Here is a 56,768-nt window from a genome sequence, read left to right as displayed (position 1 = left end):
GCGCCCAGCTTGTCGCCGGCCAGTTCGACGGCGGTCCGGACCGCCGCCTCGACGTCGTACGTGTCCACCAGCAGCGCGGTGCCGGCACCCATCGAGGCAATCTGGGCCGCAAAGGCCTCGCGCTCGGTATCGTGCAGCAGGGTGAAGGAGTGGGCGGCGGTGCCCACGGTCTTGAGCCCGTAGCGCAGGCCTGCCTGCAGGTTGGAGGTGCTGTCGAAGCCGGCAATGATGGCGGCACGGGCGGCCGAGACGGCGGACTCCTCGTGTGTGCGGCGGGAGCCCATTTCCACACACGGCCGGCCGCCGGCCGCGGTGATCATGCGCGAGGCCGCCGAGGCGATGGCGCTGTCGTGGTTGAGGATCGACAGGATGTAGGTCTCGAGGATGCAGGCTTCGGCGAACGTTGATTCGACAATGAGGATGGGTGAGTTCGGGAAATACGCCTCACCCTCCGGATAGCCCCAGATATCGCCCGAGAAGGAGAAGCCGGCCAGGTACTCGAGCGTCTCCTCGTTGACCACCTTCGAGCGGCGGAGAAAGTCGATCTCGGCGGCGCCGAAGCGGAAGTCCGCGATGCCTTCCAGCAGGCGGCCGGTGCCGGCCACGATCCCGTAGCGGCGGCCGTCCGGCAGGCGCCTGGCAAAGGCCTCGAACACCGACTTGCGGTGGGCGGCGCCGGAATGCAGCGCGGCCTGCAGCATGGTCAGCTCGTAGTGATCGGTGTACAGGGACGTACGGGGACGGTCCGGGCCAGCTGGGGTACTCACAAATTCACTCTAGTCCCCACCGGCTCCCTCGTCTCGCTTCGCTTCGCCGTGGGGCCCTCGCCGGCGTGGGCCCACCCACCGGCTCCCTCGTCTCGCTTCGCTTCGCCGTGGGGCCCTCGCCGGCGTGGGCCCACCCACCGGCTCCCTCGTCTCGCTTCGCTTCGCCGTGGGGCCCTCGCCGGCGTGGGCCCAGCCTCCCCATAGAATGGACAGATGACCCTCAGCGTTGCGCTCGGCCCGGACACCCAGGCCGGCACCCAAACCGGAACAGCGGCGTCCACCGACGTCCTGACCGCCCCGGACATTCCCTGGAACCTCGTGATCTGGAATGATCCGGTGAACTTGATGAGCTATGTGAGCTACGTGTTCCGCAGCTATTTCGGCTATCCGGAGGCGAAGGCCACCAAGCTCATGCTGGAGGTCCACAAGAAGGGCCGCTCCATCGTGGCGCACGGCAGCAAAGAGCAGGTGGAGCAGCACGCCGTCGCGATGCACGGCTATGGCCTCTGGGCCACCGTGGAGAAGGCGACCGGCGGCTCCGGCGGTGCCGGGTCAGGCGGAGGAACAGGCAAGGGCAAAGGAAAACGTGGCTAAGGCATTTAAATACGGGCTCAAGGGTGTCACCGGCTACCTGGAGTCCGCCGAACGGGAACTGCTGCGCAGCCTCTTTGATGACGTCATCTCGATGCTGGAGCCGGAGGAGCGGGCCAACCAGGACCCCCTCGCCGCACTCGTCGGACTCGATCCTGAGGCGCGCGAACCAACGGACCGCGCCCTGCGGCGGCTGCTGCCGAATGTGATGAAGAACGACGGCGAAGCCTCGCTGGAGTTCCGCCGGTACACGGAACGCTCGCTACGGGAAAACAAGATCGGCGCACTGAAGGCCGCCTCGCTTGGGCTGGACAAGGAAGAACTGGTTCTCACCCCCGCCGATGCCCGGCACTGGTCCACTGCCCTGAACGATGTGCGCCTGGTGCTCGCCGAACGCCTCGATATCCGCGATGATGCGGACGCCGAGCATGTCCACCTCATGCAGGACTGGTCCCAGGCCGAGGACGTCGAAAGCTACCTCGCCCTCGTCTACAACTTCACCACCTGGCTCCAGGAATCCCTGGTCCAGGCCATGCTGGCCTCTCTCGAACCACGCAGCTGAGCCCGCGCTCCCGCGCGCCGTGTGTGACAAATTAGACATGAGTCGGACACCACAATGTGCTGCCCGCACCCATGGCTAAGCCCTATCCTCGAATAATCATGACAACAGCCTCGAACATCGATCCGGCAGCGGAAGCTGTTGCGGACTCCCCAGCGGGCAGCACCGCCAGCAGCCGGACCGCCAGCCTGATGGGATCGCGGCCTATCGGTGTCTTCGATTCGGGTGTCGGCGGGCTCACCGTGGCCCGGTCCATCATCGACCAGCTGCCCAACGAATCCATCCTGTACGTCGGCGACACCGCCCACGGCCCCTACGGCCCGCTCCCCATCGCCGAAGTCCGGGCCAACGCCCTGGGCGTGATGGACGAGCTGGTGGATTCCGGCGTCAAGCTGCTGACCATCGCCTGCAACTCGGCCTCCGCCGCCGTGCTGCGCGACGCCCGGGAACGCTACACCGCCCGCTACGGGATCCCCGTGATCGAGGTCATCCAGCCGGCAGTCCGGCGTGCCGTCGCCGCCACCCGCAGCGGCCGGGTGGGCGTGATCGGCACCTCTGCCACCGTCGGCTCGCGCGCCTACGAAGACACCTTTGCGGCCGCCCCGGACCTGCAGATCACCTCCGTGGCCTGCCCCGCGTTTGTCTCCTACGTCGAAGCCGGAATCACCACCGGACCGGAACTGCTCGCGGTAGCCCGCGACTACCTGGAACCCCTCAGGTACGCCGGTGTGGACACCGTGGTGCTGGGCTGCACGCACTACCCGCTGCTCACGGGCGTCATCTCGTTCGTCCTGGGGGAGGACGTCACCCTGGTCTCCAGCGCCGAGGAGACGGCCAAAGATGTTTACCGTGCGCTGGCCTCCCGGGGTCTGGAGCGGACGGACGCCACAGCCCCGGCGCACAACTTCATCGCCACCGGCGACGCGGCCCAGTTCGAGCACCTCGCCCGCCGCTTCCTCGGCCCCGAGGTCCTCAGCGTCCGCCACGTGGATCATGTGGCCGCCCAGTACCCCACCGGCAGCCTGGCCAGGATCACCCCCGAAATGCTCGCCGCCGCGCAGGCCGGTGCCGGCCGGCCGCGGATTTCCAATTTCGTGGCGCCGTCTTCCCTCGCTGCCTCGCTCGCCGCCTCCCTGCGGGAGAATGGCCTGTGAAGCTGACCATCGTGGGCTGTACCGGGTCTTTTCCCGGCCCCGGCTCGCCGGCGTCGTGCTATCTGTTGACCGCCAATGACGGCGAGCGGAACTGGAAGATCGTCCTGGACCTCGGCAGCGGGGCGCTCGGCGCGATCCAGCGCTACACGGACCTCGAGGATATCGACGGTATCTTCCTGAGCCACCTGCACCCGGACCACTGTATGGATCTGTGCGGGCTCCATGTGGCGGTGCGCTGGAAGCCGGGCGGCTGGGGCGGGGGCCGGATTCCGGTCTGGGGACCGGCGGCCACCGCGGACCGGATGGCCACCGCCTACGGGCTGGAACTGGACCCGGGCATGCACCAGGAGTTCGACTTCAGCAACTGGGCGGAACGGAAGCCCGTGGCCGTGGGTCCTTTCACTGTGACCCCGTACGCCGTGAACCACCCGGTGGAGGAGGCCTATGCGCTGCGCGTGGACGTCACCGAGCCCGGCAAGGACGGCACCCCCGTCACCCGCGTCCTGAGCTATTCAGGGGACACGGACTCCTGCCGCGGCCTCGAAGACGCCGCCCGCGGCGCTGACCTGTTCCTTTGCGAGGCGGCGTTCGAGGAGGGCCGCGACGATGCCATCAAAGACGTGCACCTGACCGGCAAACGGGCCGGCGAAGCCGCCGAAGCCGCCGGCGCGCGGCGGCTCCTGCTGACCCACATCCCGGTCTGGACCTCGCCGACCACCGTGATGGCCGAAGCGAAGCAGGTTTTCAGCCGCGACGTCGCCGTGGCCGTGGCAGGTGTGCACTACACGATCTGAGCCCGTGCCCCGAGTCGATAAGCTAGAGGTATGACTTCCGAAGCACTCACTGCCCCCATCATCCGTGCCGATGGCCGCACCCCGGACCAGCTCCGGCCCATCAGCATCACCCGCGGCTGGTCCAAGCAGGCTGAAGGATCGGCCCTGATCGAGTTCGGCAACACCCGGGTGCTGTGCACGGCGTCCCTTACCCAGGGTGTCCCGCGCTGGCTTAAGGGGGAGGGCCGCGGCTGGGTCACCGCCGAATACGCCATGCTCCCGCGAGCCACCAACACCCGCTCCGACCGCGAGTCCGTCAAGGGCAAGATCGGCGGCCGCACGCACGAGATCTCCCGGCTGATCGGCCGCTCGCTGCGCTCCATCATCGACACGAAGGCCCTGGGCGAGATCACTATCGTGCTGGACTGCGATGTCCTGCAGGCCGACGGCGGAACCCGCACCGCCGCTGTCACCGGCGCCTACGTGGCACTGGCCGAGGCCATCCGCTTCGCCCAGGAGAACAAGATGCTCGCCCGCAACGCCAAGCCCCTGATCGACACCATCGCCGCCGTGTCCGTCGGCATCATCGACGGCATTCCGATGCTGGACCTGCCCTACGTTGAGGACGTGCGCGCCGAGACCGACATGAACGTCGTGGTCACCGGCTCCGGCAAGTTCGTCGAGGTCCAGGGCACCGCCGAAGGCGCCCCGTTCGACCGCGACGAGCTCAACAAGCTGCTGGACCTCGCCCTGCTGGGCACGGGGCAGCTCGCCGCTATCCAGCGCGAAACCCTGGCGGAAGCCCCGTGACAGCGGGTCCGGCACAGCACCGTGCTGCCGCGCCCGTTCTGGTCCTCGCCACGCACAACAAGGGCAAACTCAGGGAGCTCCGCGAATTGCTCCGCGGACAGGTGCCCGGTCTCGACGTCGACACGCAGGTGGTGGACGCCGGCGCCGTCGGCGCGCCCGACGTCGCCGAGACCGGCGTGACGTTTGCCGAAAATTCGCTGCTGAAGGCACGCGCCGTGGCCCGGGCCACCGGACTCGTGGCGATCGCCGACGACTCCGGGCTGGCAGTGGATGTGCTCGGCGGCGCACCGGGGATCTTCTCGGCCCGCTGGGCAGGACGGCACGGGGACGACGCCGCGAACCTGCAGTTGCTGCTGGACCAGCTGGCCGATGTGCCCGACGAGTACCGCGGCGCGGCGTTTGTCTGCGCCGCGGCGCTCGCCGTTCCCGGGTCATCGCCGGAGGAGGTCCGGGAAATCGTCGAGTACGGGCAGCTGGAAGGCACCCTGCTGCGCGAACCCCGCGGCGCGGGCGGCTTCGGCTACGACCCGGTGCTTCAGCCCAGCGGACTGGACCGCAGTTGCGCCGAGCTCAGCCCGGCGGAGAAGAACGCCATCAGCCACCGCGGCCAGGCGCTCCGGGCGCTGCTTCCGGCCATTGTGGCGGCCCTGGCCGCGAAGTAGTTCCGCCCTGGTGTTGGCTAGGGGGTCTTGCGTTAGTTCGTCGGGGGTCTGGACGCGGTGGCCGGCCCAAGGGGACATGCCCCGCGCCGGGGCCAGCGGGTGGACATAGTGTCATTGTGTCCGGTCCCGGGTGCGAAAAATGGGCATGTCCCGCTGGACTGGGACACCGGCCCAAGGGGACATGCCCCGCGCCGGGGCCAGCGGGTGGACATAGTGTCATTGTGTCCAGTTCCGGGTGCGAAGAATGGGCATGTCCAGCGGCGTGAAAAGGTCCAGGCTCCGTCTGACCCCCGACGAACTAACGAAAATGACCGCTAGGGGGTCTTGCGTTCTTCCTCGGGCTCGTGCTCCTCGATGAACTCCTCGAAGATGTCCGTGCCGTACTTCTCGGACTGGCTCTTGGCCACGAAGCCGCGGATGACCTCGATGCCGATCGGGATGACGGAGACCAGGACGATGATGACGAAGATGATATCCAGGTTCTCGCGGACCCACGGGACCGTGTCGCCCAGCAGGTAGCCGAGCAGCGTCACGCCGCCGCCCCAGAGCACGGCGCCGATGACATTGAACAGGAAGAACTTGCGCTTGCTCATCTGCGCAACGCCGACAATCACGGGGACAAAGGTCCTGATGATGGGGACGAAGCGGGCCAGGATCAGGGCCTTGCCGCCGTGCTTCTCGAAGAAAGCGTGCGCGCTTTCCACATTCTCGCGCTTGAAGAGTTTGGAATTGGGCTTGTTGAAGATGGCGGGTCCGGCCTTGGAACCGATCAGGTAGCCGGTCTGGTTACCCACAATCGCGGCGACGATGATCAGCGCCGCGAAGGCCCAGATGTTGAACTTGATGGTGCCTGTGGCCACCAGGAGCCCGGCCGTGAACAGCATCGAGTCACCCGGCAGGAAGAATCCGACCAGCAGGCCCGTCTCGGCGAAGATGATGCCGCAGACTAACAACACCACCCAGGGCGCAAGGGCCGGGTCGGCCAGGAAGACCTGGGGGTTCAGCCAGTCGGGCAGAAGCGAGGAAAGGTGCGGCTGCACCGGGCCCGCTCCTCCGATCGCGGACACGGCAAGGTCACTCATAGCTAAAAGGTTCACCCATTAAGGGTACTGGACGCCCGACGTCGGGCCTCCCGGCGGCGCGTGCGGCGGGCCGGGCCCACTTTCGGCAGTAAAGTTGGAGGCGTGGGTTTGGACTTTACGGCGATCGACTTTGAGACCGCGAACGGCTTCCGCGGTTCACCATGCGCTGTTGGCCTGACGAAAGTCCGCGGCGGTGTCGTCGTCGGGGAAGCCTCCTGGCTGATGCGCCCGCCGGAACACCACGACCGCTTTGACCACCACAACGTCCGGATCCACGGCATCCGGCCGGAGCAGGTGGCCGGCCTGCCGCGCTTCGGTGAACTCTTCCCGGAAATCGGCGCCTTCATCGGCGGCGATGTGCTGGCGGCCCACAACGCCGCCTTCGACCTCGGTGTGATCCGCTCCGGACTGGAAGTCTCAGGCCTGGCGGGCCCCGCCTACGACTACGTCTGCACGGTGATGCTGTCGCGCCGCTGCTACTCGCTCGTGTCCAACTCCCTGCCGTATGCGGCCGAAGAGGCCGGTGTGCCGCTGGTGAACCACCACGACGCGGCGGAGGACGCCCGGGCGTGCGCCGGGATCCTGATCGACATAGCCGCCCGCAACGGTGCCGGCAGCATCGCGGAACTGTATTTGTCGCTGGGGTTGTCGGTGTCCCGGCAGGCTGCCTTCGATCCGCTGCGTGATCCCTTGTCCAAACCCAGCCAGTCGGCCATCGGGGCACTTGCCGCGGGAGCGGACACTGCCGACGCGGTCCGCGCGTTCCAGCCGGGCTGGCCGGAAGAGGGCGCCAATCCGTTGCCGAATGCCCTGGCCGAACCGGGACACCCGCTGTTCGGCCAGACCGTGGTGTTTACCGGGGAGCTGGTGATTCCCCGGCCCGAGGCGAAAATCCGCTCCGCCGAACTGGGGGCCAGGCCCGAAAGCCGGGTTACGGCCCGCACCACCGTCCTGGTGGTGGGGGACGGGTTCGTGGCGGCGGACCTGCGCTCCGGACGGCTCACCGGCAAGGCCCGGCGCGTCCTTGACCTACACGAGCGGGGCCAGCGGATCGAGGTCCTCTCGGAGGGTGAATTCCTGCAGATGGTGGGCGGCCACCTGGCCACCGCAGCGATCGCCTGAGGCTCCCGCGGGTCCGGAGCGTCCGTGGTCATACGGCGCCTCCGAGGTCATACGGCGCAACAAACGTGTCGCCCGGGGCAGTTCGACTCCTAGCCTTGGACGATGAGCAAACTGACGTCGTCACCCGCCGCGGCCCAGGCACCCGCACCGACTCAGGTACCCGCACCCGCCCGGCCGGGCGGAATCGACTGGGGACAAGTCTTTTCGTTTCCCAACCCGGTGAACGAGTATGCGGCCCGCATCACCGCGGGACTCGTGGTGCTGCTGTCCGTCGTGACGCTGCTGACCGGCTTCGGCTGGGGCCTGGCGGTGATCGCCGTCGGGTTCTGGCTGCGGCTGCTGTTCGGCCCGCGGATCTCGCCACTGGCCCGGCTGTCCGTCAGGGTGCTGACGCCGCTGCTGGGGAAGACGAGGCTGGTTCCCGGACCGCCGAAGCGCTTTGCCCAGGGAATCGGTGCCGCCATGTCCACCGCAGCGGCCATCCTGCTGGCCGCCGGCCTCGCACCGGCCGCCTGGATCCTGCTCGCGGTCCTGATAGTGGCCGCGTCCCTCGAATCAGTTCTCGGCTTCTGCCTCGGCTGCGCCGTCTTCGGCATCCTGCAACGCCGCGGATTCATCCCCGAGGACGTGTGTGAGGCCTGCAACAACATCGCGCTCCGGCGCGCTTAGCCGCCGCCGGCTACCACAAGGGAATCAGGCCCCGGTAATGGCCGCCAGCCGCGATGCCATGCCCCGGATGACCTCCGGGGCTTCCAGCGCGTCGAGCCACCCCGCCGGCAGGCAGTACTCGCCGTAGAACGTGCCCAGGATGTTCCCGGCCATCGATGCCGTGGAACCGCTGTGGTTTACCGCGAGGGTGATCGCCGCCCGGAAGTGGGCCTCCGGCCGCCCGGCAGCCGCCGTTGCGTCCGGTTCCGTCGCATCCGGTTCCGTGACGAGTACCGCGTAGAGCGCGACGGCGAGTGCCTCCTCCGCCACACGGCCCGCTCCGAGCTCCCGGACCAGTTCCTCCGGATCCAGCGGCTCCCCGGCGCCGCCCAGGCGCAACGCCGTTTCGAGCCGTGCGATGAGATCAGAATCCGGCACTTCGCCCTTGCGCAGGTGGCCCGCGCCGAGTTGTCCCAACGCGAATTCGGCGGCTTCCCGCAGGCCCCGTCCGGCCGTCAGGGCGTGGATGACGAGGCTGAACACGCCGGCGCTCTGCCGGGCCGCGGGGTGCCCGTGGGTCAGCGAGGCTGCGTCGGCACTGAGCTTGTAGACGGCACCGGCGGCGATGTAGGGGATCAGGCCAAAGGGTGCCGAGCGCGTCACGGTCCCGCAGCCCTTGGACTCCGGGTTGACCGGCCGGTAGAACGTTCCCATCTCGCCGGTGGCCAGACCGCTCAGGCAGGACTTCCCGGCGGCGCGGCGGTGCCTGAGGACGTCGTGCGAATCGATCCAGCGGGACGGCTGAAACGGTGCCGCCTCCGGAACCGCGACGCCCTGGGTGCCGAGCCATCGCAGGTAGGCGAGCCACAGGCATGCATTCGTGTCCGCGCCCACGCCCGAGTTCGCCCACTCGAGCGCCTCCAGCAACCCGTCCACGGTGTAGAGCGTGAGCTGGGTGTCGGCGGAGAAGTGACTGCCGCCGTCGAGCGCCGAAAAGTCCTGCAGTCCTTCCGGGCCGAACTTCGCCCGGATGGTGGAGATGTGGTCGGATTCGACGGCGTACCCCAGCGAATCACCGAGGGCGCCGCCCAGCAGGCAGCCGTGGATGCGGGACTCGTGGGACGGGGACGCGGTGGCGTCTGCGGTGGGGGAGGTGGAGGAGGTGGAGGGCTCATTGCTCATGGCCTCCAATTTTACCCGCCCGGTAGGGTTCTGTTGAGGACAGTCCGACGCCGGCCGGCGCGGTGGAGCGAAGCGCACGGTGACCCCAGGGGAACCCAACACAGGAACAGCAGGGAAACGAATGCGGGAACCAGCGTGGCGGAAGACCGGCAGCACCCCTGACTATCGCTTCTCCCTGGCCAACGAGCGGACCTTCCTGGCGTGGATCAGGACGTCGCTGGCGCTGATCGCGGGAGCCCTCGCCATTGACCAGCTGGCCCCGGACATTGCTCCGGCCCCTGTCCGGATCGCCTTGTGCGTGGTGCTGGCGGTCCTCGGAGCCGGGCTGGCTTCCCTGTCCTACAGGCGGTGGACACGGATGGAAGCTGCCATGCGCAATAACCAGGAACTCCCCTTTTCCGGGGTGATGCTGATCATGACCGCAGGCATCGCGGTGGCCGCCCTCACTGTCGCCGCTCTGATCCTCGTGGCGCGGTGACCCTGCCACCGTCCGGGCCAGGGTTCCGGGATCCCGGACTGCAGCCCGAGCGCACCACCCTGTCCTGGGGTCGGACCTTGCTGTCCCTCGTCGTCGCTGACCTGTTCATCTGGCGCAGCTGGGCGCTGTCCGGGCCGGGGCCGGAGAGCGGCGGCCGGCTGCCGGACAGCAGCGGCTTCGACTACCTGGGGCTGTCCGCCGGGACGGCGCTGGCTGCCACCGCCGTCCTGTTCATGTGTGTGCAGCTGCGCTCCCGGCAGCTCCGGCGCTCCAACACCGCGGCGCCGGCCCCGCTGCTGCTCAGCGCGGCGGCTGCCGTCGTCGCGCTGGCCGGCAGCACAGTCGCCGCGCTGGCACTGGGCCGTTAGCGGGCATTTTCCTTAGTTCGTCGGGGGTTCAGCCAGCGCCAGGATCTTTTCGCGCCGGGGGACATGCCCATTCTTTGCACCCGGGACAGGGCATAACGGGACTATGTCCACCCGCCGGCCCGGGCGCGGGGCATGTCCCTTGGGGCGGTGTTCAGTCCAGCGGGACATGCCCATTCTTCGCACCGGAAACTGGGCACAATGACACTATGCCCACCCGCCGGCCCGGGCGCGGGGCATGTCCCGCCCAGCGGGGCAGATCCGCTGGGTACGCCGCGTCCGGCGGGCATTTTCGTTGATCTGGCCGGACGTAGGTGGCCGTTGGCGGCGCTCCTTCCCGGTTACCTGCCGCCACACCTGCTATCGGCCCGGGAAAGGCCCGGGTTCCCGCGGGCTTGTGGCGCCGGACGCCGAAGTAACCGGGCAGGATCGTCGCGGCCCGTCGCATCGGGCTGGTCCGGTCCGGCGTTGGGCTGGTCCGGCGGCGTGGAACCTGGACCTTTTCGCGCCGCGGGGGACATGCTCATTCTTCGCACCCGGAACTGAGCATAGTGGCGCTATGTCCACCCGCTGCCCCCGGCGCGGGGCATGTTCCTTTGGCCGGTGTCCAGTCCAGCGGGACATGCCCATCCTTCGCGCCCGGGACCGGGCATAGTGACGCTATGTCCATCCGCTGGCTCCGGCGCGGGGCATGTCCCTGAGCAGTGCCCTCCCAGCCCCAGGGCCAAGCCACCCGGCGAACCAACGAAAACGTCCGTTAGGCTCGGACCCAGCCAACGTCCAGATTCCGCTGGAAGACTGCTCGCGGACGGCCTGCCGGGCGGCGTCATCGCGCCCGCCGGGCCGGAGAGCCGTCTGCCTGATCCCCGCCGCAGCCGCATACCCCCAGCAAAAGGACTTCGATACCATGACTACGCCTGTGCCAGCCCCCGAGACGGGCACGCTCCCGCCCGCCAGCATCGACGAGGCGCAGCGGGCCGGACTCCCCGCCCGGCTGTCCGCCGAGGCGATGGGGACGCTTTTTGTGGTGGTCATCGGCCTGGGCGTGCCCGTGTTCACCATTCCCCAGACAAATCCGCTGCCCGCTTCCCTGGCCGGGGGACTGGCTCTCACGGCCGCCATGCTGGCGTTCGGCTACCTCTCCGGAGGGCACTTTAACCCCGCCGTCACGGTGGGCAACGCCATCGCCGGCCGCATCAGGCTGGCGGACGCCGCGGCCTACCTCGGTGCCCAGCTTGCCGGCGCGCTGCTCGGCGCGGTCACACTCTTTGGCATCCTGCGCACCATCCCCAAAATCAGCGACACCCGGGCCGCCTTCGACACCGTCACGGCCGGCTTCGGCGAGAACTCCATCATCCAGGCCCCGCTGGCAGGGGTGCTCCTCGTGGAGGTCCTGGGCGCCGCGCTTCTGATGGCCGTTTACCTCGGCGTGGCCTCAGCCCGGAACCCCGCCAGGGCGGCGGCCCCGTTCGCCGTCGGCCTGACCATGGCCGTGCTGCTGCAGCTCGGGCAGACGATCGGTAACACCCCCTTCAACCCGGCCCGCGCCACGGCTTCGGCACTCTTCAGCAGCCCGGACTCACTCGGCCAGCTGTGGCTCTTCTGGGTCGCTCCGCTGATCGGCGCGGCACTGGCCGGACTGGTCTTCCGGGGCTTTGCACTCGCGGCTCCCGGCAGCGTTGCGGCGCCTGAGCCGGATGTGGTCGGGCCGGATGTTGCCGAGCCGGATGTTGCTGAGCCGGCGCTTGAGCCGGATGTTGCTGACGACGACGGCGCTTCCGCCGCACCCGCCGTCCGTAACGACCGGGCTGCGCAGTCCCGCCCGCGAAGCGACGAGGCGCGCGACTTCTTCGACAAGCGCGGGGAGTAGTCCGGGCGCCGAGTCGTGCCGCACACTACAACGCGGGGTCACATCCGGCCCATGCCAGGCAGCGGGACCGGCCGGAACTGACCCCGCGTTGCTGTTCCGGAGCGGTGGCGCACCACTGTCAGTGCCAGCCGATACCGTAGGAGCATGTTGTTACTGCACACTTCGGACTGGCATCTGGGCCGGTCGTTCCACGGCGTTGGAATGCTCGACGCCCAGCGCGCCTTTGTGGACCAGCTCGTCACATTCGTCCGCGATGAGTCGGTGGACGTCGTCCTCATCGCCGGCGACGTCTATGACCGTGCCCTGCCCGGAGTCGACGTCGTCGGCCTGCTCGACGACGCCCTCGTGCGCCTCACCGGCGCCGGCGCGCAGGTGGTGCTGACCAGCGGCAACCACGATTCGGCCATCCGGCTCGGCTTCGCCTCCCGTTTGCTCGAACGCGGGGGAGTGCACCTGCGCACGCGGCTGGCCGAGCTGGACAAGCCTGTACTTTTCCCGCTCGACGGCGATGCCGGCACGGCGGCCGAGGCGGATCCGGACACCGGCCCGGTACTGGCCATCTACGGCATCCCCTGGCTGGAACCACGGCTCGTGGCCGAACAGCTGGGGGTCCGGACCGCCAGCCACTTCGAGGTCACCCGGGCCGCCACCGCACGGATCCGGGACGATCTTGCCGCCCGGGCCCGGACGCGGACGGTTCATTCCGTGGTCCTGGCGCACACCTTTGCCAGCGGCGGGATCAGCTCGGACAGCGAGCGTGACCTAAGTATCGGCGGCGTCGGCGCTGTCCCGCTGGATCTCTTCGACGGCTTCGGCTACACGGCGCTTGGCCACCTGCATGGCCGGCAGCAGCTCTCAGCCGCCGTGCGCTACTCCGGTTCTCCGCTCGCGTACTCGTTTTCGGAGGCGAAGCACAAAAAGGGCAGCTGGCTCGTCGAAGTGGATACCGCCGGCATCGGCGAGGTCCGCGAGGTGCTTTGGGAGGCGCCCCGGGCGCTGGCCGTTCTGCGCGGCAAGCTGGATGAGCTGCTCTCCGCCGAGGAATTCGACTGGGCCGAAGGCGCCTACTGCCAGATCACCCTGACCGACGCCCAGCGTCCGGCGCAGGCCATGGACAGGCTGCGTTCGCGGTTTCCCGACACTCTCGTCCTCGGCTTCGACCCCGAAGGCGCCGCCGCTGGCACCAGAATCAGCTACAGCAGCCGGCTGGCCGAAGCCGACGACGACCTGTCCATCTGCTGCGGCTTCCTGGAACACGTCCGCGGACGCAGCACGGACGACGCCGAATCCGTCGTCCTGGCAGAAGCCCTCGAAGCCGTGCGCCTGGAAGGAATTTCCCTGTGAGGATCCACCGTCTCGAAATCTCCGCCTTCGGCCCTTTCGCCGGTTCCGAACACATCGATTTCGACCGCCTGAGTACCCACGGGCTGTTTCTGTTGAATGGCCCCACCGGAGCCGGCAAGACGAGCGTCCTGGACGCCATCTGCTTCGCGCTCTACGGCTCGGTCCCAGGGGCCCGGCAGGACGGAAAACGGCTGCGCAGCGACCACGCCGGGGCCGCCGCCGAGCCCCGCGTCACCTGCGAGTTCTCCGCCCGCGGCCGGCACTTCGAGGTTTCCCGCTCGCCCGCGTGGGACAAGCCGAGCGCCCGGGGCAAAAACGGGTTCACCGTCCAGCAGGCCAACACCCTGCTGCGCGAACGCGTCGACGGCGAATGGCTGGAAAAGTCCGGCCGCAACGACGAGGCCGGGGCCGAGATCGCCGATGTCCTAGGCATGAACCGCGAACAGTTCACCCGGGTGGTGATGCTGCCGCAGGGCGACTTCGCCGCTTTCCTTCGGTCCAAACCCACGGACCGCATGGAACTGCTCCAAAGCCTGTTCGGCACCCAGCGCTTCGAGGCCGTGGAACAGGAACTCGCACGGAAAGCGAAGGCCGCCGGCACCGAGGTGGCCGGCCTCAACAGCCAGCTGGAGTTGCTGCTTGCCCAGGCCGAGGCCGAAACAGCGGCCCTCGAGCTCGACACCTCGGAAGCCCCGGACCGAGCCGATCCCGGCTCGCTCCTGGCCTGGCTCGGTGCCGGCGCCGCCTCCGCCGCAGCCGGACGCCAAGCTGCCGCTGCCGGGGCCGAGCGGCTACGCGCCGACCATTTGGCCGAACTCGACGCCGCCACGGCCCGGGCCGCCCGCCAAGCCAAACTCGCCGCCGCCGAAAGGCGCCGGGCCGAGAACGAGGCCGCCAGGCCGGTTCTGGCGGTCAGGATCGACAAGCTGGGCCTGCACCGCAGGGCGGAAGTACTAGGCGGACTGCTGCAGGCAGTGGAAAGCGCCGAAGCGGCCCAAATGCTGGCAACGGTGGCCCTGACCGGTGCGACGGAAGAACTGCGTGCCGCGGCGCTCACAGACCCCGAGCTCCTGTCGCTCCGGGGCGGATCCCCGGAACGTCCTGCGGATTCCCTCACTGGAGGCACCCCCGAAGGCGGGCTTGCCGGTGCTCCCGGCTGTGCTCCTGCCGGCGGACTCATCGATGGCACTCCCGCCGGCGCTCCTGTCGGCGCTCCCGACGGCGGACTCTTCGATGGTGCTGCCCTGCGGGCCGCGCTGGGGGGGCTGCGGTCCGTCCGGGCTGTGCTGGCGGAACGGCTGCCGGACGAAGGCAGGCTTTCCGGACTGCTGGCCCGCGCCACGCAGCTCCGCGGGACGCTTGAGAAGCTGGCCGCGGGACGCCGCACGGGGACAACGGCACTGGAGGCACTGAAGGCTGAATCGGAGGCACTGCTCGGCGGCCTGCGTCCGCTCGAGGAACTTGCAGCCGACATCCAGCTGCGCAATAAGGAAGCCGACGCCGCCACGGAACTCGTGGCCATGGTCGGGCGGTACGCCGCAGCGACAATTGCCTGCGCCGCCGCCGCTGAGCGCCACAGCCTCGCCCGGGACCAGCACCAGGGCCGGCGCCAGCGCTGGCTGGATCTCCGCGAGGAACGGCTTGCCAACGCCGCCGCCGAGCTTGCGTCCCAGCTGCGGCCCGGCCTCCCGTGCCCAGTGTGCGGCAGCCCCGAACACCCGGCCCCCGCCCCGGCGGCCGCTTCCGCACTGGCCGTCGCCGAGGCGGAGCAGGCAGCGCAGCTCGCAAGCGAGGAAGCCGAAATGGCTCTGGCCGAGCGTGAACGCGATCTTGCCGATGCCCAGCAGGAGCTTGCCGTGCTGGCGGCCCAGGGTGGCCGCACCGCGCCCGGGGATGCCCGCCTCGAGGCGGTGCTGGCAGCAGAACGCGCGGCCGAGGCCGGCCGCGCTGCCCGGGAGCTGGAGGCGAGCCGCGCCCGGCAAGTGGAGCTCGTCGAGGAAATTTCCGCTGCCGGACTGGTCCAAGTGGCTGCCGGATCCAAGATTGCCCAGACGGAATCAACCATCGCCGAAGTCCAGGACCAGGCGGGCGACCTGGGACTGGCCCTCGGGAAACTGCGCGCCGGGCACCCTACCCTGGCGGAGCGGATTGCCGCCCTCAACGGAACCACCGCCGTCCTGGAACGGGCAGAGGCGGCACGGGCCCGGCTGGAACAGGCCCAGTCCCGCACCGCGGATGCCGGGACGCAGCTGGGGCTGGCACTGCCGGCGTCCGGTTTCGACTCCGCAGCGGAAGCCAGGGCTGTGCTCCTCCCTGCCGGCGATGCCGCCGGCCTCGAAGCCGCCATCCGGTCCGGTCAGGACGAGGCCGCCCGGATCGAGGAACTCTTCGCCGGTGACCAGCTTGCCCTCGCTGTCCGTGAACTGGAAACCGGGGCCCCTCTCGCGGACGGGGACCTGGAGCAGCTCCGCGCCGGGGCGGCCGCAGCGGAGCTCGCCGCACGGCAGGCCGGTCTCGCCTCGGTCCTCGCGGAGAAGTCAGTGCGGACGCTGGGCCGCATCGCTGGCGACTTTGCCGAACGTGCCGCTGCCAGCCGGGAGCCCCGCGAACGGGCGGCGCTGCTGACCGCCGTCGCCGACGCCGCCCGCGGCGCGGGAGACAACACCTACCGCATGAGCCTGAACAGCTACGTGCTCGCGGCCCGACTGGAACAGGTGGCCGTCGCCGCCTCGGAACGGCTGATTGGCATGAGCGATGGCCGCTACACGCTGCAGCACACCGACGCCAGGGCAGCACGCGGGCAGAAATCCGGGCTCGGCCTGGAAGTCCTGGACCAGTGGACCGGCCAGCGCCGTGATACTGCGACGCTTTCCGGCGGCGAGTCCTTTATGGCCTCGCTGGCGCTGGCCCTCGGGCTCGCGGACGTCGTGCAGCAGGAATCCGGCGGCGTGGATATCGAGACCCTCTTCGTGGATGAGGGCTTCGGAAGCCTCGATGAACAGGCCCTGGAACAGGTCATGGATGCCCTCGAAGGACTTCGCGACGGCGGCCGGGTGGTGGGGCTTGTGAGTCACGTGGCGGAAATGAAGCAGCGCATCAGCACCCAGCTCCAGGTGATCAAGGAACGCCACGGGTCCACTCTGCACATTTCCGACGACGGCCGGGTCTGATGCCGCAGCCGGGCCCCGGCAAAGAACCAAGTTGCGGCTACACTTAAACCGTTACCGGGTCGCGCGCATCGGGAGGAGGGACGATGCGCACCATTGAACGAACCCGGAATTATGAACCCCTCAACGCCTTCCACAGCGTCAATTACTCCAGCGCCGCCTTCCACAGCGCGAGTTTCTCCAGCGTCAATTTCCCCGCCGCCTGATTTCGAGGCGGACCTTTCCCGCGCGCCTGATCCCGCACCCAGCACCGGCGGCCGCTACGCCCGGCTTCCGCTGCTGGCCGGCAGGACGTTCATTCCGCTGGGACTTTTCGCCAGGCTTCCGCTCGCCATGCTGACCGTCGGTGCGTTGACCCTGGTCACCGCCGTTACCGGCTCCTACGCGGTGGGCGGCGTGTCGGCCGGGGCCGTCGGCATCGGTTCAGCGTTCGGCGCCCCCGTTCTCGGAGCGTTGGCGGACCGGCTGGGCCAGCGCCCGGTGCTGGTTTTCGCCGCGATCTTCAACACGGTCGCCGTCGTCGCCCTGATCATCGCCGCCTACCTGATCCCGGGCGGGCAGGACATGGCCACGGCCGTCCCCGTTCTTGCCGCCGCATTCGTGGCCGGTGCGAGCTGCCCGCAGGTGGGCCCGCTCGCCCGGGTCCGCTGGATGGCGCTGACCTCCCGGGGCGGACGAGATGCCAACAGCGAGGACCTTGACACGGCCCTGTCCTACGAAAGCACCGCCGACGAACTGACCTTCGTCCTGGGTCCGGCGCTGGTGGGCATCCTCGCCAGCCTGATTGCGCCCTGGTTGCCGCTGGCGCTCGCCGCCGTACTGACCATCACCCTCGTCCCCGCCTTCGCCGTTCACCCCACGCACCACGCGGTACTCCGCACCCCGGCGCGGACCGCGGCCGGCGCGGCAGCCGAGAAGGAACGCCGGAAGGCTATGCCTGCCGGGCAGCGTCTCGCCTCCTTCGCCGCCGTCGTTCTTCCGGTGCTGGCCATGGTCTGCATGGGAACGTTCTTCGGCTCGACGCAGACGTCCCTGAGTTCCTTCGCCGCCAGCTTTGCGACGTCCGAATTGGCCGGACTGTTGTACGCGGTGATGGGCTTGAGCTCGGCCGCAGCGGCGCTCTCGGTGGCCTACTGGCCGCAGCGCTTCTCGGCCAATGCCCGCTGGCTGGCCTGTGCGGGGCTGATGGCCGTGCTCTCGGTGCTGCTGCTCCTGCCTTCCACGGCGCTGCCCATGGTCCTGGTGCTACTGGTCCTGGGCCTGCCAGTGGGTCCGCTGATGGTCACGGTATTCGCCATTGGCGGCGTCGTCGCGCCGGCCGGCAAACTCGGCACGGTCATGACGGCGCTGGCCAGCGGCATTGTCGCCGGCACCGCGCTGGGCTCCTCGATTGCCGGAGCGCTGGCGCAGAACAGCGGCTATTCCACGGCCTTCATCGTTCCCGTGTGCGCCGCGGCGGCGCTGTTCCTGCTGGGCGCGGCAGCCGCCGTCGTCCTCCACCGGAAGAAGCCGACGACGGCGGCGCCCCACCCCCGCACCTGACCTCCCCGGATGCGCTATCACTTGTGGCGGCTCAGAGGGCGTCAGAGGGACATCAAGTGATAGCGCAACGGGTGGGGAAGGGGATTAGAGCTGGGTGCCGAGCTTGAAGCCGCGCTCCTCGCCCGGCTCGCGGGTGTAGGCGAAGCCGTCGGCGCCGACGGTCACGGCCATCTCGCTGCTGTCGGTGCGGATGACGAGCGGCTGGGGGTTGCCGTCGAGGTCCAGCACCAGGGAGGCCTCTGTGTACCAGGACGGGACCACTGCGTTGCCCCACCAGTCGCGGCGCTGGTTGTCGTGCACGTCCCAGGTGATGGTGGGGTTGTCCGGGTCTCCGGTGTAGTAGTCCTGGGTGTAGATCTCGATCCGGTGCCCGTCGGGATCCAGGATGTACAGGTAGAAGGCATTCGAGACGCCGTGCCGGCCGGGACCGCGTTCGATCCGGTCAGAGATGCGCAGGGCGCCCATCTTGTCGCAGATCTGGATGATGTTGTGCTTCTCGTGGGTGGAGAACGCGATGTGGTGCATCCGGGGGCCGTCGCCGCCGGTCAGGGCGGTGTCATGCACGGTCTGCTTGCGGTGCATCCAGGCGGCGTAGGTGACGCCGTCGGAGTCCTTGATGTCCTCGGACACCCGGAAGCCCAGGTCCTCGAGGTACTTCCGGCCACGCGGCACATCCGGGGTGACCTGGTTGAAGTGGTCCAGCCGGACGAGTTCGCCGGCGCCGTAAAGGTCGTAGCGCTGGGTGAGGCGCTCCACATGCTCCACCTCGTAGAAGAACTCGTAGGGGAAGCCGAGCGGGTCCTCCACCCGGACGGAATCGCCGATGCCCCGGACAAACCCCTCCGTGCGGCGCTCGGTGCGGCAACCCAGTTCCTTGTAGTAGGCCTCGGCGGCGTCCACCTCGGCGGGGGACTTCACCCGAAAGGCGAGGGCGGCCGCGGCGGCCACGGGGCCCTTGCGCAGGACCAGGTTGTGGTGGATGAACTCTTCGAAGGAGCGCAGGTAGATGGCCTCGTCGTCCTCGTAGGTGACGTGCAGGCCCAGCAGGTCCACGTAGAAGGCACGTGACTTTTCCAGGTCGGTGACTACCAGGTCCATGTAAGCGCAGCGGACGATGTCCGGCGCAGGGACCGCGGGGGTGATGATGTCGTTTGCCATGTCAGGGCTCCTCATTGGGTGGTGGCAGTACGTTGGCGGGCGGCCGGGCGGGCAGGCAGCCGATTGTGCTACTGCGACGCCGATGCGCCGAATTTGGGGGTGTGGACGGCGCCCAGCGTGATGTGGACGGCCTGCTGGTCCGTGTAGAAGTCAATGGAGCGGTAGCCGCCCTCGTGGCCCAGGCCGGAGGCCTTGACGCCGCCGAACGGGGTGCGGAGGTCCCGGACATTGTGGCTGTTGAGCCAGACCATGCCGGCCTCCAGACTCTGGGAGAAGTTGTGCGCCCGGGTCAGGTCGTTGGTCCAGACATAGGCCGCGAGGCCGTACCGGGTGTTGTTCGCCAGCGCCAGTGCCTCGGCGTCGTCGTCGAACGGGGTGATGGTGACGACGGGGCCGAAGATTTCCTCCTGGAAGATCCTGGCGTCCGGCCGGACGTCGGCGAAGACAGTGGGGGCGATGTAGTTTCCTCCTGGAAGCCCCTCGGGCCGCCCGCCGCCGGCAAGCAGCCGGCCCTCGGTCTTGCCGATTTCGACGTACCTGGCGACCTTGTCGTAGTGCTCGGGGTGCACCAGCGCGCCCACCTCGGTCTTCGGGTCATGCGGGTCGCCCACCACGATATTCCTGGCCCGCGCCGCGTACTGTTCGCAGAACGCCTCGTAAATATGCCGGTGCACCAGGATCCGCGAGCCGGCCGTGCAGCGCTCGCCGTTGAGCGAGAAGACACCGAACAGGGTGGAATCGATGGCTGCGTCGAGGTCGGCGTCGGCGAAGATAATCGCCGGGCTCTTGCCGCCGAGTTCCATGGAGAGGCCCTTGAGGTTATCCGCGGCGTTGCGGAAGATCGTCTTGCCGGTGGTGGTCTCACCGGTGAAGGAGATCAGCGGGACGTCCGGGTGCTTCACGAGCGCGTCGCCGGCCTCCTCGCCGAGGCCGTTGACCAGGTTGAAGACGCCGTCGGGCAGCCCGGCGTCCTTGAAGATCTTCGCCCAGAGGGACGCGGACAGGGGCGTGAACTCGGCCGGTTTGAGCACCACGGTATTGCCGGTGGCCAGCGCCGGGGCCAGCTTCCAGGATTCCAGCATAAACGGCGTGTTCCAGGGAGTGATGAGGCCGGCGACGCCGATCGGCTTGCGGTTGACGTAGTTGATCTGCGCCCCGGGGACCTTCATCGCGTCGTCGAACTGCGCCACGATAAGATCGGCGAAAAAGCGGAAATTCTCGGCCGCCCGCAGCGCCTGGCCCTTGGCCTGGGTGATGGGCAGCCCGGTATCGAAGGTTTCCAGCTGGGCCAGCCGCGTTTCCTGGGCCTCGACGGCCTCGGCGATCCGGTGCAGGATCCGGGCGCGTTCGCGGGGCTTCATCCGCGGCCACGGGCCGGTGGTGAAGGCCTTGCGGGCGGCGGCGACGGCGAGGTCGACGTCTTCCTTCTGCCCGGCGGCGGCGGTGGCGTAGGTCTCGTTGGACACCGGGTCCAGGACATCGAAAGTCGCCCCGTTGACGGAATCGACGAACTCGCCGTCGATGTAGTGGCGGATGTGCGTGGGGAGGTCGTCTGGAATGTAGTGCTCAGCCATGGGAATGATCCTTTGCTTCTGCGTGAAATTCTTCCGGGTGAAATTCTTCTGCGCGGCGGGTGTTACCGGTTGATCCGGAAGCCGTCGACGGGGGTGAGGTAGTCCCGGCCCGCTTCCATCAGTTCGGTGATCTTCTTCAGCCCGGGTTCGGTGGGCGTGATGAGCGGGGGCCGCACATAGTCGGAGGAGATCAGCCCGGCCTGTGCCATCAGCCATTTGCCGGGCGCCGGGTTGGTCTCGACGAACAGCAGGTCCACCAGCGGGTGCACGCCGTAGTGGATCTCCCGGGCGGTCTCGAAGTCGCCGTCGACCCAGGCCTGGTACATGTCCGCGGAGGCCTTCGGCGCGATGTTGGCCAGGGCGGAGATGAAGCCGACGCCGCCGATCGCCATGAGCGGCAGGCAAAGAAGTTCGATGCCTGACCAGACCAGCAGGTCCTTGCCGGCGAGGTGCATAACCCGGGAGAAGTGCTCGAAATCCTTGGTGGTTTCTTTGATACCGACGATGTTATCGAAGCCGCGGAACAGCCGGGCCACCGTCTCCGGGGCCATGTCCACCGCGGTGCGCGAGGGCACGTTGTAGATCACGAACGGCATCTGCGGGAATTCGGTGGCGATTGTGGCGTACCAGCGGTACAGCGCCTCCTGTGTGGGTCGCGAATAGTAGGGCGTGATGATGATCGACGCGTCGGCGCCGGCGTCGACGGCGGCCTGCGTGAGTTCCAAAGTCTCGGCCAGTTTCGCGGTGCCGGTGCCGGCCATAAACGGGACACGGTCGCCGATTGCGGCGGCGGTGACCCGGATGGCTTCGGCGCGCTCCTCCACGGACTGGGCGCTGGGTTCGCCGGTGGAGCCGCCGATCGTGATGCCGGCGGAGCCGCTGGCGATCTGCCACTCAACCATGTTGCGCAGGCTCACGTGGTCAACGTCCCCTGTCTCGGTGAACGGGGTGAACATTGCGGCGAGGGAGCCTTTGAGATGCTGCTGCGGATCGGAACGGAACTTCATTGTTATTCCTTGTCGTTTCGGGGGGATCCGGCTTCGGGGCCGGGGTGGTCGCCGGAGTCGTATCAGGGGATGGTGGCAGGAGACTGCTGCTAGGAGAGCGTGGGCGCCGCGTCGGAACGGCTGCGGGCGAGGTAGGCGTCAAGGGTGGCGGCGCGGTGGGCCCGGGCAGCGCGTTCGACGTCGTCCGCCGAAGCGCCCGTCTCGAGCAGCACCAGCAGCGCTTCGTGTTCGGCCACGGACTCGCGCGCCCGGCCGGGGACGTAGCTGAAGGTGGAAGACCGCAGCGCCTGCAGCCGGTTCCAGCCGCGGTGCACGAGATCCAGGATGTGCGGGTTGGGGCAGTACTCGAACAGGACGCCGTGGAAGTCCTGGTTCAGGCTCGTGAAACGGACCGGATCGAAGTGGTCCAGGCACTCTCGCATCAGGGCGTTGATGGCCCGGGCGCGTTCAATGTCCGCAGCGGAGACCAGCGGGGCGGCGAGGGCGGTGGCCGCACCCTCCACGATGCTCAGCGTTTGCATGGTGTAGAGGTATTCGGTGGGGTCGATCCCGGCCACAGTGGCGCCGACGTTGCGTTCGAACACCACAAAGCGCTCCGCCTCGAGCCTGCGGATGGCTTCGCGGACCGGCACCACGCTGACGCCCAGGTCCTCGGCAATCTTGGCCAGCACCAAACGGTAGCCGGGGGAGTATTCGCCGCCCAGGATGCTGGCCTTGATGGCGGCGTAGGCCTGTTCCGATTTACTGGCGGCGGCCGGCACACTCATTGGGCGGGCGCTTTCAGGGAAGGTGCTTCCTGGTCGGGCGCTTCCTGGGAGGGCGCCTCCTGGGCAGGTGCGGCGGCGTGGGCGGCGGACCATCTGCGGAATTTTTCCTGCCACTGCGCGTTCATCGGGTAAAGCCCGTCCACGCTGTGCCCGGCGGCCACCATCTCCGCTATGTACGACTCCTCGGCTTCCTGCACGAGCGAGTCGTCGGCCAGTTCTTCGGCGAGTGCCGGCGGGATCACCAGGAGGCCGTCGGCGTCGCCGACGATGATGTCGCCCGGCTGCACGGTGGCGCCGCCGCACGAGATGGTGAGGTCAACGTCCCAGGGGATGTGGCGCCGGCCGAGGACGGCGGGGTGCGCGTTGGCGAAGTACGTGGGCATCGCCAGGGCGCCGACGGCGGTGACGTCCCGGACGCCGCCGTCGGTGATGATGGCCACGGCGCCGTTGACCTCGGCGCGGAGGGCGAGAATGTCTCCCACCGTTCCGGTGCCTTTCTCTCCGCGGGCCTCCATGACCAGGATCTCGCCGTCCCGCAGCGAGTCGATGGCGCGCTTCTGGGCGTTGAAGCCGCCGCCGTGGGCCTTGAACAGGTCCTCGCGGTTGGGCACGTAGCGCAGCGTCCGGGCGATGCCCACCACCTTGCGGTCCGGCCGGGTGGACTGCAGGCCGTCGATGCTGACGTTGTTGAGCCCGCGCTTGCGGAGCTGGGAGCTCAGGGTGGCGGTCCCGACGGACTCCAGCTTGGCTTTCAGCTCCGGCGTCAGCACTGGCACAGTGGCCAGCACGGGCGCAGGGGCGGTGGCGGTCTCCTCCGGGGCCGGTGTGCCGTACGCCTCGGCGCGCTGCGTTTCATCGGTGCGCGGCCCGGCACCGTAGTTGGCCAGTGGGACAGTGCCCTGGACCACGGTGGTGGAGAGCTTCCCGGTGCTGAGGCCGGAAGCCGGGGCGTCCACTTCGACTTCCATAACGTCACCGGGCTGGGCGACGGAGGCTCCCGCGGGCGTTCCCGTCAGGATGATGTCGCCCGGCTCCAGAGTCAGCAGCTGGGACAAATCCGCCACAAGCCTGGCGAACGGGAACAGCAGCGTGTCCGTGGTGTCATCCTGGACCGGTTTTCCGTTGAGCCAGGTGCGGATGCGGAGCCCGGCGGGGTCGACGTCCCGGGCGGAAAGCAGGGCCGGACCCACGGGCGTGAAGCCGTCGCCGCCCTTGGATCGGAGGTTGGAACCCTTGTCTGCGTAGCGGAGGTCATAGACGCCGAGGTCGTTGGCGGCGGTAATGGAGCCAACGTGGGCCCAGGCGTCCGCGGGGGACACACGGCGCGCCCGGGTGCCGATCACCAGCGCCACCTCGCCCTCGAAGGCCAGCAGCTCGCAGCCCTCCGGGCGCTCCACGGTTCCGCCGCTGCGGCTGAGGGAGGAGGACGGCTTCAGGAAATAGGAGGGCTGCTCCGGGGTGCGGCCCCGCTGGGCCGCACGGCTGGGGTAGTTGATGTGTACCGCGATGACCTTGCCGGCGGCGGCAAGGTCATCCTGCGAAAGCTGCTCCATCGCATCTCCTCATTGAGTATGAAATCGTATACGATACAACCTGCCCGAGACGGAGCCGCTTGTCAAGCATCTTGCGGCAGCTGGCCCCGGGGTGCTGGTGGGCATTTTCGTTAGTTCGTCGGGGGCGCAGGCGCGGACCGGCGAGTGCCCCTCCGGCGTCAGCCCAGCTGGCTCTCGATCCGTCCGGCGCTCGCGGCCAGGGCCGCGGCCACCTCCGCAGGGTCCTGGGCGGCGCGGATGTAGACGACGGCGATGGCCGCCGGACGCCCGCCCGGAACCCGGACTGGGACGGCGAGTGAGGAGACTCCTGCGATGACCTCGTCATGGCTGGCCGCGTATCCCCGGCGTCTGGCCTCGGTAGCCTCGGACCGGTAGGGGATCCCGGGGGCGAGGACATTCCACTCCTGTTCGGAGTGGGCCGACTGGATGGCGATACCGGGGGCACCGGCGCTGATCGGGTGCCGGGAGCCAGGATGCTGGACCACCGCGGCGCCGGTATGCCGCGGATCCACGCTGACCAGGGTGACGCAGTCCTCGTGGTCCCAGACCGCCACGAAGGCGCTCATGGTCAGGGTGTTTGCGAGTTGGGTCAGCTCGGGCAGGGCGGCGGTCTGCAGATTCCGGGCCACTCCGCGGGCCAGCACGGCGAGGCCGGGGCCCGGCTGGACCCGCCCGCCGTCGTCGCGCACCAACAGGGAATGGTCCTCCAGGGTGCGCAGGATCCGGTAGGCCACGGAGCGGTGGACCCCCATGGCGCCGGCGAGTTCGGCAATGCTCAGCGGCTCTTGGGCCTCGGCGAGGATTTCCAATGCGCGGATGCCGCGGGAGAGCGTCTGCGAGGGGGAGGCCTGGTTGCCGGCGGCGTTCGCTGTCATTTGTCCATCCTAGGTCCGGTGGCCGGGCCCGGCGCGGGACCGGCTGACGGGCAGGAGCCTCGTGGGTCCCTCCGGGCCCGCGACCGTGAACTGCTGACGCGGCAGGACCGGGCCGGAGCCCGGGGTCTGCGATGTCATGTGTCGGCCGTGGCGTGAAATTTCAAAAATTGTGTGCGCCTTATCACATTTTCGTAGTAAGGTACTTCTTACCAACTAACTGACCGTTCGATCAGTAAATCGCCAGGCACCCACCCCGGGCAGTTCACCTGCCCCCAGCAACGGAGTTTCAATGACCGCAACTTCATTCGTCGATTCAGAGGCGGGCCCCAGCAGCAAGCATGAGGAACGCAAGGTCCTCGCCGGGACGCTGGTCGGTACCACCATCGAGTGGTACGACTTCTTCATCTTCGCCCAGCTGACAGCAACGCTGCTGTCGCCGCTGTTCCTCACCCCGCTGCAGAATTCGAATCCGGGACTGGCGCAGATCCTGTCCTTCGCCCTCATCGGCATCAGCTTCCTGTTCCGCCCGCTCGGCGCCGTCGTCGCCGGCCACCTCGGTGACCGCCTCGGACGCAAGGCCATGCTGGTCTTCACACTCATCATGATGGGTGCCGCGACGGCCCTTATCGGTATGCTGCCCACCTATGCCCAGATCGGCGTCTGGGCTCCGATCCTGCTGATCTTCCTCCGTATCGTCCAGGGCTTCTCCGCCGGCGGTGAATGGGGCGGCGCCGCCCTGATGGCCGTGGAGCACGCCCCCAAGAGCAAGCGCGGCCTGTTCGGCGCCTACCCTCAGATCGGTGTTCCGGTGGGCATGATCCTCGCCACCGGACTGCTGTACTTCCTGAACACAGGCATGTCCAAGGAGGACTTCGCTTCGTGGGGCTGGCGTGTACCGTTCCTGCTCTCCATCGCACTGATCGTGGTCGGCTACCTGATCCGCCGCGCGGTCGCCGAGAGCCCCGTCTTCAAGGAGATGCAGGACCGCAAGGAAGAAAGCAAGGCGCCGCTCGGGGAGCTGTTCCGGAAGCACAAAAAGGCCGTTCTCTACTCGACGATGATCTTTATCGGCAATAACGCCGCCGGCTACCTGCTGATCGCGTTCTTCATCTCCTACGCGACCAAGACACTGAAGATGCCCACCCCGCAGATCCTGCTGGCCACCACACTGGCCTCCTTCGGCTGGCTGATCTTTACCCTGGTGGGCGGCTGGCTGTCGGACAAGATCGGCCGGGTCAAGACCTTCCTGATCGGCTACGGCATCGTCTTCGCCTGGATGATCCCGATGTTCGCGCTCATTGATACTAAAAACATCGTTCTCTACGGCGTCGCGCTGTTCGTCCTGACCATCGGCCTGGGCCTGTCCTATGGCCCGATGTCCGCAATGTACGCCGAAATGTTCCCGGCGAACGTGCGCTACTCGGGCATCTCGATCGGGTACGCCTTCGGCGCCATCCTCGGCGGCGCGTTCGCGGCGACCATTGCGGAGGCCCTGCTGCAGGGCACCAAGTGGACCGGATCTATCGGTATCTACATCATGATCCTCTGCGTCATCTCGGCAGTCGGCGTTATCCTGGCCGGGGAAACCAGGGGCCGCCCGCTCGGCGTCAGCCACCACGCGCCGGCCGAGACGGCAAAGCACTAAGAATCAGCAACACGGAACCAGCCACACAGAACTAGCCACATAGCGAGGGGCGCGGGCCGAAAGGTCCGTGCCCCTCGCTTTTAAGCAACGCGTTTAGAAGCAACGCGGGGTCACTTCGCGCCCATCCAAGGCCGCCGCACGGGCCGTATCTGACCCCGCGTTGCTGTTCAGGCGGGGCGGGCACCGAGGAGCCGGACGACGTCGTGGTCCTGCACCTGCGCGAAGGTCCGGTAATAGCTGCCGACGGTGCGGAACTGGCCGGGAAGGTGCAGGAAGAAGACGGCGTCGGCCAGCTGCTCCAGCGCCGTCCCAGCTTCCAGCGAGGCTACGGGGACCCCGACGACGACGGTTGCGGCGCCCGCCGCCCGCACCGCCTCGAGCCCGGCCCGCATGGTTGCTCCCGTGGCCAGCCCGTCGTCGACCAGGATGACGGTGCTGCCCGCGAGCACCGGCCGGGGTCCCGGATACGCCGCAGCGCGGCGTTCCAGCTCGGCCCGCTCGGTACCTTCCACCCGGTCCAGCTCGGACTGCCGGACACCGACTTCCAGAAGCCTGGTCACAAGGGGCCGGTTGAGCACACGCACCACCCGGCCGGCTGACCAGGCAAGCGCGCCGAAGGCCGTTTCCTCGTGGCCGGGAATCCCCAGTTTGCGGACCAGGAGTACATCAAAGGGAAGCCGGAGGGCCTCGGCGGCGGCGGCCGCCACCGGCACGCCGCCGCGGGCCAGACCCAGCACCAGCGTGTCCGGCCGTCCCCGGAACTGGGGGAGGGCGGCCGCCAACAACCGGCCGGCCTCATTGCGGTCTGTGAAGCGCATGCCCACGGGGTCCCTCCTCCGGTTCCGGCCACTTTGCTGCGGCCAGTTCCATCCATCCGTCGTGCCGGAACAATGCGGGGTCACCTACGGCCCATCCACGTCGCCCGGATGGGCCATAGGTGACCCCGCGTTGCCTTAAGACGGCAGGCGCCCTCAGACGCCCTCAGACGCCCAGGAAGCTGACGGCCCCCTGCTTAAACGCGCGGCTGGTGATGGCGTTGGTATGGTTCCGGCCCGGCAGGATCAGCTGTTCCACCATAGCGCCGGCCGTGGCGCCGAGCGCGGCGAGCTCCGGCATGGAGGCGGCACGGTGGTCCTTCTCGCCGGCCACCAGCAGCATCGGCATGTGCGGGACAGCCTCGGCGGGATCGAACGGCTCGCTCTTGACCGCTTCCACGAGGGACAGCAGCGAGAAGATGTTGTTGCTCGGCAGCAGCTGGGCCATCTTCAGCAGCCCGGCGGTCGATTCATCCGCAATCGGGGTGCCGTCGGCGAGGTAGCGCTGGGCCGCGACGAGGTCGAAGTCCGCGAGGGGATCCGCCACGTTCGGCCCGCCCAGGACCAGCCGGTGGACCAGCTCATGCTGTGTCGCCCCGAACTCCCAGGCAAGCCGCGAGCCGAGGGAATACCCGATCAGATCCAGGCCGCTGGCCGGGTCGCCGTCGCGCACGGGCCGGACGCCGGCGTCCACGGCAATCTGGAGCAGATCCGCGCGGATCCGGCTCGGCGCGTAGGAATCCATGTCCTCGGGGGCGCCGCTGCGGCCGTGGCCGGGCAGGTCCACGGTGATGACGCGGCGGCCGGCCCCGAGCAGGGCGGTGATCCAGCCGGTATCTTCCCAGTTGAGCTTGGCGGAGGAGGAGAAGCCGTGCAGCAGCAGCACGGGGCGCAGCCCGGCGTCGTCCTGCGGTTCGTGGACCGCGACGTACAGCTGCGGGTCGGTGCCCTCCACCGTGTGGGAATGCAGTTCGCCGGTGTGTCTGCCGCTCATGGTGTCAGTCCTCGCTGTCAGTCCTCGTCAAGTACGGCGCTCAGGCGGACCCGGCGCTTCGGTGCCTCTTCCTTCGGGACCGTGCCCACGATGCCGGCGGTATTGTCCGGCACCTCAAACACAATCAGGGGCTCGCCGACATTGATCGTGTCACCGGGCCCGCCGTGGATACGCACCACCTTACCTGCCTGCGGGCTGGGCAATTCAACGGCCGACTTGGTGGTTTCGACCTCGACGAGCGGCTGGTTGCGCTCCACCTGCTCGCCCGGGGACACCAGCCATTCCAGCACGGTGGCCTCGATCAGGCCCTCGCCGAGGTCGGGCAGCGGGAAGGAAATTTCAGCCACGTTTGTACTCCAATACTCGCTGGATGCCGAAGAGGATCCGGTCAATGTTCGGGATGTATTCGTCTTCCAGGTCCCCCGAAGGATAGGGGACGTCGAAGCCGGTGACCCGCTCCACCGGGGCCCTGAGGGTGTCAAAGCAGTTGTGCGTGATCAGCTGTGCCACCTCGGCGCCCAGCCCGGAGGTCAGCGGCGCTTCGTGGACGACGACGGCGCGGCGCGTCTTCCGCACGGACGCGGCCAGCGCCCCGGCGTCGATCGGCTTGAGCCAGCGCAGGTCCAGGACCTCGACGTCGATCCCGTCCTCGGCGGCGAGTTCAGCCACCTGCAGGCAGCGGGCCACCATTGCGCCCCACGCGACGAGGGTGAGGTGGCGGCCCTCGCGCATAACCTTGGCACCGGTGGGGGAGCCTCCGGCTGCATCGTGCGTGGCGGCGTCCACCTCGCCCTTCTGCCAGTAGCGGGACTTCGGCTCCATGAAGATCACCGGGTCCGGGCGGGTGGCGGCGTACTTGAGCAGATGGTAGGCCTCGTGCGGGTTCGACGGCGAGACCACCTTGAGCCCCGGCACATGGGCGAAGAGCGCCTCGAGGCTTTCGCCGTGGTGCTCGGGGGCGCGGATACCGCCGAAGCTTGGCACGCGCAGGGTGATCGGCATCGGCAGGGTGCCCCGGCTGCGGTAGTTCATCCGCGCGATCTGGCAGACGATCTGGTTGATGGCGGGGTAGGCGAAGCCGTCGAACTGGACCTCGGGGATCGGGTGGAAGCCTGCCATCGCCAGGCCCACGGACATGCCGAGGATGCCGGATTCCGCCAGCGGGGTGTCGAAGACCCGCTGTTCGCCGTGTTTGGCCTGCAGCCCGTCCGTGATGCGGAAGACGCCGCCGAGCCGGCCGCAGTCCTCGCCAAAAATGACGGCCTTGGGGTTCTCCGCAAGCACCTCGTCGAGGGCCCGGTTGAGCGCCTGCTGCATGGACATCACGGTGCCGGCACTTTCCGGTGCCGGCGCCGGGGATTGGGCCTGGGACGGGGATTGGGCCTGTCGAAGTCCGGCGGTCCCGCCGTCGATCGTCGAATTAGACATGTTCGGACTCCTCGCGCCAGCTGGCGGCCTGGGCCTGCAGGGCAGGGGTGGTTTCCTGGAAGACCAGGTCGAACATTTCGGTGCCGGGGCGGGAGCCGAGGGCCTGGATGCCGGCCCGGGTCTGCTCCACTTCGGTCTTCGCGGCGGCGAGGGCCTCGGCGAAGAATGCCCCGTCCGCGATCCCCTCGGCGAGCAGCCGCTGCCGGAAGCGTTCCAGCGGGTCCACGCCCGCGTCGTCGCGCTCCTCGTCAAGGGAGCGGTAGCGGCCGGGGTCATCGGAGGTCGAGTGCGGGCCACGGCGGTAGGTCATGGCCTCGATGAGCACGGGACCGTTGCCGGACCGTGCGTGCGCGAAGGCGCGCCGGGTGGCCTCGAGGACCGCGACGACGTCGTCGCCGTCGATCTGCAGCGCCGGCATGCCGTAGCCGGCCGCGCGGGCGGCGACCGAACCGCCGGCCACCTGGCGTTCGGTGGGGACCGAGATGGCCCACCCGTTGTTCTGGACGAAGAACACCACGGGGGCCTTCATCACGGCGGCGAAGTTCATGGCCTCGTGGACATCGCCCTGCGAGGAGGCACCGTCGCCGAAGTAGGTCATGGCCACGCCGAGGGTGCAGCCGAGGGTGCCGCCGTCCTTTTGCTCCAGCGTCTGGCCATGCGCCCAGCCGACGGCGTGCAGCACGGATCCGGCCACGACGGCCTGGATCGGGGCCAGGCGGGACTCCATCGGATTGTAGAGCCCACCGTGCCAGGTGGCCTTGTGGGTGGACATATAGGACACCATGTCCACGCCCATGGTCCGGGCGACGCCCATCTCGCGGTAGGTGGGGAAGACGAAGTCCCGGGTAATATCCACGGCGTAGCCGCTGCCCACCTGGGCCGCCTCCTGACCGAGTTCCGGCGCGTATCCGGGGATAATGCCCTGCCGCTGCCAGGCGATAGCCGAGGTGTCGAGATGGCGGACCGCCACCATGAGCGAGTAGAGCTCGCGGAGCTGTGCGGGGCTGGGCGACTCGGCAGCGTCGCCGGAAACCGCCGGAGGAAGTGTGTCCATGGCTGTGACCCTAGTCACCGCGGGCTTGCTGAGCAATCCGCTAAGGAATTGCTGGCCAGACTGTCAAGAACTGCATGCTTCCATGCCGGTGAGCGTGGCAATTTGTACAGGTCATGCCGGGTTACTTCGTGTCGGCGGGCTCGGCGGGCTCGGCGGGCTCGGCGGGCTCGGCGTGGCGGCTGCGGGTCAGCCGGGCGCCGGTCCAGCAGGCCGCGGCAATGCCGGCCACCAGAGCGATGGTGCTGACGAGCTGCCTGCTGCTGTCCGGGCTGCTGAAGCCGACGGCGAAGATCAGGGCCAGGAGGACAAGGCCGAAGATCGTCAGGCCCGGGAAGCCCCGCATCCGCAGCGGCAGGGGGGTGCCCTCACGGTCTGCCCGGCGGCGGAGGATCAGCTGGGACACCAGGGCGGAGCCCCAGACGATCAGGCACGTCGAACCGACCAGCTGGAACAGTGCCGGCAGGATCTGCTCAGGGAAGAGCAGCTCCAGCACCGCGGCCAGGAAGCCGAACGCCACCGAGACGCCGACGGCGACCATCGGCACGCGCGCCGTATTGATTTTCGAAAGAAACGCGGGGGCCTCGCCGCGTTCGGAGAGTGAGAACACCATCCGGGAGGCACCGTACAGGTTCGCGTTCAGGGCCGAGAGGAGCGCGACGACGGCCACCAGGGTGATGGCGGCACCGGCACCGGGGATGCCGGCCAGGTCCAGGACGCCGGCGAACGGGGACTTCAGCGCCTCCGAGGTGTACGGAAGGACTGCGGCGATCACGAAGACGGAGCCGATGTAGAAGACAAGGATCCGCCACACGACCGTGCGGATCGCCTGGCCCACGCTGTGCTGGGGGTTCTCGGTCTCGGCGGCGGCCACACTGACGATCTCGGTGCCGCCGAAGGCGAAGATCACCACGAAAAGCGCGCTCGCGATCCCGCCGAGGCCCTCTGGGGCGAAGTCGGTGGTGATGTTGCCCAGACCCGGGGAGGTGACGTCCGGCAGCCAGCCCAGCAGCAAGGCGGTGCCGATCCCCAGGAACAGCAGGATGGCGGCAACCTTGAGAATCGCGAACCAGAACTCAAACTCGCCGAAGTTCTTCACCCCGGCGAGGTTGATTGCCGTGAACAGGACCATAAACAGGAGCGACAGGGCCCAGACCGGGATTACCGGCCACACCGTGAACAGCAGCCCGGCGGCGCCGAGGGCTTCGGCGGCGATCACGACGACGAGCTGCAGCCACCAGAGCCAGCCCACGGTGGCTCCCGCGGTCCTGCCCATGGCCTTTGCGGCGTAGACGGAGAACGCGCCGCTGTTGGGATTGGCGGCCGCCATCTCGCCGAGGGCCCACATCACGAGGATGATCAGGGTTCCCGCGACCAGGTAGGAAACCAGGACGGCAGGCCCGGCGGCCTGGACCCCGGCTCCGGAGCCCAGGAACAGGCCGGCGCCGATGGCGCTGCCGAGTCCCATCATGGTGAGCTGGCGTGGCTTCATGCTGCGGCCCAGTGTCAGGCCGGGGCGCTCCGCGGTGGACTTCATTGTCATGCTGGCGAACCTTCGTGTGGTGTGGAACTGGGGGTCTTTGTGGGACCTCTTGAATTTACCGCCTTTCACGCGAAGGATCGGCCGTCCGCGTTCCGGCGGCGTGGGAACATGGTGGCAGTTTGCTAGCTGAAACGGAGTATCGGCAGCGATTTGTCACGGCCGCTGCCCCGATGAGAGGAGTATTCGATGGACGTTGATCCGCTGGATGCGAAAATTGTCCGGTTCTTTACGGATTCGCCCCGGGCCTCGGTGCTGGAGGCCTCCCGGGTGCTCAGGGTTGCCCGCGCCACTGTGCAGGCACGGCTGGACCGGATGCAGGGCAGCGGCGTCATCGGGTCCTGGGTGCCGCAGCCGGATCCGGCCCATTTCGGCTTTCCGGTGGTGGCGTTCTGCTCCCTGACGATCAACCAGGACCTGGGGCACGACGCCGTCGTCGAAGCTCTGGCGCGAATTCCGGAACTCATCGAGATCCACACCGTTTCCGGCAGTTCGGATCTGATGGCGCGCATCGCGGCCCGCTCCAACCCTGACCTGCAGCGGGTCCTCGATGCCATGATCGCCACGAGGACGGTGCTGCGGTCCTCCTCGGTGATCGTGCTCAACACGCATTTCCAGGGCCGCACCCTGCCGCTGCTGGAGGCCGCCGCCGAGGGAGGGTGAACAGGCGGCGAGCCCGGCAGGCCCGCCCGGACGGCTCGGCCAGCCCGCCCGGTGCGCGGCAGCAGCCGAAGGTGACCTGAAACATTTTGCGCCCGGCCCCTAACGTCGTAGACTTAGTTCTAGTCAATCTGACTATAACTACTCCGGCGGTCGGGCCGGATCCGTCCGGGCAGTCCGAAGGGGCCGGTCCGGAGCCTCAGGATGCGGGGTGAATCACCGTTTACACAACAGCCGCCAACGTTGCAGAGCGTCAGTTCGCGCCGCCGTCGTTGGCTATCTCTACCGTGATCTTCGCACTTCGGCCGAGCGAAAGTTCGGGACGCCCCACCCTCTGGATTCCGCTGGTGCGCCGGATCCGCGAACCGTTCAAGGGCCTGTGGGCGCTCCCCGGCGGCCCGCTCACCCCCGCGGAGTCCCTCCAGGATGCTGCGTCCCGGAACCTGCGCGACACCACCGGACTGGACCCCCGCTACCTCGAGCAGCTCTACGCCTTCGGCGGGCTGCACCGCTCGCCGGCGCAGCGCATTGTATCGATCGTGTACTGGGCCCTGGTCCAGCCGACCGAGGCCGCGCTCGCCGACGAGTCGGAGAACGTCCGCTGGTTCCGCGCCGACCGCCTCGGGGAACTGGCCTTCGATCACAACGCCATCATCGACTACGCGCTCGGGCGGCTGCGCAACAAGATGGCCTACGGGTCCATTGCCTACCACCTACTTGGCGAGTACTTCACCCTCGCCCAGATCCGGGAGGTCTACGAGGCCGTCCTGGACCGCGAACTGGATCCGGCGAACTTCCGCCGGCAGATCAAAGCCACGCCGGAGATCGCAGAAACCGGCGAATACCTGCAGGGCGGCAAACACCGACCGCCCCGCCTCTACCGCTATACCGGCCGCCCAGGCCTTGACCCGGACAACAGGAGCACACCATGAGCAGCGTCAACACGGCTATCCAGCTGATCACGCGCGAACAGGCCGCCGGCAGCAGCGCCAATGGCCGGGCAACAGCCTCGACCTGCAGCCCGGCGCTCGCCCGCGGCCCCTGGGACTTCGACCTCGCCGAGGCGCTCGCCGGTGTGCCCGCCTACGGCCCCGGCGCCTCCACAGCCGACGCCGCCCCGGCCTCGACGCCGCGGCAGGGCCAGCTCCCCGAGGAATACAAGCTCGCCGGCGACGCCGAACTTGACGTCCGGATCCGCGCCGCCAAAGCGGCGCTGGGGGACCGCGCCGTCGTCCTGGGCCACTTCTACCAGCGCGATGAGGTGGTGGCATACGCCGACTTCGTGGGCGACTCCTTCCAGCTCGCCAACGCCGCCCTGACCCGGCCGGATGCGGAGGCCATCATCTTCTGCGGCGTGCACTTCATGGCCGAGACCGCGGACATCCTGTCCCGGCCGGACCAGGCCGTGATCCTGCCCAACCTTGCCGCGGGCTGCTCCATGGCGGACATGGCGGACATCGACTCCGTGACCGAATGCTGGGAACAGCTTGAGGAGCTCTTCGGCACGGAGCCCGACGCCGACGGCCGGGTCCCGGTCATCCCCGTCACCTACATGAATTCCTCCGCCGCCCTCAAAGGCTTCTGCGGCGAGCACGGCGGGATCGTCTGCACCTCATCCAACTCCGCCACCGTGCTGGAGTGGGCGTTCGAGCGCGGCCAGCGTGTGCTGTTCTTCCCGGACCAGCACCTGGGCCGCAACACCGCCAAGGCCATGGGCGTGCCGCTGGAGCAGATGCCGCTGTGGAACCCACGCAAGGACCTCGGCGGCAACGGTGAGCAGGCCCTGCTCGATTCCCGCGTGATCCTCTGGCACGGTTTCTGCTCCGTCCACAAGCGCTTCAACGTGGGTCAGATCGAGAAGGCCCGCGCCGAGTTCCCGGGGGTCAAGGTGATCGTGCACCCGGAATGCCCGATGGAGGTGGTGGATGCCGCCGATTCCGCCGGCTCCACGGACTTCATCCGCAAGGCCATCGCGGCCGCCACCGAACCGACCACCTTCGCCGTCGGCACCGAGGTCAACCTGGTCAACCGGCTGGCCGCGGAATACCCGCAGCACACGATCTTCTGCCTGGACCCGGTGATCTGCCCCTGCTCCACGATGTACCGGATCCACCCCGGCTATCTCGCCTGGGTCCTGGAGGCGCTGGTCCGGGGTGAGGTGCTCAACCGCATCACCGTGGAGGACACTGTCGCGGCCCCGGCGCGGATCGCCCTGGAGCGCATGCTGGCGGCGCGGCCGTGACCAGGCGCCTGGTGGTGGTTGGCAGCGGGATCGCCGGACTCTACGCCGCGCTGCTCGCCTCCGACGCCGTGTCCTCCGAGGCCGTGTCCTCCGACGCCGTGTCCGCGCAGGGCGGGAGGCCCGGCGCCGTGTCCGCGCAGAACGGGTGGCCCGGCGCTGCCGAGGTGGTGCTGCTGAGCAAGGGGACCCTGGAACAGAGCAACACCTTCTATGCCCAGGGCGGCGTCGCTGCCGTGCTGCCGCCGGGGGAGGCGGCGCCGGGCGATTCCGCCGCGGCCCACATCGCCGACACGCTCGCCGCCGGCGCCGGCCTCAACGATCCCGAAGCCGTGCGGATACTCTGCACCGAGGCCGTCCGGGACATCGCCGGGCTCCGGCGTTTCGGCGTGCGCTTCGACGCCGGACCCGCGGGCGGGCCGGCGCTGGGCCTCGAGGCCGCACACTCCGCCGCCCGCATCCTGCATGCCGGCGGCGACGCTACCGGCGCCCGGATCACCCGTGCCCTCGTGGCCGCTGTCCTCGACCGTGCAGTCCAGGGCCGGCTCCGGGTCGAGACGGGCGCCTTCGTGACCGAACTCCTGACCGGCGCCGGGAGCCCGACGGCGGCGGCGCGCGTTACCGGGGTCGCCTACCTCGTTAACGGGCAGTCCAGGCGGCTGGCCGCCGATGCGGTGCTGCTCGCCACGGGCGGCGCCGGCAGGCTCTTTGCCCGGACCAGCAACCCGTCCGTGGCAACCGCCGATGGCCTCGCCCTGGCCTGGCGTGCAGGCGCGGCCGTGCAGGACCTCGAGTTCTTCCAATTCCACCCCACCACGCTGGCCGCCGAGGAGCTCCCCGGCGGCCCGCCGGCGCTGCTGGTCTCCGAGGCGGTCCGCGGCGAGGGGGCAGTCCTGCTGGACGCCGCCGGATACCGCTTTATGCCGGACTACCATCCGGACGCAGAACTGGCCCCGCGCGACGTCGTCTCCCGCAGCATCGCGCTGCACCTGGCCGCCACAGGGGTGGCCGCGGACAGCCCGGTGTACCTGGACGCCCGGGGGATCGAGGCCGCGCGCGGTCCGGGGTTCCTGGCCCGGCGGTTCCCCACCATCAGTGCGGCCACCCGCGCCGCGGGCTACGACTGGACCGCGGAACCGCTTCCGGTGTCTCCGGCGGCACACTACTGGATGGGCGGTGTGTCCACCGATCTCCGGGGACGCACCTCCGTCCCGGGCCTGTACGCCGCCGGCGAAGTGGCGTGCACGGGGGTGCACGGAGCCAACCGGCTGGCCAGCAATTCGCTGCTGGAAGGACTCGTCTTTGGCCGGCGTGCGGTCGAAGCCATCCTGGGCTCGGCCGCCGCCGGGCAGGACGCCGTCGATTCGGCCCCTGCCCTGTCCGCCGCCGGTATGCCGTCCGCCGCCGGTATGCCGTCCGCCGCCGGTACGCGGCCCGAACTGCCCGAGTTCCGCGTCCCCGGGCCGGCAACCGCTCCCTTCAGCCGGGACGCCCTGCGTCGCCTGATGACGGGCGCGGCCGGTGTGTTGCGTACCGGCGCCGAACTCGACGCCGCCGCGGCCCGGCTCGCCGAGTGGGCCGCAGCCACCCGGCGAGCGGATCACCGGACCCGCCTCGATCAGTCCGCCCACGAAGCGCGGAACCTGCTGCTGGCCGCTCAGCTGCTCGTGGCAGCGGCACGGCAGCGGACCGGTTCCGTCGGCGCCCACTACCGCGCCGACGCCGATCCCAGCGCCGCACGCCCCGCGGTACCCGCTGCCCCGGCCCGCCCAGCCCCGCCGGCCGGCAGATCCGGCCACCGGCACACCGCCGAGTCCCGTTCCAAGCAAAGGATCTCGTCATGACAGCACCCGGTACTGCTGCAACCACTGCACGCACCGGAACAGCGGCGCGCCCCACCACGCCGTCGACGCCGCCGGCGCTCGCCGGATCGCTGCCCGCTACCGCCGTCGACGCCGTGCTGCGGGCCGCCCTGCTGGAGGACGCCCCGTACGGGGACATCACCTCGCAGATGCTCATCCCTGCCGCCGCCCGGGCGACGGCGGTCCTGGCCGCCCGCGTGCCCGGCATACTCAGCGGCGGCGAGGTGTTCGCCGCCGCGATGAAGCTGACCGATGCCGACGCCGCCGTCGTTCTCCTGGTCGCGGACGGCACGGCCTTTGTCGCCGGAACGCCGCTCGCGAGGGTCACCGGGAACGCCCGCGCGGTGCTGCTGGCCGAGCGCGTGGCCCTGAACCTGGTCCAGCGGATGAGTGCCATCGCCACGAAGACCGCGGAGTTCGTTGCGTGCGTCGACGGTACCGGGGCCCGGATCACCGATACCCGGAAGACAACGCCGGGGTTGCGCGTGCTCGAACGCTACGCCGTCCGCTGCGGTGGCGGCACGAACCACCGCTTCAGCCTGTCCGATGCCGTTCTGGCCAAGGACAACCACCTGGCCGTTCTCACCGGGGGAGACGCGTCAAAGCTCACGGCGGTGCTGCTTGAGGCCAAGGCGCGGCTGGGCCATACCGTGCACTTCGAGGTGGAAGTGGACGCCATGGAGCAGATCGAACCGGTGCTGGCCGCCGGGGTGGACACCATCATGCTGGACAATTTCACCCTGGCCGAGCTGGCGGCCGGGGTGGCGCTGATCGGGGGACGGGCCCGGGTGGAGGCCAGCGGCAACGTCAACCTGGCCACGGTGGCGGGCATCGCCGCGACCGGGGTGGATGTCATCTCGATCGGCGGGCTCACCCACAGTGTCGCAGCCCTGGACCTCGGGCTCGATATTGAACTGGCCCTTGAAGCCGGCACCGAACCCGGCACCGAACCGCCGGCAGACCGACGAACACCATGATCTTCCTGGACGCTGCGGCCACCACTCCGGTCCGCCGAGAGGTGCTTGAGGCCATGTGGCCGTACCTCACGGGGGAGTTCGGTAACCCCTCGAGCCACCATTCCCTCGGTGATGCCGCCGCCAGAGCGCTGGCCGGGGCGCGGGCCGCGACGGCCAAGGCTCTGGGCTGCCGCCCGGGCGAGGTCATCTTCACCTCTGGCGGCACGGAAGCGGACAACCTGGCTGTCAAGGGCATTGCGCTCGCCCGCCGCGCCGCGGACCCGCGGCTGGACCGCGTGGTGATCAGCGCCGTCGAGCATCCCGCCGTGGAGGAATCGGCCCGCTACCTCGAACGGGTGCACGGCTTCGCCGTCGACGTGGTGCCGGTGGACTGCTACGGCAGCGTCACCGGGGAGGCCCTCGCCGCGGTCCTCAGGCCCGAAACCGCCGTGGTCAGCATCATGTATGCCAACAACGAGGTGGGCACGGTGCAGCCTGTGGCAGTGCTCGCCGAGCTTGCCCGCGCGCAGGGCATTCCGTTCCACACCGACGCTGTGCAGGCCGCCGGCTGGCTGCCGCTGGACACCGCCCCACTGGGCATCGACGCGCTCAGCCTTTCCGGACACAAGCTCGGGGCACCCAAGGGAAGTGGTGCCCTGTTCGTGCGCAGCCGGACCCGGCTGGAGCCCGTGATCCATGGCGGGGGGCAGGAACGCGGGCGCCGCTCGGGAACCGAGAACGTTGCCGGCGCCGTGGCGCTGGCGACAGCGCTTACGCTGGCCCGGGGGTCACAGCCTGAGCTCGAGGCGCCGATTGCCGCCCTGCGCGATGAATTCATCCGGACGGTACTGGCCGGTGTCCCCGGCGCGGTCCTCACCGGCCACCCGTCGGAGCGGCTGCCCTCCGTGGCGTCGTTCTGCTTCCCCGGAACCAGCGGGGAGTCCGTGCTGCTGGAACTTGAGCGCCAGGGCGTCATTTGCTCCAGCGGCTCCGCCTGTGCCGCGGGTTCGGACGAGCCGTCCCCGGTGCTGCGGGCCATGGGGATCGACGCCGAAGTCGCGCAGACGGCGGTGCGGTTCAGCTTCGATTCAACGATTACGGCAGCCGAACTGCAGGCAGCGGCGGCCGCCGTGCGAACCGCCGTCGGGAGCGTCAAGTCGCTCGGCCAGGCCCCCTGACACCCGACACCCGTTGAGCTATCAGTTCCGGTCGTTATCGGGCGCTCAGAGCACCATTAAGTGATAGCTCAAACCGGGTTTAGCGGTGCCGGGCGCGTCGGAAGATCCAGTGCCGCAGCAGGGTGAAGCGCACGGCGGTGGCCACGAAGCCGGACAGCGTTGTGGTCCAGAGTTCGTCGGCCATCGTCGCAGCCGGGTTGATCCAGTGCAGCACAGCCAGGCTGCCGCCGGTAATCAGCAGTGCCACGAGGATCACGATCAGCCCGTTGAGGTGGTCGCGTTTCATCCGGTGCCGCTCGGTGATCTTAAACGTCAGCCTCCGGTTCAGCGCCGTGTTCATAATCGAAGTGAGGATGAGGGCCGCCGCGTTGGCCGGCTGGGAGCCGAGCCAGGGCCGGAACAGGGCGTAGAGGGCCAGGGAAGTCACCGTGCAGATGATCCCGACGCCGGTGAACCGGATTAGCTGCCGGAAAGCCGGATACCGGAGAATGCCGCGGTAGCGGCGGGAATTCGGTCTGAACGGGGCCTGTGGGGGAGATGGCGGCTGCTCGAGCTTAGTGGCGGGCGCGGCAGATTCCATCCCTCAAGCCTGTCACACCATGGCCTGTTTTCCGGAAACGGAGTCGTGGGGTCAGGCCGGCAGAGCCGACTGCCACGCTGGACCGGTCGCGACGGCGGCCCGCAGGTCAGTACAGCGGGTCAGTACAGCTCGCCGACGGGGATCTCCACGGCGAGCCGGTTGGACGGTCCGGCGAGGGGGCATGCCCAGGCTTCGTTGTAGGCGCAGGACGGGCTGTAGGCGAAGTTGAAGTCCACCACGAACTCGGCCGCCGGGCCGGTGACGTGGGTGCCGTGGTAGGCGCCCTTGATGGTGTCCAGCAGGTAGCGGCCGGCGCCGTAGCTGCCTCCGGGCTGCCCGGCCGTGGCGTCACGGAAGGGCACGAAGATGCCGCCGCCGTAACCGTTGAGTTTCCAGACCGCGAGCTGGCCCAGCTCCGGCAGATCCAGGGTGCCAAGCCGGACGAAACGGACCTGGCCGTCCGTTCCCGTCTCCACATTCATCTCCCGCCCGGCGCCCTCGCTGGTCAGCGGGATGTGGAAGCGGTAGATCGGATCGTAGTCCGCCGTCTTGAGCCCGTCGAAGCTCGACTTCGCGGCGGCCGTGAGCGGCGAGGCGGGGTGGGCGCCGAACATCCGGTCCCGTTCGTGGCGCCAGTAGGTGTGGGCCTCGGCCGGGTCCTCGGCTGCGAGCTTCCGCACGGTGGCATAGAGCGCAAAGGTCCGGAGCCGCCAGTCCGCGATGTCGACAGCGGAGACGTCCGCCACACTTTCCCCAAATTCGTGATCCGCCATAACCCCAGCGTATCCCGCTTTCCCGGCGGCTTTTTTTACCGCGGATTGCCCCTTCCAGTACCCGCCCGGACGTCGACGTCCGGGCGCGCGGCTTCATGCACGCCGTGGGTGCGAAGGTTCCGCTCGGGACGCCGTGGGCCGTGCCGGCTTCTGCGAAACGCTGGTCCGGACACCCTGAACGGGTCCGGGCAGGGCTACGCTGGCACAATGACTGGGACGGATATTTTTCGGGGCACGGGGGCCAGCGGGGTCCGGATCGCCGCGGCGCTGGCGGTCATCGCCGTCGTGCTTTCCGGCTGCAGCACCGAGGATAAAGGGACACCGGCCTGGACGGCAGGTTCCGGCCCGGGCGGCAGTTCGGGCGGGAGTACGACGTCAGCGGACCCGTCCGCGGGCGGCGCCACGCCGGGCGGCTCGCCCGGCGCCACGGTCTCCGGGTCAGCGGCACCGAGCTCGACGGCGTCGGCCTGGAAAGTCTTCGCCGATCCGGCGAAAAACGTCAGCTTCGAGCTCCCGCAGGAATGGATTGCCCAATCCGTGACACCCGAGCCGGGAACCAGGCCGGGCGCGCTCAAGATCGAGGTCAAGGACGCCAAGGGCGGTTACCTGGCCACCCTGCAGACCGGTCTGGCACCGCAGCCCGCCCCGGCCTGTGCGGACGACGCCGCCAAGCCGTACGTCGTCGTGAGCAGCGTCCCGGTGGAGCTGCCGCACCGGGCCGGCGACGGGACCATTGACCCGCATGTTGTGTTCCGGGTCATCCAGGGTTACAAGTACTTCGGCTCATATGGCATCACCAACATCGTGGGCGGTGCCGGCGGAAAATCCTGTGCGCTGCAGAACATGGTTCGCGGTCCCGAGGGTGCGGGCGACTACTCCTTCGGTGACCTGACGGTCCTGAAGCCGCCCGCCCCCGATCAGAAAGTGGCCCCGGCGAAGTCCTTCGACACCCTGGACCAGGCGGCTAAATACGTCAACGAGGGCCCGGAATTCGCCAACGTCCAGCGGATGCTAATGTCTCTGAAGATCAAGAACTAGTCCTGCCCCGCCCGCCCGTGGCCGGGAGCGGTGACTCCACCTGTTGTTACCCCACACCACGGAGAAACATGGAACGCACCGCAGCCGTCCGCCTGGCCTTCCAGACCGTGGCGGATACCAAGGTGGCCCTGGCGGTGGCGGTGGCACGCAACGCCGGCTACAACAGCTTCGAGGAGTCGCTTTCCGTGACATCCGGCGGCGAGGACATCCCGGTGACCGAGCTCTCGGACCACCACGGCGGCCGCTTCCACTACATGGAGTTCGCGGAACCCGCCGAGGTCCTCGTGGAGTACACCGCCACCATCACAGGCTTCGCGCTGCCGGAAGAACCGGGGCTGATGGAACTCATCCGCTTTGTGCGTCCCAGCCGCTATGCCGAGTCCGACCGGATGCTGCCCACCGCCTATGCGGAATTCGGCGGCCTTCAGGGCGTGGAGTTCCTGCAGGCCGTCCGCAACTGGGTCTTCAGCGAGCTGCGGTACCTCAGCGGATCGTCGCGGGGGACCGACGGCGCCGTAGAGACCCTCCTGCACCGCCGCGGTGTCTGCCGCGACTTCGCCCATCTGGCGATCTCGCTCCTGCGCTCCAAAAACGTACCGGCCCGGCTGGCCGCCGTGTACGCCCCCGGGCTGAGTCCAATGGACTTCCACGCGGTGGCCGAGGCCCACATCAACGGGGCCTGGCACGTGATCGATCCGACCGGCCTGGCGCCGCGCGAAAGTATGCTGCGGATCACCGCGGGCCGCGATTCCTCGGATACCGCGTTCCTGTCCACGGTGGGCGGGAGCCTGGCGCTGAACGAACTCAGGGTCACCGCGATCGTAAACGGCGAACTGCCGGACGAGGATCCGTCGAAGCTCGTCGTGCTCCGCTAACGGTCGCCGGAGACCCGGTCCGCCGGGCCGGCGTCGTCAGCGCACATTCAGCGTGCCGTCACCGATGCCCGCAGCTTCTCCGTCAGGCGCAGCAGCTCCTGCTGTTCGGCGGCCGTGAGCGCGGGGCCGACCAGGGTCACGATGTCACGGACGTGCTCCCGGCCGATCTGCCGTTGGAGCTCCCAGCCGGCCTCGGTGAGCTTGATCTGTACCCCGCGGCCGTCCTCGGGAACGGGCTTCCGCTCCACGAGTCCACGCTTTTCCAGCCGTTCCACCAGCCGGCTCAGGCTGGACTGGCTGAGCAGGATGTGATCGTTGAGCTCGTTCTGGCGGAGCCACCCGGACGGACACCGGGAGAGCGTAAAGAGCACGTCGTATTCATTGAGCGGCAGCGTCTTGAAGGCGGGTGCTGCCTGCAGCTTGCGCATCACTGCCACCTGGGCGCGGAACAGGGATTCCCAGGTTTCCGCGGCCAGGCGTACGGGTGACCCGGCTGTCTGGGCGGCCATCACGCGCTCGTGTTGCCGGCGGGGCTGGTGGTTTCGCCGGCGGGCTGACCGGCTGCGGCCAGGGAGGCAGCCACCCGGCCGGCGTGGGTGGGCGGCTCCGGAATATGCGCCGGGGTGAGGGCGGCGTATTCCTTGCGGAGCACCGGCAGTACCTCTTCGCCGAACAGGTCCAGCTGTTCGAGGACCGTTTTCAGCGGCAGGCCGGCGTGGTCGATCAGGAACAGCTGGCGCTGGTAGTCGCCGAAGTACTCACGGAAGGTCAGGGTCTTTTCGATGACTTCCTGCGGGCTGCCCACGGTCAGCGGAGTCTGTGAGGTGAAGTCCTCCAGCGAGGGGCCGTGTCCGTAGACCGGGGCGTTGTCGAAGTAGGGGCGGAACTCCTTAACGGCGTCCTGGGAGTTCTTCCGCATGAAGAATTGTCCGCCGAGGCCCACGATCGCCTGGTCTGCCTTGCCATGGCCGTAGTGCTCGTAGCGTTCGCGGTAGAGGCTGATCAGCTGCTGGTAGTGCTCCTTGGGCCAGAAGATGTTGTTCGCGAAGAAGCCGTCGCCGTAGTAGGCGGCCACTTCGGCGATCTGCGGTGTGCGGATGGAGCCGTGCCACACGAAGGGTGCCACGCCGTCGAGCGGGCGCGGGGTGGACGTGAAGTTTTGCAGCGGGGTGCGGAACTTGCCGGACCAGTTCACGGTGTCCTCGTCCCAGAGGCGGCGCAGCAGGGCGTAGTTTTCGATCGCGAGTTCGATCCCGTCCTGGATGTTCTTGCCGAACCAGGGGTAGACCGGTGCGGTGTTGCCGCGGCCCAGGACCAGGTCCACGCGGCCGTCGGCCAGGTGCTGCAGCATGCCGAAGTCCTCGGCGATCTTCACCGGGTCATTGGTGGTGATCAGCGTCGTCGCCGTGGACAGGATGATCCGCTCGGTCTGGGCCGCGATGTAGGCGAGGGTGGTGGTGGGGGAGGAGGAGAAGAACGGCCGGTTGTGGTGCTCGCCGATGGCATAGACATCCATGCCGATGTCCTCGACCTTTTTGGCGATCGCCACGGACGCCTTGATGCGCTCGTGCTCTGTAGGCGTGCGCCCCGTGGTGGGGTCGGTGGTGATGTCGCTGACGCTGAATACGCCGATCTGCATGGTGGGCCTTTCCGTGGCCGGAGTCTTCCGGGAGCTGCTTCTACTATAGCCGCGATACATGCATTTGCATCTATCGACCGGTATAACGCCTGCCCCTCGCGAATATTCCCGGCGGCGGGACTCAGGGACATGCCCCGCGCCGGGGCCGCGGGTGGGCATAGTGTCATTGTGCCCGGTCCCGGGTGCGAGGAATGGGCATGTCCCGCTGGACTGGACGCTGGCCCGAAAGGGACATAACCCGCGCCGGGGGCAACGGGTGGGCATAGTGGCATTGTGCCCAGTCCCGGGTGCGAAGAATGGGCATGTCCCGCGCGGCATGAACAGGTCCAGGTGCGTCTAACCCACCGACGAACCAGCGAACATGACCTCTAGTTGCGCAGGGCCGGGGCCTCGTCGGTCCCTGAAAGCTGGCCGTCCTCGTGACCGGCCGGGCCGCTCACGACGCCCTGCCTGCCCTCAACGCCGGTACTGCCCTCAACGCCGCTACTGCTCACAACCCCTATGCCGCTCACGACGCCGGTGCGGCCCGCGGCGGCGCGGCAACCACGCGGCGGCGTCGCGTCCGTTGCGTCCGCCGTCGCCAGCGTCTTCCGTTCGCGCCTGCCCTCGACCAGCCGGTACAGCACCGGTACCAGGACCAGGGTCAGTGCCGTGGAGGAGATCAGGCCGCCGATCACCACGATGGCGAGCGGCTGCGAGATGAAGCCGCCTCCGCCGGTCAAGCCCAGGGCCATCGGCGTCAGCGCGAACACGGTGGCCAGGGCCGTCATCAGGATCGGCCGGAGCCGCTGGCGGGCGCCGTGTGTGATTGCGTCCGCCACGCTCATCCCGGGCTCGCCGTTCCGCGGCCGACGGTACTGGTTGATGAGGTCGATCAGCACAATCGCATTGGTCACCACAATCCCCACCAGCATCAGCATGCCGATCAGCGATGGCAGGCCCAGCGGCACCCCGGTCACCAGCAGCAGCCCAATAGCGCCGGTAGCCGCGAACGGGACGGAGACGAGCAGGATCAGCGGCTGGATGAGCGACTTGAACGCGGCGACCATGATCACGTAGACGATCGCGATGGCTGCCAGCAGGGCCAGGCCGAGCTGGGCGAAGGACTCAGCCTGCTGCGTTGTGGCGCCACCGATCTCAGCCGTGACGCCCGGCGGCAGCTGGACTGTCTTGAGCCGCGCCTGCACTTCGGTGCTCACCGCGCCGAGGTTGGCGCCCGACGGCGTGACGGAAACGCGCGCGGTCCGCTGGCCGTTGCTCGCGGTGATCGAGACGGGCACGTCCACCTGCTCCACGGCGGCGATGCTGCCCAGCGGGACGGGGCCGCGCGCCGTCGGGAGCGGTATGTCCCGGACGGCGCCGATGCTGCTGAAGCGGGTGCCTTCGCCGATCCGGACCGGGAAGTCGTTGGTCTCGATGCGCACGGTTCCGGCCGGAATCGGGCTGATGGTGGCGGCCAGCACCCCGGCCACCTGCTCCTCGTTCAGGCCTGCGGCGACGGCCTTGGCCCGATCCACCTTGACCTGGACCACCGGCTGGCTGGCTGCCAGGTTGGTGGCCACCTCGGAGGATCCAGGGACGCCGTCCATGGCCGTGACCATGGCCTCGCTCGCGGCGCGGAGGTCCGCGGTGGTGGCGGCCTTGAGAGTGATGTCCACGGTCGACGTCGTGCCGAAGCCGCCCTGCTGCGAGCCCACGGTGATTTTGCCAGCATCAGGAATCCTGGCGAGCTCGCCGCGGACGGTGTCCTTGAGTTTGCCCTGGTTGGCCTTCTCCTCCGTGACCACAGTGAAGCTGGAACTTGAGGTGCCGGCCGACAGCAGCGCGGAGAAGCCGGTCCGGGCGTTGCCGGTGGTGACCTGGACGTCCTTGACGCCGTCGATCTCCCGCAATACTTCCTCCACCTTAATGGCGGCAGCGCCGGCCTCGGCAAGGCTGGTGCCGGCGGGGAGGCTCTGCCGGACGGTCATGCTGTTTTCGCCCGAGCTGCCCAGCAGATCGGTGGCCAGCAGCGGGGTCATGGCGGCGGTACCGCCGAGCACCAGGACGGCCGCGATCAGGGTCACGGCCGGGTGCTTCTGGGTTTTGGCCAGGATCGGCATGTAACCGCGCTGCAGCACTGTGCGCTGCTCTGCCTCGTGGGCCCTGGCCGCTATCTCCCGGGCTGAGCCTTCCGGGGCGCCGGCCTTGTCGGCAGGATTGCGCAGGAACCAGTACGCCAGCACCGGCACGATGGTCAATGACACCAGGAGCGAGGAAAGCAGCGCGATGGTGACTGTCATCGCGAACGGCCGGAACAGTTCGCCGGCCAGGCCGGCCACAAAAGCGATCGGCAGGAAGACGGCCACGGTGGTCAGGGTGGAGGCGGTGATGGCGCCGGCGACCTCGCGGATGGAGGTCAGGATCGCGGTGATCTTCGCCTCGCCGTAGCTCAGGTGGCGTTTGATGTTCTCGATCACCACGATCGAGTCGTCCACCACCCGGCCGATCGCGATGGTGAGCGCCCCGAGGGTCAGGATGTTCAGCGAGTAGCCGGTGGCCGACAGTCCGATGAACGTGATCAGCAGGGACAGCGGGATGGACACGGCAGTCACCAGGGTGGCGCGTGCGGACATCAGGAACACCAGGATCACGGCGACGGCGAAGCCCAGTCCCAGCAGACCCTCGGTGGTGAGGTCCTTGATGGACTTCTCGATGAACGGCGCCTGATCGAAGATCGGGGTGAACCTGGCATTGGAGCCGAGTTCGGCCTCCAGCTGGGGGATGGACTCCTTTACCGCGCGGGAAATGGCCACCGTGTCGCCCTCGGGCTTTTTGGTGACGGACAGGGCCAGGGTTTCCTCGCCGTTGGTCCGGGTGATCGAGGTGCGGGCGTCCTCGGCGATGCTCACCTCCGCGACGCTGCCGATCGTGGCGGCATCCCTGGCGCCGCCGAGCGGGAGAGCCTTAATCGCGTCGAGGGAATCCACCGGGCTGCCGATCTGCAGCGAGAGGGTCTTGCCTTGTTCCTCGATGGTGCCGGCCGGAATCAGGGCGCCGTTGTTCTTCAGCGCATTGCTGATGGACTGGATGCTCGCGCCGGACGCCGCCATCGCCTCGGGGCGCGGCAGGATCTTGATGTGCTGGGTGGCGCCGCCGGTCAGATCGGCGCCGCGGACGCCGTCGAGCTTCTGCAGCCGCGGCACGCTGAGCCGGGCCAGATCGGAGTTCAGCTCGCTGAGCGGCTTGTCCGAGGAGACCGCGAGGAAGACGATCGGGAAATCGCTGATGCTGCCGGCGATCGCCTGCGGCTGGACATCGGCCGGCAGGGACCGTTTGGCGTTGGAGATGGCGCGGTCGATCTGGTTCCGGGCACGGTCCAGGTTCGAGCCGTAGGTGAACACCAGGGAGATCTGCGAGACGCCGTTGCGCGAGGTGGACGACGTGGACTCCAGGCCTTCGACGCCGTTGAGCGCCGTCTCCAGCGGGCCGCTGACCTGCTTGTCCACGACTTCCGGCGAGGCCCCGGGCATCGAGGTGATGACCGTGATCTGCGGGAACTCGATGGACGGGATGAGCTCCTGCTTCAGCGAGGACATCGTGATCACGCCGAAGACGGACGCGAACACGGTGACCAGCGCAATCAGCGCCCGGTTTGCCAGCGAAAGTGTTGCGAGCCGGAACATCTCATGGACTCCTGGAGGGTCGAGGGTCATACATCAAAGAAGTGAAGCGCCCGCAACCCGGAGCGGGCGTCAGGTACGGGGAGCGTTGACCGGTTCCAGCTGCAGTGCCTTGGCCGTCTCGGCTTCCAGTCGGGCGGCGAGTTCCGGGTTGTCGTTAAGCCTGATGCCGTAGCCGGGCATCATGTCCTTGAACTTGGACTGCCAGCCCTTGAAGTTCTTCGGGAAGGACTTCTGGAGCAGTTCAATCATGATCGGCACGGCGGTTGACGCGCCGGGGGACGCGCCGAGCAGGGCGCCGATGGAGCCGTCGCGGCCAGCGATGACTTCGGTGCCGAACTGCAGCACGCCGCCCTTCTTCGGATCTTTCTTGATGATCTGAACACGCTGGCCGGCCGTGATGAGTTCCCAGTCGGCGTCCTGTGCTTCCGGGTAGTACTCGCGCAGGGCCTCAACTTTGGCGCCGTGGCGCTTGGCGACTTCCTTGACCAGGTAGGCGGTGAGGTCCATGTTGTCCTTGGCGACGGCCAGCATCGGGATGATGTTGGAGGGCCGGATGGACAGCGGCAGATCCAGGTAGGAACCGGTCTTGAGGAAGTTGGTGGAGAAGCCGGCGTAGGGGCCGAACAGCAGCGAGCGCTTGCCGTGGACGAAGCGGGTGTCCAGGTGCGGCACAGACATGGGCGGTGCGCCGACCGATGCCTGGCCGTAGACCTTGGCACTGTGCTGGGCGGCGAGGGCCTCGTCGGTGCAGCGGAAGAACTGGCCCGAGACCGGGAAGCCGCCGTAGCCCTTGCTTTCCGGGATGCCTGAGGCCTGCAGCAGGTGCAGCGCGCCGCCGCCGGCCCCCACGAAGACGAACTTCGCGTGGATCGAGCCGTGCTCGCCGGACTGCGGGTGCTTGAGTGATAGGTCCCAGCCGCCGCCGGACGCGCGCTTGATGCCGGAGACGTCGTGGCCGTAGTTTATTTCCACGCCGTTGCTGCCCAGGTAGCCGGTCAGTTCGCGGGTCAGGGCGCCGAAGTCGACGTCGGTCCCTTCCGCTGCGCGGGTTGCCGCAATGCGCTGCTTCGGGTCGCGGCCCTTGACGATCAGCGGGGCCCACTTGGCGATCTGGGCATGGTCCTCGGAGTACTCCATCGAGCGGAACAGCGGGTTCGGCTTGAGGGCCTCATAGCGGGTGCGCAGGAACCTGGTGTTGTCCTCGCCGATCACGAAACTCATGTGCGGAACCGTGTTGATGAAGCCCTTGGGCGAGCCGATCATCCCGTTGGTGGTCAGGTGGGACCAGAACTGGCGGGACAGCTGGAACTGCTCGTTGATGAGCAGGGCCTTGGCAGGGTCCACAGAACCGTCTTTGGCGGCGGGAGAGTAATTAAGCTCACACAGGGCGGCGTGGCCGGTGCCGGCGTTGTTCCAGGGGCCGGAGCTTTCCAGGCCGGGCTCATCAAGCTTTTCGAACAGGGAAATTGTCCAGTTCGGCTCGAGCTGCTTGAGGAACGCGCCGAGCGTGGCGCTCATGATGCCGCCGCCAATCAGGACGACGTCGGCATGTTGGGTCTTGGAAATGAAAGTCACAATCAGTCTCCGATAGCAGCGGGTCTGGCTGTCACAGAATATCCCCGCGGTGCGCTCTAACTGAAATTGGGTCAGTCCGTCAAGGCCTTAGCTCAATCTTCGTGAAAACTTCGTTCAGGACGGGCGACGCCGGGTACTTGAGCACACGATCGGACAGGGCCAGGGCGGAAATCGGGAAGGCGATGGGAACGGCGGGCACGGTGGCGGCGATCTGGGCATTAATGGTCTGGTACTGCTCTGTACGCTCCTTGCCGTCCGGCAATCCGCGGGCCCGGGCAATCTTGGAGAAGACCTGCGGGTCCTGGTAACCGAATTCCCCGGTGTTCTCGCCAAAAAGCGGGCCGACGAAGTTGTCCGGATCCGAATAGGAGCCGTTCCAGCCCAGCAGATGGAGGCCGTGATCACCGGCGGACGTGACCTTCTGCAGGTAGCCTTCGGACCAGTCAACCGGTACCGGCTTGATGTTAAGCCCGACGGCGGTCAGTTGCTTGCTGATCTCCGCATAGACCTTCTCCGGCGTCGGGAGGTAGGGCCGGGTGACGTTGAGCGGGTAGTAGAACTTCAGTTCCTCGCCGTTGTAGCCGGCCTCGGTGAGCAGTTCCTTGGCCTTGGCCGGGTTGTGCCCCAGCGACGGGGCGTTGTTGTTGAATCCGCTGAGCTTCGGCGGGACGAACTGGGAAGCCTGGGCCGTGTTGTCGATGAAGAACCGGCGGATCAGGGTGTCTTTGTCCAGTGCCATCTCGATGGCCTGGCGGACCTTGATGTTCTGCAGGATAGGGACTTCCTGGTTCATGCCGAGGTACATGACAGAGAACGGGTCCCGCTGGATGATCTGCTTGCCGCGTTTGACAAGTTGGTCAAAGTTCTCCACCGTGACGGCGTCATAGGCGTCGATCTTGCCGTCCAGGAGGGCCTGCATCCTGGTCTGGGTGTGATCGTAGGTGACGAAGTTGATCGTCCCGATCTGGCCCTTGTCCCCCCAGTAGCTCTTATTGCTGGCAAGGGTGATGTTGCCCTTGTCCCAGGAGTCGAAGACAAAGGGGCCGGTTCCCACCGGGTGCAGGCCGTAGGCGGAGACGGGCTGCCCGTCGCGGCTCTGGTTGAGCACGTCCGCGTTCCGGGCCGCCAGGGCCTGCGGCGAGGACAGGGCGAAGGCGGGGAGTGCCAGGGCCTGCAGGAACCCGGTGAAAGGCTGCGTGAGTTCGATCTTCACGTTGTCCGGGGCGACGGCGGTGCAGCCCTTATAGATGGAGAGGGACGCCTGATCGGCGTGGGCCTTGAAGACGCCCTTGAAGGTGGTTCCCGCGGCCTGCTTCCGCAGCGCCTCCGGGAAGTTGAACCAGCGGTTGAAGTTGCTGCAGACGGACGCGGCATCGAACGGCGCACCGTCCTGGAAGTTCACCTTCTCGCGGAGCTTGAAGTCGTAGCTGCGGCCTTCGTCACCGGTATTCCACTCGGTGGCGAGCAACGGCGTCGGCTGCCCGGTGGTCTGGTCCACGCCCACAAGCCCCTCCAGGACCTGGCGGGTAACACGGTAGGACTCGATGTCCGAGACGAGGGCCGGGTCCAGCCCCAGGGGCTCGGAGGCGGTGCCGAACGTGAACACGGCGCTGGGGCCGCCGTCGTTAGCGCCGGCAGAAGCGCCGGCAGAAGCAGTCGGGGAGCTGGGGGCGGGAGCGGGGGATCCGGTGCACGAGGCGAGCGGCAGCATTAGGAGTATGGCACTGAGGCCGGCCGTGATGCGGCGCACTGTCCTCGGGCGCACTGCATTGGGGCGCACTGTACTGCTGGGCACTCGGGAATCACCTCTGGGGACTGGGCGGACCGCCGGCTGCGGAACAGCCCCCAGTCTAGTTGACCGGCCCGGCCGACGGCGGTCGGCCCGCCCGAACGGCAGACCGCCCAGGTTCACAAAACCTCCCGGCCCTCAAACGGAAGGCCCGCACCAGAGGTTGCGGGCCTTCCGTTCTCCAGGTCGGTCCAGGGAGTCAGGCTGAGACCGGAGCAGGAGCGCTTGGGGGGCTGCTTACTTGGGCATCAGGACGGAGTCCACCATGTATACAGTGGCGTTGGCCGTCATAACGCCGCCGCAGACAACACCGGCGTCGTCAACCTTGAGGGCGTCCTTGCTGCCGGTGACGGTGACGGAACCGCCCTGAACGGTCTTGTGGGTGCCCACGATCTTGTCCGGGCTGATCTGGCCGGGGACCACGTGGTAGGTCAGGATCTTGCTCAGGAGGGCATCATCGGTCTTGAGCGTCTCGATCGTCGCGGCGTCGATCTTGGCGAAAGCATCATCCGTCGGGGCGAAGACCGTGAATTCGCTGCCGTTCAGGGTGTCCACCAGGTCCACCTTGGGGTTGAGCTTGCCGGAAACGGCCGCGGTCAGCGTGGTGAGGATCGGGTTGTTCGAGGCGGCGACGGCTACCGGATCGAGAGCCATTCCGGAGACGGAACCGGCACCGCTGGGGACCTTCGCGGCGTAACCGGCGCAGCCCGCACCGACGAGGTTGGCTGCCGGATCCATGGCCGCTGAGGAGCTCATGGACGGCGACGGCGCCATGCTGGAGGCTGACGGCGTGGAGGCCGGAGCCGAGGAACTGGAAGCGGTGGTACTGGATCCGCCACAGGCACTGAGGCTGAGCATGGCTGCAGCGGCGATACCTGCAACGGCGAAGGTGTTGCGCTTGATGGTCTGCATTTCGGTTTCTCCTTAGTTATGCCGATTGTTGCCTGTGGCGACCTTTGCCGCTCCGGCCCATGTCCGATTTGGTGGGCACGGACCCTTACTTTGGTGTCTCGCTGGGGATTCGTCGGGTGCGGGGAGTCGGATGGGTGCGGTTTTGATCTTTTTTTGGGGAGCTGGGCCTCCGCGGGCAGGCCAGGTTCAGCGGGGCGGGGTGAACCGTAGCCGCAGAACAGCACGCCGTCGTCTTAAAAGGAAGAACCCCGGTCAGCGACCGGGGTTCTTTCACTGTGCGCAAGGGGGGATTTGAACCCCCACGCCCGAAGGCACAGGAACCTAAATCCTGCGTGTCTGCCAATTTCACCACTCGCGCGCGGCACCGTCTGTCAGGTCAAGGGACCGTCGACGGCGAATGCCACGCTCCATTGTACCCGGCTAGCCGTCCAGCCTGAGGTCGCGGCGGAGCTTCGCGACATGCCCGGTGGCCCGGACGTTGTACTGGGCTGCGGCGACCTTGCCTTCAGGGTCGACGACGACGGTGGAACGGATGAGTCCCTCGTACGTCCGGCCGTAGTTCCTTTTCTCGCCCCAGGCCCCGTAGGACTCCGCGACGGCGTGGCCCTCGTCGGAGAGCAGCGGGAAAGTCAGGCCTTCCGCGGCTGCGAACTTGGCGAGCTGGCCCACTGGGTCGGGGGAGATGCCGACGACGTCGTAGCCTGCGTGCTGCAGCGATGTGAGGGAATCGCGGAAGTCGCAGGCCTGCTTGGTGCACCCCGGGGTGGACGCTGCCGGATAGAAGTAGACAACAGTGCTGCGGCCACGGAAATCTTTCAGCGAGACGTCCTTCCCGTCAGCATCCTTCAGCGTGAATTCCGGTGCCGGGGCTCCGGGAATGAGTCGTTCAGGCAAGATAATCTCCTTACGGTGTTTGAGGCTGGATCGGGTTTGCCAACGTGGGCGTCCGCGGGCTCGTTTGTCCCCGATGCTGCGGCTGGCCAGCTCCGCTTCGACTTGTCTTAGACCTGCCGGACGGGTTCCAGCCGGCGGGCGGCGAGCCAGCGGTCCAGCTCCGCCGCACCGACGGGTCTCGAGACAAAGTATCCCTGCGCGTTGTTGCAGCCGAGCGCTTTCAGCTCGTCCTTCGTTTCCTGGCTCTCCACACCTTCCGCCACAATCCGCAACCCCAGGCTGTGCGCCAGGGCAATGGTGGAGGCAACAAGCGCCGAGGCCCGGGGATCCGTGTCCATCGGCTGCACGAAGGACCGGTCGAGCTTGAGCTCGTCGATGGGCAGTTCACGAAGGTATGCGAGTGAACTATAGCCCGTGCCGAAGTCATCAACGGCGATCTGCACACCACTCTCCCTGAGCTGGGTCAGGATTTCCCGCGCTCGATCACGGTCCGCCATGAGGAAGTCCTCGGTGATTTCCAGGACCAGGGCACTTGCCGGCAGCCTGCGCTCGCGCAGCATGGAACCGACCCTGCGCGGCAGCCCGATGTCCACCAGGGAACTGGCGGAGATGTTCACCGCGACCGTCAGTGGTTCGTGTTTCGCATGCCACCGGGCCGCCTGATCCAGTGCTTTCGCCAGCACCACAGCAGTGAGGTCGTGCATCAGACCGCATTCCTCGGCAAGGCCAAGGAACTCGGCCGGCGCCAGTACGCCGCGGGTGGGGTGGTCCCAACGGACCAGGGCTTCGACGCCGTGGATCTCGTCCGTGGCAAGGTCGACTTGGGGCTGATAGTGCAGAATTAGCTGATCCGAGGCCAGTGCGGTCCGCAGTTCCTGAACAGTCCGCAGCCGCAACTCACCCTGCCGGTCGTCGTCGTGATGATAGATGTGGTGTCCACTGCGAGCCGCCTTGGCGCGGTACATCGCCATATCGGCCTTGCGCAGCAACGTGTTGACGTTGTTCCCGTGCACCGGGAAAAGCGCGACGCCGATGCTGACGCTGGTCCGTAGCGCTATGCCTCCAGACGTGAATGACTCCGCCAGGGCATTCCGGAGCTTGTGGGCGACGGCCGTCGCTTCGTCTTCGTCGCCGTCGCTGTCGGCCAGGAGCACCGCGAATTCATCGCCGCCGAGCCGGGCCAGCAGGTCATCGGGGCGAAGCGAACGCACTAACCGCGCTCCCACCTGGATCAGCAGGCGGTCGCCGGCCTCGTGGCCAAGGCTGTCGTTAATTTCCTTGAAACGGTCCAGGTCAAGGAGCAGCAGCGCGCCATTCCGCTTCCCGGCGGCCGCAAGGCGTTCGGTGCAGTCATCATTGAAGGCCCGCCGGTTCAGCAGTCCGGTCAGGTCATCCGTGCGGGTCAACCGGCGGAGCAGGCGGTGGCGGAAGGCCATCGGAACGGCCGCAAGGACCAGGGTTATGCTGGCCAGCACCAGGGCGTACGACGGCACGTGCTGCTGGCTGCCCAGGAGTAGAACTCCCAAAGCGGCCGCCGTCGCGAGGCCCGGCACAACCAGTGCCTGATGCGCTCTGCCCCGGCGCCGGCCCTGGCCCTCCGGACGCGAGGCACGGTCAATCCACAGCGCAATGAGCGCCAGCCCGGTGGCCCACACCAGGTCCAGGACCGAGCCAACGGAATAGGCCCCGGATGCTTCGCCGAGCGCGAATACGACATCGGCGGCGGCGAACAAAAGCAGTCCGGCGACGAGATGGGCCCAGTGCTTATCGGATGCGCGCTGCGACGCGATGATGGCCGCAATCACGGCAATAAGCATCAGGTCGAAAAGCGGATACGCGACAGCGATGACAGTGCCGGCCGAGATGGGCGTGTCGCCGGCGGAGTCCAGTACGGGTTCGAGGAGAACCGCCAGGACCGCAGCGGCGCCGCAGGCGGCCACGGCGCTGTCCAGGAGGACCGGCCATGCAGCCGTTCGCAGCCGTTTGACCACAACCACAGCCAGAGCGAGCAGCATCAAGGCATAAAAGAGGACATAGCCGACGTCGGCTGGAGAAGGCGCGGGGACGGTGCCCGACGGCTCCCGGGCCAGCATGTAGTAGGCATCGCCCAGGGCAGTCGCCGTCACCGCAAGCGCAGCCAGAACAAGCTCGCCCGGTACCGCTGTGGAGCGTCGCAGGGCCAGCCAGCAGACGGCCACCGTAACAGCTTCGGTGACCATGGACATCCAGCCATCGACGACGGCGAGGTACCCCTCGCCGTGCAGCAGCCGGGCCACTACATACGTAAAAAGTGCCATCGCCATCGCAACGACGGGCAGGCCGATTGTGCGGAACACCGCGCGGGCAGGCTGCCCTTTTGCATGTCGCTTCACAGATACCCCCGAGGTCCGCGAAGATCTTACCAGCCCTGTTCCCGGGCGCCCGGTCAACCGGGTGTCCCGTCGGCCAGTCGGCCCCCATCGGGGGTGGGTGTACCTGAGCTATTGAGCAACGGTGCGGGCGGCGAACCCTACGCTCGCTATACTTGTTGGTATGCCTGATATGGATCGCTGGCCCACTGGGCGCCTATTGTCCACGGCAGCCCGCCTTGTTGAACACTCCTGGAACGAGAAGCTGGGGGCCATTGGGCTGACCCATGCCGGGGTCATCGCCATGGAAGTGCTCTCGGCTAACGGGCCCATGACGCAGGCGCAACTGGCCCTTCTGGTGCGGGTCCAGGCGCAGACCATGGGGAAAACCCTGAGCCGTCTGGAAGTGCACGGCCACATTTCCCGGCAGCGCAGCACCTCGGACCGCCGCAGCCACGTCGTGTCCCTGACCGACCGTGGCCGCCGGGCTGTGGCCGAAGCCGCCGACATGGAGCGCTCAGTGCTCGCCTCGGCGTCCATCGATCCCGACGTCCTGCGGCAGGAACTCCAGGCCGTCGTCACCGAACTGGCCACCCGCATTTCCTCCTCCGAGGTCAAGTCCATCGTCACGGACGCCGAGCCCGGCCTGGCCGTCGAGGCGAATACCCTGAACTAAGCTCAGCCCCGACCCTGACCGCTGCGGCAAGTTCAACTCACGGGTGTTATCCCTTCTGGGCTTCGAGGAACTGCTTCAGTGCTGCGAGATCGTCGGTGTTGATGTGGTCAACGCCTGCCCGGTGGAGTTCGGTCCAGACGGCTTCGCGCGCGTCGCCCGGCTGGTCCGGGGTCGCCCAAAAACGTACCCGGTAGCCCTTGGTGTGCGCGTCCGCCACATAGGCGTGTAGTTTGGCGCGTTCCGCCTCGGGCATCGGGCCGGGCCGGTGTGGACTTTTCCCTTGCTGTGACGGGTCATCAGCGCCGGGTGCTTGCGCAGTTCCTGCTCGATCGCGGCGTAGGTGCTTTCGCCGTGGCTCTTGATGTCGATCAGCAGCTGCAGGCTGCCGTCCCAGCCCGGATAGACACTGAGGCCATTCTGCCGGACGACGTCGTCCAGTGGATCCAGGTAGAGGCTCTCCAGCGGCTGGCCCAGCACAGCATCCCGGGATCAGGTTCCCCGATCCGCACCAACAGGGAGAATCCGGGGGGGGGGTGTCCCTATGTTTTTTGTCAAGCGGTTTGGGGAGCTTTTTCCTCGTAGAGTG

Annotated in this window: 50 protein-coding genes and 1 tRNA gene (1 of these 51 running past the window's edge); 24 read left to right on the top strand and 27 right to left on the bottom strand. The window is 68.0% G+C overall.

The features are described 5' to 3' along the window. On the bottom strand, positions 1-767 hold the 5' portion of the coding sequence (locus AC50X6_RS03930) for a nicotinate phosphoribosyltransferase (RefSeq protein ID WP_494964971.1). It extends 562 nt beyond the left edge of the window; the window shows 767 of its 1,329 coding nt (coding positions 1-767); it begins with the start codon at positions 765-767; its stop codon lies beyond the left edge, outside the window. 213 nt (positions 768-980) lie between these two features. Here AC50X6_RS03930 and clpS point away from each other — a divergent pair, with 213 nt between their 5' ends. The 6 genes from clpS (at position 981) to rdgB (ending at position 5,316) form a co-directional block, all read left to right on the top strand. Then, entirely contained in the window at positions 981-1,361 is a 381-nt protein-coding gene (gene clpS, locus AC50X6_RS03925) for an ATP-dependent Clp protease adapter ClpS (protein ID WP_494964970.1), read from the top strand. Further along, complete coding sequence (locus AC50X6_RS03920) at positions 1,354-1,920, top strand: DUF2017 domain-containing protein (RefSeq protein ID WP_494964969.1); 567 nt, start codon at positions 1,354-1,356, stop codon at positions 1,918-1,920. Before clpS ends, AC50X6_RS03920 begins: the two co-directional genes overlap by 8 nt. Positions 1,921-2,018: 98 nt before the next feature. Then, positions 2,019-3,071, top strand: coding sequence for a glutamate racemase (gene murI, locus AC50X6_RS03915; protein WP_494964968.1), 1,053 nt, complete (start codon positions 2,019-2,021; stop codon positions 3,069-3,071). Continuing rightward, positions 3,068-3,865, top strand: coding sequence for an MBL fold metallo-hydrolase (locus tag AC50X6_RS03910; protein WP_494964967.1), 798 nt, complete (start codon positions 3,068-3,070; stop codon positions 3,863-3,865). Before murI ends, AC50X6_RS03910 begins: the two co-directional genes overlap by 4 nt. 30 nt (positions 3,866-3,895) lie before the next feature. Continuing rightward, a complete protein-coding gene (gene rph, locus AC50X6_RS03905; RefSeq protein WP_326965593.1) occupies positions 3,896-4,654 on the top strand; it encodes a ribonuclease PH in 759 nt (252 codons plus the stop codon). After that, positions 4,651-5,316 carry an RdgB/HAM1 family non-canonical purine NTP pyrophosphatase gene (gene rdgB / locus AC50X6_RS03900; protein WP_494964966.1) on the top strand — a complete coding sequence of 222 codons (666 nt, stop codon included), beginning with the start codon at positions 4,651-4,653 and terminating at the stop codon, positions 5,314-5,316. Before rph ends, rdgB begins: the two co-directional genes overlap by 4 nt. A gap of 314 nt (positions 5,317-5,630) precedes the next feature. On the opposite strand, the gene AC50X6_RS03895 is transcribed toward rdgB, so the two are convergent. After that, positions 5,631-6,398 (bottom strand): VTT domain-containing protein, encoded by a 768-nt coding sequence (locus AC50X6_RS03895; RefSeq protein WP_494964965.1) that lies wholly within the window; start codon positions 6,396-6,398, stop codon positions 5,631-5,633. 102 nt (positions 6,399-6,500) lie between these two features. Between AC50X6_RS03895 and AC50X6_RS03890 the strand changes: the two genes are divergently transcribed. Together AC50X6_RS03890 and AC50X6_RS03885 are read left to right on the top strand one after the other, a co-directional pair. Then, positions 6,501-7,520 (top strand): 3'-5' exonuclease, encoded by a 1,020-nt coding sequence (locus AC50X6_RS03890; RefSeq protein WP_494964964.1) that lies wholly within the window; start codon positions 6,501-6,503, stop codon positions 7,518-7,520. A 102-nt stretch (positions 7,521-7,622) separates the two neighbouring features. Further along, a complete protein-coding gene (locus AC50X6_RS03885) occupies positions 7,623-8,189 on the top strand; it encodes a DUF4395 domain-containing protein (RefSeq protein WP_494964963.1) in 567 nt (188 codons plus the stop codon). Between the two features lie 24 nt (positions 8,190-8,213). Here the strand turns inward: AC50X6_RS03885 and AC50X6_RS03880 are convergent, their stop codons facing one another. After that, the gene (locus tag AC50X6_RS03880; protein WP_494964962.1) at positions 8,214-9,350 is read right to left on the bottom strand and encodes an ADP-ribosylglycohydrolase family protein; all 1,137 of its coding nucleotides are present in this window, start codon (positions 9,348-9,350) and stop codon (positions 8,214-8,216) included. 121 nt (positions 9,351-9,471) lie between these two features. On the opposite strand from AC50X6_RS03880, the gene AC50X6_RS03875 reads away from it, so the two are divergent. The 6 genes from AC50X6_RS03875 (at position 9,472) to AC50X6_RS03850 (ending at position 18,116) form a co-directional block, all read left to right on the top strand. Further along, positions 9,472-9,828 (top strand): YidH family protein, encoded by a 357-nt coding sequence (locus tag AC50X6_RS03875; protein ID WP_494964961.1) that lies wholly within the window; start codon positions 9,472-9,474, stop codon positions 9,826-9,828. Next, entirely contained in the window at positions 9,825-10,196 is a 372-nt protein-coding gene (locus tag AC50X6_RS03870) for a DUF202 domain-containing protein (RefSeq protein WP_494964960.1), read from the top strand. The genes AC50X6_RS03875 and AC50X6_RS03870 overlap by 4 nt, the downstream gene beginning before the upstream one ends. Before the next feature lie 904 nt (positions 10,197-11,100). Next, positions 11,101-12,063, top strand: a complete 963-nt coding sequence (locus tag AC50X6_RS03865) for an MIP/aquaporin family protein (protein ID WP_494964959.1) — start codon at positions 11,101-11,103, stop codon at positions 12,061-12,063. 144 nt (positions 12,064-12,207) lie between these two features. Further along, the gene (locus tag AC50X6_RS03860) at positions 12,208-13,407 is read left to right on the top strand and encodes an exonuclease SbcCD subunit D (RefSeq protein WP_494964958.1); all 1,200 of its coding nucleotides are present in this window, start codon (positions 12,208-12,210) and stop codon (positions 13,405-13,407) included. Then, positions 13,404-16,577: an AAA family ATPase gene (locus AC50X6_RS03855; RefSeq protein ID WP_494964957.1), complete on the top strand. Its 3,174-nt coding sequence runs from the start codon at positions 13,404-13,406 to the stop codon at positions 16,575-16,577. Before AC50X6_RS03860 ends, AC50X6_RS03855 begins: the two co-directional genes overlap by 4 nt. 111 nt (positions 16,578-16,688) lie before the next feature. Further along, positions 16,689-18,116 (top strand): MFS transporter, encoded by a 1,428-nt coding sequence (locus AC50X6_RS03850; RefSeq protein WP_494964956.1) that lies wholly within the window; start codon positions 16,689-16,691, stop codon positions 18,114-18,116. Between the two features lie 84 nt (positions 18,117-18,200). Here AC50X6_RS03850 and hpaD read toward each other — a convergent pair whose 3' ends face one another. The 6 genes from hpaD to AC50X6_RS03820 all read right to left on the bottom strand — a co-directional run bounded on the left by hpaD (position 18,201) and on the right by AC50X6_RS03820 (position 25,050). Next, on the bottom strand, positions 18,201-19,274 hold the full coding sequence (gene hpaD, locus AC50X6_RS03845; RefSeq protein WP_494964955.1) for a 3,4-dihydroxyphenylacetate 2,3-dioxygenase: 1,074 nt from the start codon (positions 19,272-19,274) through the stop codon (positions 18,201-18,203). A 68-nt stretch (positions 19,275-19,342) separates the two neighbouring features. Then, entirely contained in the window at positions 19,343-20,848 is a 1,506-nt protein-coding gene (gene hpaE / locus AC50X6_RS03840; protein ID WP_494964954.1) for a 5-carboxymethyl-2-hydroxymuconate semialdehyde dehydrogenase, read from the bottom strand. Positions 20,849-20,910: 62 nt separating this feature from the next. Continuing rightward, complete coding sequence (gene dapA, locus AC50X6_RS03835; RefSeq protein ID WP_494964953.1) at positions 20,911-21,855, bottom strand: 4-hydroxy-tetrahydrodipicolinate synthase; 945 nt, start codon at positions 21,853-21,855, stop codon at positions 20,911-20,913. 89 nt (positions 21,856-21,944) lie between these two features. Beyond that, positions 21,945-22,622, bottom strand: a complete 678-nt coding sequence (locus AC50X6_RS03830) for a GntR family transcriptional regulator (protein ID WP_326965578.1) — start codon at positions 22,620-22,622, stop codon at positions 21,945-21,947. Beyond that, positions 22,619-24,175, bottom strand: coding sequence for a fumarylacetoacetate hydrolase family protein (locus tag AC50X6_RS03825; protein ID WP_494964952.1), 1,557 nt, complete (start codon positions 24,173-24,175; stop codon positions 22,619-22,621). Before AC50X6_RS03825 ends, AC50X6_RS03830 begins: the two co-directional genes overlap by 4 nt. 158 nt (positions 24,176-24,333) lie before the next feature. Continuing rightward, positions 24,334-25,050: an IclR family transcriptional regulator gene (locus AC50X6_RS03820; RefSeq protein WP_494964951.1), complete on the bottom strand. Its 717-nt coding sequence runs from the start codon at positions 25,048-25,050 to the stop codon at positions 24,334-24,336. A gap of 289 nt (positions 25,051-25,339) precedes the next feature. Here AC50X6_RS03820 and AC50X6_RS03815 point away from each other — a divergent pair, with 289 nt between their 5' ends. Continuing rightward, on the top strand, positions 25,340-26,695 hold the full coding sequence (locus AC50X6_RS03815) for an MFS transporter (protein WP_494964950.1): 1,356 nt from the start codon (positions 25,340-25,342) through the stop codon (positions 26,693-26,695). Positions 26,696-26,862: 167 nt separating this feature from the next. Here the strand turns inward: AC50X6_RS03815 and AC50X6_RS03810 are convergent, their stop codons facing one another. The 6 genes from AC50X6_RS03810 to AC50X6_RS03785 all read right to left on the bottom strand — a co-directional run bounded on the left by AC50X6_RS03810 (position 26,863) and on the right by AC50X6_RS03785 (position 32,526). After that, positions 26,863-27,513 (bottom strand): phosphoribosyltransferase, encoded by a 651-nt coding sequence (locus tag AC50X6_RS03810; protein ID WP_494965140.1) that lies wholly within the window; start codon positions 27,511-27,513, stop codon positions 26,863-26,865. 163 nt (positions 27,514-27,676) lie between these two features. After that, the gene (locus AC50X6_RS03805) at positions 27,677-28,504 is read right to left on the bottom strand and encodes an alpha/beta fold hydrolase (RefSeq protein ID WP_494964949.1); all 828 of its coding nucleotides are present in this window, start codon (positions 28,502-28,504) and stop codon (positions 27,677-27,679) included. A gap of 17 nt (positions 28,505-28,521) precedes the next feature. Continuing rightward, entirely contained in the window at positions 28,522-28,851 is a 330-nt protein-coding gene (locus AC50X6_RS03800) for a biotin/lipoyl-containing protein (RefSeq protein WP_326965573.1), read from the bottom strand. Continuing rightward, entirely contained in the window at positions 28,844-29,827 is a 984-nt protein-coding gene (locus AC50X6_RS03795) for an alpha-ketoacid dehydrogenase subunit beta (protein ID WP_326965659.1), read from the bottom strand. Before AC50X6_RS03795 ends, AC50X6_RS03800 begins: the two co-directional genes overlap by 8 nt. Positions 29,828-29,924: 97 nt before the next feature. Then, positions 29,925-30,986, bottom strand: coding sequence for a thiamine pyrophosphate-dependent enzyme (locus AC50X6_RS03790; RefSeq protein WP_494964948.1), 1,062 nt, complete (start codon positions 30,984-30,986; stop codon positions 29,925-29,927). A 121-nt stretch (positions 30,987-31,107) separates the two neighbouring features. Continuing rightward, positions 31,108-32,526, bottom strand: coding sequence for an amino acid permease (locus AC50X6_RS03785; protein ID WP_494964947.1), 1,419 nt, complete (start codon positions 32,524-32,526; stop codon positions 31,108-31,110). A 186-nt stretch (positions 32,527-32,712) separates the two neighbouring features. On the opposite strand from AC50X6_RS03785, the gene AC50X6_RS03780 reads away from it, so the two are divergent. From AC50X6_RS03780 to AC50X6_RS03755, 6 genes are all read left to right on the top strand, one after another. Further along, positions 32,713-33,186, top strand: a complete 474-nt coding sequence (locus tag AC50X6_RS03780) for an Lrp/AsnC family transcriptional regulator (protein ID WP_326965570.1) — start codon at positions 32,713-32,715, stop codon at positions 33,184-33,186. Positions 33,187-33,398: 212 nt separating this feature from the next. Further along, positions 33,399-34,115, top strand: a complete 717-nt coding sequence (locus tag AC50X6_RS03775; protein ID WP_494965139.1) for an NUDIX hydrolase — start codon at positions 33,399-33,401, stop codon at positions 34,113-34,115. After that, complete coding sequence (gene nadA, locus AC50X6_RS03770) at positions 34,112-35,425, top strand: quinolinate synthase NadA (protein ID WP_494964946.1); 1,314 nt, start codon at positions 34,112-34,114, stop codon at positions 35,423-35,425. Before AC50X6_RS03775 ends, nadA begins: the two co-directional genes overlap by 4 nt. Then, the gene (locus AC50X6_RS03765) at positions 35,422-37,266 is read left to right on the top strand and encodes an L-aspartate oxidase (protein ID WP_494964945.1); all 1,845 of its coding nucleotides are present in this window, start codon (positions 35,422-35,424) and stop codon (positions 37,264-37,266) included. Before nadA ends, AC50X6_RS03765 begins: the two co-directional genes overlap by 4 nt. Beyond that, entirely contained in the window at positions 37,263-38,261 is a 999-nt protein-coding gene (gene nadC / locus AC50X6_RS03760; RefSeq protein WP_494964944.1) for a carboxylating nicotinate-nucleotide diphosphorylase, read from the top strand. The genes AC50X6_RS03765 and nadC overlap by 4 nt, the downstream gene beginning before the upstream one ends. Further along, positions 38,258-39,418 (top strand): cysteine desulfurase family protein, encoded by a 1,161-nt coding sequence (locus AC50X6_RS03755; RefSeq protein ID WP_494964943.1) that lies wholly within the window; start codon positions 38,258-38,260, stop codon positions 39,416-39,418. The genes nadC and AC50X6_RS03755 overlap by 4 nt, the downstream gene beginning before the upstream one ends. 79 nt (positions 39,419-39,497) lie before the next feature. Here AC50X6_RS03755 and AC50X6_RS03750 read toward each other — a convergent pair whose 3' ends face one another. Continuing rightward, positions 39,498-39,998 (bottom strand): GtrA family protein, encoded by a 501-nt coding sequence (locus AC50X6_RS03750; RefSeq protein WP_494964942.1) that lies wholly within the window; start codon positions 39,996-39,998, stop codon positions 39,498-39,500. A 119-nt stretch (positions 39,999-40,117) separates the two neighbouring features. After that, complete coding sequence (locus tag AC50X6_RS03745; protein ID WP_494964941.1) at positions 40,118-40,771, bottom strand: DUF1684 domain-containing protein; 654 nt, start codon at positions 40,769-40,771, stop codon at positions 40,118-40,120. 207 nt (positions 40,772-40,978) lie between these two features. On the opposite strand from AC50X6_RS03745, the gene AC50X6_RS03740 reads away from it, so the two are divergent. Beyond that, on the top strand, positions 40,979-41,809 hold the full coding sequence (locus tag AC50X6_RS03740) for a hypothetical protein (protein ID WP_494964940.1): 831 nt from the start codon (positions 40,979-40,981) through the stop codon (positions 41,807-41,809). 68 nt (positions 41,810-41,877) lie between these two features. Continuing rightward, the gene (locus AC50X6_RS03735; RefSeq protein WP_494964939.1) at positions 41,878-42,684 is read left to right on the top strand and encodes a transglutaminase-like domain-containing protein; all 807 of its coding nucleotides are present in this window, start codon (positions 41,878-41,880) and stop codon (positions 42,682-42,684) included. 47 nt (positions 42,685-42,731) lie between these two features. On the opposite strand, the gene AC50X6_RS03730 is transcribed toward AC50X6_RS03735, so the two are convergent. From AC50X6_RS03730 to AC50X6_RS03690, 9 genes are all read right to left on the bottom strand, one after another. Beyond that, positions 42,732-43,193: a MarR family winged helix-turn-helix transcriptional regulator gene (locus tag AC50X6_RS03730; protein ID WP_326965561.1), complete on the bottom strand. Its 462-nt coding sequence runs from the start codon at positions 43,191-43,193 to the stop codon at positions 42,732-42,734. Further along, positions 43,193-44,323 carry an LLM class flavin-dependent oxidoreductase gene (locus AC50X6_RS03725; protein ID WP_494964938.1) on the bottom strand — a complete coding sequence of 377 codons (1,131 nt, stop codon included), beginning with the start codon at positions 44,321-44,323 and terminating at the stop codon, positions 43,193-43,195. Before AC50X6_RS03725 ends, AC50X6_RS03730 begins: the two co-directional genes overlap by 1 nt. A 368-nt stretch (positions 44,324-44,691) precedes the next feature. After that, the gene (locus AC50X6_RS03720; RefSeq protein WP_494964937.1) at positions 44,692-47,988 is read right to left on the bottom strand and encodes an efflux RND transporter permease subunit; all 3,297 of its coding nucleotides are present in this window, start codon (positions 47,986-47,988) and stop codon (positions 44,692-44,694) included. A gap of 69 nt (positions 47,989-48,057) precedes the next feature. Then, positions 48,058-49,563 (bottom strand): malate:quinone oxidoreductase, encoded by a 1,506-nt coding sequence (locus AC50X6_RS03715; protein ID WP_494964936.1) that lies wholly within the window; start codon positions 49,561-49,563, stop codon positions 48,058-48,060. Positions 49,564-49,642: 79 nt separating this feature from the next. Then, a complete protein-coding gene (locus tag AC50X6_RS03710) occupies positions 49,643-51,274 on the bottom strand; it encodes an ABC transporter substrate-binding protein (RefSeq protein WP_494965138.1) in 1,632 nt (543 codons plus the stop codon). A 315-nt stretch (positions 51,275-51,589) separates the two neighbouring features. After that, complete coding sequence (locus tag AC50X6_RS03705; protein WP_494964935.1) at positions 51,590-52,264, bottom strand: fasciclin domain-containing protein; 675 nt, start codon at positions 52,262-52,264, stop codon at positions 51,590-51,592. Between the two features lie 276 nt (positions 52,265-52,540). After that, positions 52,541-52,622 (bottom strand) — tRNA-Leu (locus AC50X6_RS03700). A gap of 62 nt (positions 52,623-52,684) precedes the next feature. Continuing rightward, positions 52,685-53,158: a thioredoxin-dependent thiol peroxidase gene (gene bcp / locus AC50X6_RS03695; RefSeq protein ID WP_494964934.1), complete on the bottom strand. Its 474-nt coding sequence runs from the start codon at positions 53,156-53,158 to the stop codon at positions 52,685-52,687. A 107-nt stretch (positions 53,159-53,265) separates the two neighbouring features. Next, positions 53,266-55,494: a putative bifunctional diguanylate cyclase/phosphodiesterase gene (locus AC50X6_RS03690; protein WP_494964933.1), complete on the bottom strand. Its 2,229-nt coding sequence runs from the start codon at positions 55,492-55,494 to the stop codon at positions 53,266-53,268. 205 nt (positions 55,495-55,699) lie between these two features. Between AC50X6_RS03690 and AC50X6_RS03685 the strand changes: the two genes are divergently transcribed. Next, the gene (locus tag AC50X6_RS03685; RefSeq protein WP_494965137.1) at positions 55,700-56,182 is read left to right on the top strand and encodes a MarR family winged helix-turn-helix transcriptional regulator; all 483 of its coding nucleotides are present in this window, start codon (positions 55,700-55,702) and stop codon (positions 56,180-56,182) included. Positions 56,183-56,228: 46 nt separating this feature from the next. On the opposite strand, the gene AC50X6_RS03680 is transcribed toward AC50X6_RS03685, so the two are convergent. Beyond that, positions 56,229-56,435, bottom strand: a complete 207-nt coding sequence (locus AC50X6_RS03680) for a hypothetical protein (protein ID WP_494964932.1) — start codon at positions 56,433-56,435, stop codon at positions 56,229-56,231. Between the last annotated feature and the right edge of the window lie 333 nt (positions 56,436-56,768).

The organism is Pseudarthrobacter sp. HLT1-7, from assembly GCF_059383435.1.
The sequence above is the reverse complement of the archived record's forward strand: the minus strand, read 5'-3'. Positions and strand labels throughout refer to the sequence as shown.

Bases quoted from the DNA above. Each gene is read 5' to 3' on its own strand.
- AC50X6_RS03780 (WP_326965570.1), top strand. From the start codon at position 32,713: ATGGACGTTGATCCGCTGGATGCGAAAATTGTCCGGTTCTTTACGGAT.
- AC50X6_RS03820 (WP_494964951.1), bottom strand. From the start codon at position 25,050: ATGACAGCGAACGCCGCCGGCAACCAGGCCTCCCCCTCGCAGACGCTC.
- AC50X6_RS03790 (WP_494964948.1), bottom strand. From the start codon at position 30,986: ATGGACACACTTCCTCCGGCGGTTTCCGGCGACGCTGCCGAGTCGCCC.
- nadC (WP_494964944.1), top strand. From the start codon at position 37,263: ATGACAGCACCCGGTACTGCTGCAACCACTGCACGCACCGGAACAGCG.
- hpaD (WP_494964955.1), bottom strand. From the start codon at position 19,274: ATGGCAAACGACATCATCACCCCCGCGGTCCCTGCGCCGGACATCGTC.
- hpaE (WP_494964954.1), bottom strand. From the start codon at position 20,848: ATGGCTGAGCACTACATTCCAGACGACCTCCCCACGCACATCCGCCAC.
- AC50X6_RS03725 (WP_494964938.1), bottom strand. From the start codon at position 44,323: ATGCAGATCGGCGTATTCAGCGTCAGCGACATCACCACCGACCCCACC.
- nadA (WP_494964946.1), top strand. From the start codon at position 34,112: ATGAGCAGCGTCAACACGGCTATCCAGCTGATCACGCGCGAACAGGCC.
- AC50X6_RS03720 (WP_494964937.1), bottom strand. From the start codon at position 47,988: ATGTTCCGGCTCGCAACACTTTCGCTGGCAAACCGGGCGCTGATTGCG.
- AC50X6_RS03830 (WP_326965578.1), bottom strand. From the start codon at position 22,622: ATGAGTGTGCCGGCCGCCGCCAGTAAATCGGAACAGGCCTACGCCGCC.
- AC50X6_RS03685 (WP_494965137.1), top strand. From the start codon at position 55,700: ATGGATCGCTGGCCCACTGGGCGCCTATTGTCCACGGCAGCCCGCCTT.
- AC50X6_RS03705 (WP_494964935.1), bottom strand. From the start codon at position 52,264: ATGCAGACCATCAAGCGCAACACCTTCGCCGTTGCAGGTATCGCCGCT.
- AC50X6_RS03710 (WP_494965138.1), bottom strand. From the start codon at position 51,274: ATGCTGCCGCTCGCCTCGTGCACCGGATCCCCCGCTCCCGCCCCCAGC.
- AC50X6_RS03865 (WP_494964959.1), top strand. From the start codon at position 11,101: ATGACTACGCCTGTGCCAGCCCCCGAGACGGGCACGCTCCCGCCCGCC.
- AC50X6_RS03825 (WP_494964952.1), bottom strand. From the start codon at position 24,175: ATGGAGCAGCTTTCGCAGGATGACCTTGCCGCCGCCGGCAAGGTCATC.
- AC50X6_RS03750 (WP_494964942.1), bottom strand. From the start codon at position 39,998: ATGGAATCTGCCGCGCCCGCCACTAAGCTCGAGCAGCCGCCATCTCCC.
- clpS (WP_494964970.1), top strand. From the start codon at position 981: ATGACCCTCAGCGTTGCGCTCGGCCCGGACACCCAGGCCGGCACCCAA.
- AC50X6_RS03755 (WP_494964943.1), top strand. From the start codon at position 38,258: ATGATCTTCCTGGACGCTGCGGCCACCACTCCGGTCCGCCGAGAGGTG.
- AC50X6_RS03795 (WP_326965659.1), bottom strand. From the start codon at position 29,827: ATGTCCATGCAGCAGGCGCTCAACCGGGCCCTCGACGAGGTGCTTGCG.
- AC50X6_RS03885 (WP_494964963.1), top strand. From the start codon at position 7,623: ATGAGCAAACTGACGTCGTCACCCGCCGCGGCCCAGGCACCCGCACCG.
- AC50X6_RS03895 (WP_494964965.1), bottom strand. From the start codon at position 6,398: ATGAGTGACCTTGCCGTGTCCGCGATCGGAGGAGCGGGCCCGGTGCAG.
- dapA (WP_494964953.1), bottom strand. From the start codon at position 21,855: ATGAAGTTCCGTTCCGATCCGCAGCAGCATCTCAAAGGCTCCCTCGCC.
- AC50X6_RS03810 (WP_494965140.1), bottom strand. From the start codon at position 27,513: ATGCGCTTCACAGACCGCAATGAGGCCGGCCGGTTGTTGGCGGCCGCC.
- AC50X6_RS03745 (WP_494964941.1), bottom strand. From the start codon at position 40,771: ATGGCGGATCACGAATTTGGGGAAAGTGTGGCGGACGTCTCCGCTGTC.
- AC50X6_RS03850 (WP_494964956.1), top strand. From the start codon at position 16,689: ATGAACCCCTCAACGCCTTCCACAGCGTCAATTACTCCAGCGCCGCCT.
- AC50X6_RS03860 (WP_494964958.1), top strand. From the start codon at position 12,208: ATGTTGTTACTGCACACTTCGGACTGGCATCTGGGCCGGTCGTTCCAC.
- AC50X6_RS03815 (WP_494964950.1), top strand. From the start codon at position 25,340: ATGACCGCAACTTCATTCGTCGATTCAGAGGCGGGCCCCAGCAGCAAG.
- AC50X6_RS03875 (WP_494964961.1), top strand. From the start codon at position 9,472: ATGCGGGAACCAGCGTGGCGGAAGACCGGCAGCACCCCTGACTATCGC.
- AC50X6_RS03730 (WP_326965561.1), bottom strand. From the start codon at position 43,193: ATGGCCGCCCAGACAGCCGGGTCACCCGTACGCCTGGCCGCGGAAACC.
- AC50X6_RS03880 (WP_494964962.1), bottom strand. From the start codon at position 9,350: ATGAGCAATGAGCCCTCCACCTCCTCCACCTCCCCCACCGCAGACGCC.
- AC50X6_RS03785 (WP_494964947.1), bottom strand. From the start codon at position 32,526: ATGACAATGAAGTCCACCGCGGAGCGCCCCGGCCTGACACTGGGCCGC.
- AC50X6_RS03740 (WP_494964940.1), top strand. From the start codon at position 40,979: ATGACTGGGACGGATATTTTTCGGGGCACGGGGGCCAGCGGGGTCCGG.
- AC50X6_RS03805 (WP_494964949.1), bottom strand. From the start codon at position 28,504: ATGAGCGGCAGACACACCGGCGAACTGCATTCCCACACGGTGGAGGGC.
- murI (WP_494964968.1), top strand. From the start codon at position 2,019: ATGACAACAGCCTCGAACATCGATCCGGCAGCGGAAGCTGTTGCGGAC.
- AC50X6_RS03735 (WP_494964939.1), top strand. From the start codon at position 41,878: ATGGAACGCACCGCAGCCGTCCGCCTGGCCTTCCAGACCGTGGCGGAT.
- AC50X6_RS03680 (WP_494964932.1), bottom strand. From the start codon at position 56,435: ATGCCCGAGGCGGAACGCGCCAAACTACACGCCTATGTGGCGGACGCG.
- rph (WP_326965593.1), top strand. From the start codon at position 3,896: ATGACTTCCGAAGCACTCACTGCCCCCATCATCCGTGCCGATGGCCGC.